The following is a 53,088-nucleotide window of genomic DNA, read 5'->3' as shown; positions in this document are numbered from 1 at the left end:
CGGTGGGGAGCGGTCGTTCGTGGTGCATCGCTGGACCGCGGCCACCCTGGCCGCGTCGCAGGTGAGGGCGGGCGAGGTGGGGGCGGGCGAGGTGGGGCAGGCGCACGCGGCGGCGGCGCGGTTTTGGCGCTGGCGGGTCCAGACCCGGCCGCAGAGCGCGCAGCAGGATCTGGCGGAGCTGCTGGAGGCGCGCTTCCATCACCGCGCCGCAGGTGATCTCGACGCCGCCCTGACCGTGACGAACTCGGTGTGTGAGCAGTTGCATACCTGGGGGGCGTGGGGGTGGGAGGAGCAGTTGTGCCACGAGGCGTTGTCATGGGTCGCCGACGGCAGCCGGGCCCAGGCTGTCTACCTGCACCGGCTCGGCGTCATCGCCCAGGAGCGGGGGGAGTATGAGCGGGCACTGGAGCACTACCACCGCTCCCTGACTATCAACGAAGACCTCGGCAACCGCGCGGGCATGGCCAGCTCCTACCACCACCTCGGCATGATCGCCCAGGAGCGGGGGGAGTATGAGCGGGCACTGGAGTACTACCGCCGCTCCCTGACCATCGACGAAGACACCGGCAACCGCGCGGGCATGGCCAGCTCCTACCACCACCTCGGCATCATCGCCCAGGAGCGGGGGGAGTATGAGCAGGCGCTGGAGCACTACCACCGCTCCCTGACCATCAACGAAGACCTCGGCAACCGTGCGGGCATGGCCATCGGCTACCACCAGCTCGGCATGATCGCCCAGGAGCGGGGGGAGTATGAGCAGGCGCTGGAGCACTACCACCGCTCCCTGACTATCAACGAAGACCTCGGCGACCGTGCGGGCATGGCCAGCTCCTACCACCACCTCGGCATGATCGCCCAGCAGCGGGGGGAGTATGAGCAGGCGCTGGAGCACTACCACCGCTCCCTGACTATCAACGAAGACCTCGGCAACCGCGCGGGCATGGCCAGCGGCTACAGCCAGATCGGTTCGCTGTACACCCAGACGGGCCGGGCCGCCGAGGCGGTGGCCCTCACCGTGCGCAGCCTGCTCATCCGCGCCGAACTCCAGACACCTGAGATCGGCATCGACCTGCACTGGCTCGCGCAGCAGCGCGAGGCCCTCGGCGAGGCCGAGTTCCGGCGCCTCCTCGCCGCACACCTGAGCCCCGAGGACATCGACACCGTCATCGGCCGGCTTGACCAGCCCGACGCCTGACCCCCGTCCCTCAAGGGCCTCGATCTTCTACGCCCCCTCCCCCATAAGGGATGCGTCGAAATGGGCATAGATTGTGTATATTTTCCGTTAAACACTCATACTTGAAGGAGGATTTATCGTGACGGCGTTCCCTCGCGTACTGTTCGACGAGGCACACAGCGAGTCGTGGACCATCCGGCGGGATGTGGCCGAGACGATGAATCCCGGCCACCCCGACGACAGCGGCTACGTCCGTGCGGCCGGGCTGCTGCGCGGGCTGGGCCACTCCGTGGACGCGCACGTCGAGGGGCCGCTCACCCCGGGCCTGCTGAGCGCGCGGGACGTGCTGGTGATCGCGCATCCCTCCGCCGACCGGTGGGAGCGCACCACCGGGCTGGGCAGCCCGGTCTTCCCTGTCGAGGAGCTCGACGCGATCGAGGAGTACGTCCGCGACGGCGGCGGGCTCGTCGTGCTGGCCGAGTACGAGCAGGAGAAGTACGGCAGCAACCTCACCGAGCTGCTCGCGCGCTTCGGCGTGGGCGTCGAGCACACCCTCGTCCGGGACCCCGGGAGCGCACACAACGGCGTGGCCTCCTGGGTCCTGGGCACCCCCCGGAACGCCTCGCACGACTCTCGAAGCGGCCAGGACCTGCTCGCCGGGGCCCGCCGCGCCTGCTTCTACCGGGCGGGGACGCTCACCGTCTCCGACCACGCGACCGTCCTGTTCGCCACCTCGCCCACCGCGACCCCCGCGAACCGCCCGCTGGCGGTGGCCGTACGGCACGGGGAGGGCCGCGTCGTGGTGGTCGCCGACTCCGACCTGTTCGGTGACGACTCGATCGGCGACTACGACCACGCCGCGCTCTGGGGCAATCTCGTCACCTGGGCCGCCCGCGTCCCCGCCGCCAAGAGCTCCGCAGGCAAGAGCCCCGTCGCTGAGGGCTTGGCCGTCGGGAGTGCCGAGGCCACGCAGGACGCTGAGGACGCTGAGGCCCGCGCCGAGTTCCAGGCGCTCAAGGATGCCGTCGAGGCGATCAGGCCGTTGCAGGCCAAGGACGGCTCGATCCAGGAGGAGAGCGACCGGGAGCGGGCCGCCGAGCTGGTCTCGAAGATCGTCGGACATGTCGAGCGGCTCGCGCCGCGCTTCCCGCACGACGCCGCCTACCTGGCCGCCGTCGTCGCCGACTTCGGCAAGTGGGTCGACCAGGGGCTGGGCGTCCCCGACTTCCTCGACGCGCTCGACGCCTTCCACCCCGACACCCAGCGGGTGGACGGGCTGGAGCACCTGGTCGTCTTCCCGATGTACACCCAGAACGGCACCACCTTCCGCCACATCGAGGCCGTGTGGATCCGGACGATCTGGCCCGAATGGCTGGCCGAGCTGGAGCGGACCCGCTACGACAACCCGATGTTCGTGCCGATCGCCTTCGAGGACTTCACCTCCGGCTACGACACCAACTCCGCGGTGCTCTTCCCCGAGACCGTCGCGGTCCGCGAGACCCCGGCCCGCTTCACCTGGGGCGGGATCTTCGCCGACCGGGAGGCCGCGAGGTTCCGCGTGGTGAGCGGTGCCGCCGCGGCCACGCTGAAGCTCGCGCTGCCGCCGGACGCGGCCAGACTGATCGCGTCGCAGGAGCTGGCCCAGGACACCTTCGTGCTCTGGGACCTCATCCACGACCGGACCCACAGCCACGGCGACCTGCCGTTCGACCCCTTCATGATCAAGCAGCGCATGCCGTACTGGCTCTACTCCCTGGAGGAACTGCGCTGCGACCTGACCGCGTTCGGCGAGGCCGTGAAGCTGGAGCGCGAAGGCGTGCCGCACGCCCGCTACGTCCAGCTCGCGATCCTGTTCGACCGGCTGTTCCGCTTCCCGATCACCGGCAACCGGGTCCGCAACTACGACGGCCTGGGCGGGCAGCTGCTCTTCTCGTACCTGCACCGCAACGACGTCGTCCGCTGGACCGACAACCGGCTCAGCGTCGACTGGGACCGTCTCGCCGAGGGGGTCGCGGACCTGCGGGGCGAGGTCGAGAAGCTCTACAGGGACGGCATCGACCGCTCCAAGCTCGCCCACTGGCTCGCCGCCCACCAGCTGGTCGCCACCTACGTCGCGCCGAACCCCGCCTCGGTCTGGGCCGGCGGGGCCGAGGCCCTGCCCGTGGAAGGATTTCCCAAGGCCGTGGTGGACGCGGTGCTGCCCGACGAGTTCCCGCTGAGCATGTTCTACGAGGCCCTGCGCCGTAAGCTCGGCGACGTCGTCGACTCCACGAAGGGGATCCGAGCATGATCATCCTTGTCACCGGTGCGGGCGGCCCCGCGGGCCGGGCCGTCGTCCGCAGGTTCACCGGCGAGGGCCACACGGTGATCGGCGTCGACAAGAGCGGCGCCGACGGGTGCCTCGCGGTCGACCTGCTCGACGCCGCCGCCGTGCAGAGGCTCGCGGCGGACGTGCGGGCGGAACACGGCAGGGTGGACGGGATCGTGCACCTGGTCGGCGGCTGGCGCGGGTCCAAGACCTTCGCCGAGACGTCGCTGGACGACTGGGAGCTCCTGCACGACCTGCTGATCCGTACCCTCCAGCACGTCACGCTCGCCTTCGAGCCGCTGCTCAAGGCGAGTGAGCGCGGCCGGTTCGCCATCGTCTCCGCCAAGGCGGCCGAGCGCCCCACCCAGGGCAACGCGGCGTACGGCACGGCGAAGGCCGCCTCCGAGGCCTGGACCCTCGCCTTCGCCGACGCCCTGGAGGGCACCGCCTCCACCGCGAACATCCTGGTCGTCAAGGCGCTCGTGCACGAGGGCATGCGCGCGGCGAGCCCTGAGCGGACCTTCCCCGGCTTCACCGACGTCGACGACCTCGCCGAGGCGATCGACGACCTGTGGAAGACCGACGCCAACGGCACCAGGATCGACCTCACCGTCGACGCGAGGCGGGACGGGGGGACCGCGTGACGGACGCCATCCGCAGGCACGACCCGCTGGTGAAGGGCTTCGCCAGCGACAACTACGCCGGGGTCCATCCCGAGATCCTCCAGGCGATCGCGCTCGCCAACGGGGGCCACCAGACCGCGTACGGCGACGACGTCTACACCGCCGCGCTCCAGGAGGTCTTCAAGAAGCACTTCGGCCCCGCCGCGCAGGCGTGGCCGATGTTCAACGGCACCGGGGCCAACGTGGTCGCGCTCCGTTCGATGACCGCCCACTGGGAGGCGGTGGTCTGCGCGGAGTCGGCGCACATCCACACTGACGAGGGCGGTGCCCCCGAACGGTCGGCGGGGCTCAAGCTGCTGCCGGTCGCCACCCCGGACGGCAAGCTCACCCCCGAGCTGATCGACAGGCAGGCGTGGGGCTTCGGCGACGAGCACCGGGCACAGCCCAAGGTGGTGTCGATCACGCAGACCACCGAGCTGGGCACGCTCTACACGCCCCAGGAGATCGGCGCGATCTGCGACCACGCCCACGACCTGGGCATGCTCGTCCACCTCGACGGCGCCCGCGCGACCAACGCCGCCGCCGCGCTGGACGTGCCGCTGCGCGCGTTCACCACCGACGTGGGCGTGGACGTGCTGTCCTTCGGGGGCACCAAGGCCGGCCTGATGTTCGGCGAGGCCGTCGTGGTGCTCAATCCCGACGCCGTGCGCGGCCTGCGCTACCTGCGCAAGAGCGCGATGCAGCTCGCCTCCAAGATGCGGTTCGTCGCGGTGCAGTTCGAGGCGCTGCTCGCGGGCGACCTGTGGCTGCGCAACGCCCGCAACGCCAACGCGATGGCCCGGCGGCTCGCCGACGCCGTGCGGGACGTGCCGGGAGTGGAGATCCCGCGCCCGGTGCAGGCCAACGCGGTCTTCGCCATCCTGCCGGCGGACGTGACCGAGCGGCTGCAGAAGCGCTTCCGGTTCTACACCTGGAACGAGGCCACCGGCGAGGTCCGCTGGATGACCGCGTTCGACACCACCGAAGCCGACGTGGACGCGTTCGCCGCCGCCGTGGCGCAGGAGCTACGTCCGCGCCAAGATCTGTCGTAAGGCGCGTCGTGAAGGCCCGGCGCGGGGACCCCTTTCAGGACCCTTTCAGAGGGCCGAAACCCCCCCGCCGGGCCTCAGTTCTTGTGACCCGTCTCGTGCTCGTACGCGGTCAGCTGCTGTTCGAGGGCCTTCATCAGCTCGAAGACCTGACTCGGGGGGATGCGGATCCGGCTCACGATCCGGGTCGGCACGCTCACGAAGTGCTGCCCGGAGGAGGGGTCGTTGGCCAGCTGGGGCGGCCTGGTGATCACCGCGAAGTCCAGGACGAAGCCATCCTGGGTGTGCCACACAGAGGCGAAGTTGGCGTACTGCCCCATTTCCACCTCGGCGGAGATGCTCACCTCCAGGCGGTTCTCCGGCTCGTCGTTCACCATTCTCTTTCCTCCGGCCAGGTTGGCTCCATGCTGCCCTGACCGGAAACCGGCCGCACAGGGACGCGCCGACGCCACTAAAGGATGGAAGGCAGCCGCTGGGCGCCGCGCTGCCGCAACATGTCGGTCATCAACTCGATCTCGCCCGTCTGACCGTCGACGATGTGCTGTGCCATGGTGGCCACCTCTTCACGGTCGGACAGTTTCAGCAGACCCTCGCCCATCTGCACGCCGCCCTCGTGATGACGGATCATGAGTTGGAGGAAGAGGACCTCCTGCTCCTTGCCTGTGGCCTCGCGGAGCTTTTTGAGCTCGTCCTCACTTGCCATACCGGGCATCGCGGCGGGCGCGTCCGGTGTTACAGCGTGACCGCCACCGTGCCCGGCCATCCACGCCATGGAGGGACGATCACCCGACTGGGTGAGGCCCCACTGCTGCAGCCAGCCCGTGAAGATGCCGCGCTGGGCCGTCTGCGTGACGATGATGTCGTAGGCCAGGCGCCGCAACGCGTCGTCCTGGCTGCCGTCCCTGGCGATGAAGGACATCTCGACGGCCTGGGCATGGTGAACGGCCATGTCGCGGGCGAAACCCGCCTCCGCCGAGGCGTCCGTCGGAGTGGCCGTCCTGCCCGTCGCGAGCAGCAACACGACCGCCGTGACCAGGCAGCCGAGCAGCACGCCGACCACCACGCCACCACGCCTGGACGTCGCGCCCTCTTTACCCGGGGTTTCCATTACCTGCCCAGCGTACCCACTGTCGGGAATCGTCGCTGTATCACGCGTTGTCATCCCCTTATTCTCCACATACGCCGGTAGGGCATAGGGTGACCCGAAGTTGTTTGCCGGCTGGAGGGTTGATGACCAAGGAAAAGGCGCAGGCGAGGCGCGAGCACCTCAACCGCATGCGCGATGAGCAGAGGCGCAAGGAGCGCAGGGCCGCGCTTCTCATGTGGGGTGCCGGAGGTGCCGTCGTCGTCCTGCTGGTCGCGGTCGTCGCCTACTACCTGGTCAACGAGCGGGCCGCGACCTCACTGGACAACGTCGTCACCGCGAAGTACGCCGGCAGCCAGCACACCCAGACCAAGGTGACGTACAAGGAGAACCCGCCGATGGGCGGTGAGCACAACCCGGCCTGGCAGAACTGCGGCATCTACGAGCAGCCGATCAACAACGAGAACGCCGTCCACTCCATGGAGCACGGCGCCGTGTGGATCACCTACCAGCCGGATCTCCCCAAGGCCGAGGTGGACAAGCTGCGGGAACTGGCCTCCAAGGACTACATGCTCCTGAGCCCGTATCCCGGCCTGCCCTCCAAGATCGTGGCCAGCTCCTGGAACAACCAGCTCAAGCTGGACAGCGCGAACGACGGGCGCCTGCCCAGGTTCATCACCAAGTACAAGAACGGCCGGGACACCCCCGAGCTCGGAGCGTCCTGCAGCGGAGGCGTGGGCACCACCACCGCCGAGGCGCCCATCCCGGAGACCGCGCCCAGCCAGCCGCCGGGCGCCCCCGACGGGTCCGCGGCTCCCAGCGACGCCCCGGCCACGGACGCTCCCGCGACCGATGCCCCGGCAACCGACGCCCCGGTTCCCAGCCCCACCCCGGCGCCCTGATCCGGCCGGTCGCGACGCCGGTGACGCCGTCCTGACGAGGCGCACCGGCCGCACCGGGCCCGCGACTAGGCCCGCAGCACCTGTTCCAGGGGCACCGCCTCCAGCCCGTGAGCCTCGGCCACGGGCCGGTTGGTCAGGTGCCCCTCGTGCGTGTTCAGGCCGGCGGCCAGCGCCGGATCTCTCCGAAGGGCCTCCCGCCAGCCCAGCTGGGCGATCGCGAGGGCGTAGGGGACGGTCACGTTGGTCAGCGCGTACGTCGAGGTGTGCGGCACCGCGCCCGGCATGTTGGCCACGCAGTAGAACACCGAGTCGTGCACCCGGTAGGTCGGGTCGGCGTGGGTGGTAGGCCGGGAGTCCTCGAAGCAACCGCCCTGGTCGATGGAGATGTCCACCAGGACCGACCCCGGCCTCATCCGCGAGACCAGCGCGTTGTCGACCAGCTTGGGAGCCCTCGCCCCCGGGATCAGCACCGCGCCGATGACCAGATCCGCGTTCAGCACCGCCCGTTCGATCTCGTACGTGGAGGAGGCGATGGTCCTGCAGTGGCCCTTGTAGATCATGTCCGCCTGGCGGAGCCTGTCGATGTCGCGGTCGAGCAGCAGCACCTCCGCCTGCATGCCGAGCGCGATGACCGCGGCGTTCATGCCGGAGACCCCGGCGCCGATCACGACCACGCTGGCCGGGTGCACTCCCGACACCCCGCCCATCAGCACGCCGCGGCCGCCCCCGGGGCGCATCAGGTGGTACGCCCCCACCTGGGGGGCGAGCCGTCCGGCCACCTCCGACATGGGGGCGAGCAGCGGCAGGGAGCCGTTCGCGTTCTGCACGGTCTCGTAGGCGATGCCGGTGACCCCGGTCTCCAGCATGGCCCGGGTGCACGCCTGCGAGGCGGCCAGATGCAGGTAGGTGAAGAGCACCTGGCCCTTGCGCATCCGGTGGTACTCCTCGGAGATCGGCTCCTTGACCTTCAGTACCAGCTCACCCGCGGCCCACACCTCGTCGGCCGAGTCCAGGATGGTCGCGCCGACGCGTCGGAAGTCGGCGTCGGGAATGGAGGACCCCACCCCGGCGTCCTTCTCGACGAAGACCTCGTGGCCGTTCCTGATGAACTCGTGGGCCCCGCCGGGGGTGAGCGCCACGCGATATTCGTGGTTCTTGACCTCGCGGGGAACGGAGATTTTCACGGCTCCTCCAGGGTGGGCGCGTGTCCTCTACATTCACTGTGCGTTCCCCGAAAGAGAGTCATCACGCGCAAGGCGGCAGGAATGGGGTCAGAGTTGATGACATTCCGTCAGCAATCGCCGACGTTCGGTTTCCCGAAGGGTGTCGTGACGTGCGGGGTTACCGGCTCCCCGCACCGGTCGGTAGGCTCGCCGCGAGCAGATGCGAGGAATACGGGGATATGACGATGGGGATGCACGCGGGGCAGGGTGAGCCGCCCGTACCGCAAGGGCCTCTAGGAGGGCCTGACGACCCTCCTGACGCGCCGTGGTCCTCGCCCGGCTCCTATGACGCCTTCACCCCGCCGGGGCGTTCTGGCGCCCCGTCCGGACGTCACGCCCGCGGCCCCGGCGAACCGGACGCCGGCCCCTCCGGCGCCTCGGACGGCTCAGACGGTCACACCGCCTTCGGCGCTCCAGGTCGCGGCGATCGGGGCCTCGGCGGCCCGGGTCCCCTTCCCGGTTCCGATCACAGTTCCGATCACAGTTCCGATCACGGTTCCGGCTTCGACGCCTTCGGCGGTTACGGCCGCGTCGGTCCTGACCGCGACGCCTTCGGCGGTCCTGGCCGGGGCGGCTCCGACGTCGACGCTCTCGGTGATCCCCGCCGAAGTGGTCCCGGCGGCGACGTCTTCGGTGGTTCCGGCAGCCCTGGCTTCGACGCTTTCGGTGGGCCCGGTCGGGTTGGTCCTGACGGCGAGGCTTTCGGTGGTTCCGGTGGTTCCGGCTTCGACGCTCTCGGTGATCCTCGCCGAAGTGGTCCCGGCGGCGACGTCTTCGGTGGTCCTGGCGGCTCTAATTTCGATGCTTTTGGTGCTAAAGGTTCTAGTTTCGACGCTTTTGGTGCCGGCGGGGTGAGGCCCGATGGTCCCGGTTTCGGCGACCCGGGTCCCGGCGGTGCGAGTTTCGGCGATCAAGGACCGGGCGGTCTCGGCTTCGAGAGGACGGTTCCCCTGGGGCAGGGCCCCGGCGATCCGGCGGACCCGATCGTGAAGGAGCCGGGCGGCCCGGTTCCCCAGGGGCCGGGCGGCCCCGGTTCCGACCTCCCGCCTCCCGCCGGAGGAAAGGAACTCCCCGCTCGGGGACCCGTGAGCCCGGGACCCGGCGGGCCGATCCCGGGCGCACCGGGGACCGGTGAGAAGCGGGCCGGAGAACCGCCGGACGGGGCGCCCAGGGCGAGCCGCGCCACGACCGCGATCCTGGTGACCACCCTCGTCGTCGTCGTGCTGATCACCGGCGTGCTCGGCACCATCGCGGTGCTCATGACCCGCAACCCCGACATGCCGCTCGGTGGCACACCACCCAGGCGGCTGGCGAACCCCATTCACTTCGCCCCGGTGACCGAGGTGAGGCCCGGAGCCTGCACGGTTGCCGAGACCTATCCCGACGACCTCGGGCAGAACTGCTACTCGCTCGGCGCGGGGATCACCGTGAACGCGGTGAGGAAGATCGAGACGATCCAGGAGAAGAGCGGCGCCTACTCGGTCAGGATCGCGTTCGCGCCCGCCTTCCGCGAGCAGATCAACGACCTGACCGCGGAGGCGGTGAACGCGGACGACCCGGTCAGGCAGCAGATCGCGATCGTCGTGGGACAGAAGGTGGTGGCGGCCCCCAAGGTCGCCCAGACGATCACCGACGACAGCCTGAGCATCGCGGGCTCCTTCACCAAGGAGCAGGCGGACGCGATGGTCGTCAAGCTGCTCGGCTCGGGCGACGTCGTCCCGCAGCCGTCGGACGTCCCGCGGCCGGACGGATCGGTCTTCACCCCGCCCGCCGACCCGGGCGCGACCCCTCCGGCGAACCAGCCCCTGACCCCTCAGGGAAACCAGAACCAGCCCGTGACCCCCACCGACAACCAGCCGGTGACCCCTCCGGCGAACACCGGCGGGGACCCGGCCGCCACGAACCCCTCGGGAACCTCTGGAACCTCGGGGACCGGCCAGAACCGCCCGGCGAACACCACGGGAGCCACCTCGGGGAACACGTCCGCCGAGGGACTCGACCGCAAGTTCGCCACCTGCAAGGCCGCGAGGGAGAACGGGTACGGCCCCTACACCCGGGGTGTCCACGAGGAGTACCAGTGGTACATCGACGGGGACAACGACGGCGTCGCCTGCGAGCTGGGCGACGCCGGCTGAGGCCGGTCGGCGCGGCCCTCCCCGCGACGGTCATCCCTCCAGGGCGATGTCGTGGGGCCGGATGGGCACCCGGGGCAGCCGCAGGCCGGTGGCGGCCCGTACGGCGGCGGCCACCGCGGGAGTGGACGAGAGCGTGGGCGGCTCGCCCGCGCCGCGCAGCCCGTAAGGGGCGTTCGGGTCGGGATTCTCCATGATCGACAGCCGCATGGGCGGCATGTCGAGGATGGTGGGGATCAGGTAGTCGGTGAACGAGGGATTGAGCACCAGCCCGTCGCGGACCTGGATCTCCTCCATGAGCGCCAGCCCCAGCCCCTGGGCCGAGCCGCCGTGGATCTGTCCCTCCAGCGCGAGCGGGTTCATGATCTTTCCCACGTCCTGCACGGCGGCCAGCTCGACCACCTTGACCAGGCCGAGCTCCACGTCCACGTCCACCACGGCCCGGTGGACGCACAGGGCGAGCTGGGTGTGCGAGTCGCCCTGGCCGGTGAGCGGGTCCAGGGGGAAGGTGGGCCGGTGCCGGTACTGTCTCGTCTCCTCCACCGCGCCGGCCCGCTCCAGCGCCTCCACCAGGGACGTCCCGTCGCTCGTCAGCTTCGCGAGCCGTTCCCTCACCGCCTCGCAGGCCGCCCTGACCGCGCCTCCGGTGACGTAGGACTGGCGCGAGGCGGACGAGGATCCGGCGGAACCGACCGAGGTGTCCGCCCCCGCGACCGTCACCGCGTCGATCCCCAGCTCGGTCCTCGCGATCTGCTCCTGGACCATCAGCAGGCCCTGCCCCACCTCGGCCGCCGCCGTGTGCACCAGGACGTGCGGCTCGCCACCGATCAGCTCCACCCGCACCCTCGCGGTCGAGTAGTCGTCGAAGCCCTCGGAGAAGCAGATGTTCTTGATGCCCACGCCGTACCCGACACCGCGCCGCACCCCCTCGCCGCGCGTGGTCTGCGAGACGCCGCCCGGCAGGCTCCGCAGATCCGGTGAGTCCGTGACCTCCGGCGCGGCGGGCAGCGGCATCGCGTCGAGTTCCCTGAGCATCTCGGCGAGCGGCGCGGGGGAGTCGATCACCTGCCCGGTGGCCAGCACCGACCCCTGGGAGACCGCGTTGCGCACCCTCACCTCGACCGGGGAGATCCCGCACGTCTCGGCGAGCCGGTCCATCTGCGACTCGTACGCGTAGCACGCCTGCACCGCGCCGAAGCCGCGCATCGCGCCGCAGGGCGGGTTGTTGGTGTAGACGCCGTAGGCGTCGATCCAGACGTTGTCCACCTCGTACGGCCCCACCCCCAGGGAGGCCGCGTTGCCCACCACCGCGGGAGAGGTGGAACAGTAGGCGCCGCCGTCCAGCAGGATCTCCGCCCGCACGTACAGCAGCCTGCCGTCGTGGGTGGCGCCGTGCTCGTAGCGCATCCGGGCGGGGTGGCGGTGGACGTGGCCGTAGAAGGACTCCTCGCGGTTGTAGACGATCTTCACGGGGCGGCCGGTGCGCAGGGCCAGCATGCACGCGTGGACCTGCATGGACAGGTCCTCGCGCGCGCCGAACGCCCCGCCCACCCCGGCCAGGGAGAGCCGCACCTTCTCCTCGGGCAGCCCCAGGCACGGCGCGATCTGCTCCCGGTCGGAGTGCAGCCACTGCGTGGCGATGTACAGGTCCACCCCGCCGTCCTCGGCGGGTACGGCCAGGCCGGACTCGGGGCCGAGGAACGCCTGGTCCTGCATGCCGACCTCGTACTCGCCGGTGACGACCACCGGGGCCTCGAAGGTGGAGCCGACCCGGATCGGCTGGTGGCGCAGCACGTTGCCGCTCTCGTGGACCGGGGGGCAGGAGGCGTCGAAGGCGGCCCGGCGCGGGTCGGTGACGGCCTCGCGGACCTCGTACTCCACCACGACGGCCTCGGCCGCCCGCCTGGCGCGCTCGGGATGGTCGGCGGCGACCAGCGCGACCGGCTCACCCTGGTAGCGGACCTGGTCGACGGCGAGCACCGGCTGGTCCCTGTGCTCCAGTCCGTAGAACTTCGCGCCGGGAACGTCCTCGTGGGTGAGCACCGCGTACACACCGGGCATTGCGAGCGCGGGGCCGATGTCGATCGAACGGATCCACGCCGACGGATGCGGGCTGCGCAGGGTGACCCCCCAGATCATGTCCGCCAGGTACAGGTCGGAGGAGTAGGCGAACTCGCCCGTCACCTTCAGCGTCCCGTCGGGGCGCAGGACGCTCTCGCCGACGCCGCGATGCTGCCGCGTTTCGATGCCACTCATGTCAGCAGTACATCAGCCGGGTGCGGGGGAGGACATGGCAGGCACGACGGAACGCGGGGGGCGACCGTTGGCGACTCTTGCGGTTGTGTCCGGCCGTCGTGTGCCGCCGCGCCGGCTTTTCCGCTGTTTTCCGAGCTTCAGAAAACCATGATCCCGTTCGGAGGTGTGACGGGCTTCCCTCCGGAGGCCAGTGAGATCGCCTCTTCGATCGAGACCTGCTCCTCCACCTCCTCGTTTCCCGCCTCCCTGGCCATCGCGAGGGAACGCGCGAGGTAGGTCGAGGCGTGTTCCGCGTCGCCGAGGAGCCGGTAGGAGCGGGCCAGGCCGAGCAGCAGGTACGGTTCGGCGATGCTCAGCTGCTCGGCGCGCGCGCAGTCGAGGGCCTTCTCGAAGGAGGCCTTGGCCGACACGGCGTCTCCTATGGCGAGATGGGTGTCGCCGAGCTTGTTGTGCACGGACGTTTCCTGGTACCGGTTGCCCTCTCTGCGGCACATGGTCAGGGCCTCGTTCAGCGCCTCCAGCGCCTGCTCGAACCGGCGCAGGCCGCTGTAGCCCGCCCCGAGCATGGTGAGCGCGTAGGCCTCGCCCGACCTGTACCCGATCGCGTTCGCGATCTCCCGCTGTTTCCCGGCGCAGTCGACGGCCTCCTCGTAGCGGTCGAGTTCGAGGTAGTTCATGGCGAGACTGCCCAGAGCCTTCTGCTCGCCGTGCGCATCGGAGGACCGGCGGGACAGGTCCAGCTGACGCCGGAAGTGATGCACGGCCTCCGCCGGGCGGTTGTTCATGTTCAGCGCGAAACCGGCGAAGCTGTGCGCGTGCGACTCGATGCTGTGGTCGCCCAGCCGTCGGCCGATCGCGAGAGCCAGCGGGCTGATCGCGAGGAGCCGGTCGCGAAGGCCGGCGTGCTGGAGGTGCCAGAACAGCGCGAAGACCAGGGCGACGCCGAGCCGGGCGATGCGCTCCTGGGGGGCGGACATCGCCTGGAAGGCGGCGGACAGGAGGTTGGCCTGCTCTCGGTCCAGCCAGCCGCGGGCCTCCTCGTACGAGGTCAGTGAGAGGGGAGCGGCACTGAGATCGACGTCCACCGAGACCGGGTGGGGATATCGGCCCAGCTTCATGGCCAGGCGGGCGGTTCCGACGTACGAGCCCAGTGCCCGCTCCAGCATGGCCTCGTGTTCGGCTTCGGTCTCCTCCTGCGTGGCTCGTTCTTTGGCGAACAGTCGAACCAGGTCGTGCAACCGGTATCTTCCTGGCTCGTCCATGTCGGACAGGTGCGCGTCGACGAGCCGTTCCATGGCGTGCTCCGCCGTGTTCACGGAGACATCCAGCAGGGCACCGACGGTGTGCGCGGTGACGTCGACCGTCTGTAGTACGCCGAGTGCGCGTAGTGCGCGGGCGGCCGTCCGGTCGAGGAGGTGGTCGCTGTCGGCGAGCATGTCGAAGCTGACAGCCAGGCTGGTTCTTACCGCGAGATCGCCCGCCGCCAGTTCTCGTAGCCGGCGGTGCTCGTCGTTCAGCCGGTCCACCAGATCGGTCACCTTCCATCGTGGCCGGTTCGCCAGCCGGGCTCCGGCGATGCCGACGGCCAGTGGCATGCCCGCGCAGAGATCGATCAGGCGCTTCGTGGCCTGGGTGTCCTGCGCGACTCGTTCGGCGCCGATCAGTTTCGCGAGCATCGCCGAGGACTCGGTTCGGCGCATCCCGGAGATCGGTACGCGGGCGCAGTCGTCGAGCAGGGTGAAGCTCTCCCGGCTGGTCGTCAGGATCGCGTTGCCCCTCGCCACCGACAGCAACGGGCGGATCTGGGGCAGGTCGGCGGCGTCGTCGAGCACGATGATCATCTGGCGCCCGTCGAGCTCGCCGCGCCAGCGTGCCGCGGCCTCCTCGACATCGGTGGGGATGGTGTGCTGAGGCATGCCGAGGTCGTGCAGGAACCTGGTGATCACCTCGATCGGTTCGAGCCGTTTCATGCCCGGTGTGGCCCCGCGCAGGTTCACATACAGCTGCCCGTCGGGAAAACGGTCGCGGGCCAGGTGCGCGGCCCGGATGGCCAGAGTGGACTTACCGGATCCCGGCGCTCCGGTGATCGCGACGACATGGTGCGGCGGGCCACCGTCCCAGGGGGAAAGCAGCTCTCTCAGCCGCACGAGTTCTTCCGCGCGCCCGACGAAATCGACGGGGTCACGGGGGAGCTGCTGAGCCGTCTTCCTCCCCGTCGCCGCACGGTTCCGGGAAAGCCGAGTGCGCGTCGCCTGTGTGGTGAGAGAGGTCGTCGGCAAGGGGAGGTCGGACAGAGGGGCGGCGCGCAGGATCATTTCATGGCACCTACGGAGGTTCTCGTGCGGCTCGATGCCGAACTCCTCGGCGAGCAGGCGCCTGGTCTCCTGGTAGACCCTCAACGACTCGGTCTGCCGACCGCAGTGGTAGAGGGCGATCATGTGCAGTTCTCGGAGTCGCTCGCGCAACGGGTGCTCCGAGACCAGGGGGGCGAGCCGGGCGACGGCGTCCTGCGGATATCCGAGCAGGAGCAGGAGCTCCGCGTGCAGTTCCAGTGCGACCAGGTGCAGTTCCCCCAGCCTATGCCGCTCGAACTCGGCGAACGGGCCGGGAATGCCGCTCAAACATGGCCCCCGCCACAGTTCCAGCGCGTCCTTCAGGAACTGCAGAGCCGACTTGTAGGAGCCTTCGATGTATGATTTCTGGGCCTGGTCGAGACGTTCTTTGAAAACTGCGGTGTCGACCTGCCCGGGCTTGAGTTGCAGGGCGTATCCACCCGAGACGGAGAGCAGCAGCCTCGAAGGACTTCCTGAGTCGCGATCCGGCTCCAACATTCGCCGCAGCTTGGACACGTAAGTGTAAACGCTCTGCTCCGCGGTCTTCGGTGGATCCGCTCCCCATACGCCGTCGATTAGCTGCTCCTTGGTGACCACCCGTCCGGTGTTGGCGGCCAAGGCGCAGAGAATCGCCTGCTGCCTGGGCTCTCCCAATTCAAGATCATCTGAGAGTCTACGGACGATCACCGAGCCCAGCATGCCGATATGGAAATCCCCCGGTCGGAGGGCGTCGTTCGTCCTCGCGATTTTGTTGGTCTTGTCCATCTGGATCTCCGCATGTGGTCAAGCGTGGCTCAGCAAATTCGCAGAGATCGATCCTAGTCGATGGTTTTGTGTCGAAGTGAAGATCGGGTCGTCTTCGGCCGGATGTCGGGAGGATGTGGACGGAAATGATTTCGATCACTTCTCGGATGTGTCCGATTACTTTTTGTGTTCGAAGCTGGATGTCCGGCGGCCGGTCAATGGATTAAGCCGGATGGTTGTCTCCGGATGCTCTCCGGGGTTGCCCTTGGGAGTGATGTCAGGAATTCGGAAAAGTTTAAAGCCGGACGGTCCTCGCCATGCCGTCAGGTTTTTCGAATTTTCGGACGAGCCTCCTGGGAGGTTGGCTCGACCGGCGTGGAGCGGATGACGCAACACGGAGAAGTCGAACGGAAAAAGGTGAAACACCGGAAGCGGTCGACATGCTCTTGTCGCGTACGCGCTTCCGCTTCCGCTCGCCGACCGGACCGGGCCATCGCTGCCGTGGTCGGCCTCGGCGCGAAGGCCGTGGCGTACGCCAGGCGTCACCGGGCGCACCTCCTTGCCGGGAGACCCGGGAAACGGAACCTAGACGATGCCCGCTTTGGCGATGCGGATCCCCGCCTGGAGTCTGCTGTGCGCCCCGATCCGCTCCATCACGTTGGCCATGTGGCGGCGCACGGTGCGGGAGGTGAGTCCGAGCCGACGGCCGATCACCTCGTCCGTCATGCCCTTCGCGGCCATTCGCAGGACGGTCTTCTCCTGCTCCGTGAGTGAGAACGGTGCCTGCCATTCCCGGGGTTGCCGCTCGGCGCGCGACCAAACGTGCTCGAACAGGTCTCCCAGCAACGAGACCAGTACGGGGGCTCGCACCAAGGCAATCCGGGACGCGTGGCCCGTCAAGGCGATGCGGTCGTCGATCACCATGAATCTCTTGGAGATCAGCGGGTCGACCCTCAGTTCCACGGACGCGGGGAAACCGGCTGTTTCGTACGGCGAATCGACCACGATCCTCGTTCGCACTCCCGGCGGGATGGTGTCGGAATCAAAAATCCGGAGAAACGTAGTATTTTTTTCTGGTTCAGGAAGAAACATGCCTATTGACCGCTTCGCGGATGAGCAGAGGATTTCGGCATCTTGTCGGACCCGGGATCGCTCTCCTCCGGAGGGAGCGGCCGGTAAGGAGTGGGTCATGTGCCCCTCGCGAACCGTGACAGGCCGAACGCGTCCGCGTTTCCCTCCCGAGGGTCCCACCGCAGGGCCGTGCCGCGACGGAATCCCGAGGTGTTCCACATCGGGGAAGGGGCGAAGAGCCTCCCCTGTGGGGGGCGGTCGTCATCGTCGCGGGCACGTGAGGGGGAGTCGCCCATCGATGTTCCTCCGTCTCGTCGTCCGGGCCGGCGGTGGCAGGGGACGCTTGGAAAAGGCCTTCTCTGGCCGGGCGCGGAGAAAGGAATCCCCGTCACCGGCCTTCGCCGGATCCTGCTGGAATTCTCGCCGTTTCAGTGTCGCAGGTGACCCTAGAGATCATCTAGAGACGCTCGAGAGCGCGTGCCGCGTGTGCCGGGATGGGGGCCAGGATCAGGGGAAGCCGAGGTGGGGGCGTAAGCCGATCGTGCTCGTGGCCTTCCCGCGGCAGTCACGTTTCCTGGCTTTCCCAAAGGGCGTGCGCATTCCCGGTTTTCCGTGAGTCGAAACGGTTGAAGGATTTCTTCGCACCCATCGCGAAGTAGCCGTTCGCTTTCTCGGGATCCGGCTGACCGCTTTAGGACATTGAACTCGATGATGTATTAGTTCAATATGTTTTTCAGGGTAAGGGGTGGTTCCAAACGCGGAGGTGCCGAAGGAGGGCGCCTGACAACGCGGGGTTCGTGAGCCGACCGGCCTGCGGACCGGTCGGCGACGAAAGGCGGACGGAACGATATGTGCCGACGGAAGGCCGGGTGGCCGCACCGGCACTCTCGCCCGGGCCGGATGGCTCGCGAGCCGTGACCTGCGATGAAGTCCACGCATGTAACGCGAGCCAAACATGGGTGTTCCTCCGGCCGGGATCCCCCGTGAAGAACAACGATCTTCGCGGAAGGGTTCGGATCCCGGCTCGGTCTTGATCGGTGGCGCCGATTCCGGTGCGCGGACGCCCCGGTGTTCGGTGATCCCGTCTCGCTGGAGCGTGCATGGCGGACGCCTGCACGTTTACACCGGTGCGAGCGCACCGGCCCCGACCAGACGGAGGCTCGCTGGCTGAAAGCTCTCCACGAGGGCGGGTGGGATTCTTTCTGGTTCTTTGTTCTGGCGGCGGGCTGAGTCGCCGCTCAGTCCGCGTGTCCCCAACCAGAGCTGACCTGGGCGACGTTCGTCTGCGAAGAATACTTCGCAGGGGCAGACGAATCGGCACTCACAGTCGTAGCATTGCCAGAGACGGCAAAAGCGGCCGCAAATAGCATGGCGAGGGCAGACAAGGCAAGACGTCGGCGCACGGGGAGACTCCTGTCGTAGGTTCTGCTGCTCAAATGATATCTTTCAAGGGGTAACGTGACTGGTCAAGACTTGGTTGGGCAGCGCATCAAAACCGTCCGTCGGCAACGTGGTCTTTCGCAGGCACAGCTTGCCCATCCAGAGTTGTCGGATAGTTACGTCTCTCTCATCGAGAGTGGCAAGCGTACTCCGACCCCCGCGGTGCTGGAGCTTCTCGCGGAAAAACTCGACTGCTCCCTGACCTATCTGATCAACGGCGTCACCGCCGAGCAGATGCAGGAGATCGAGCTCGCACTGAGCTACGCGCAGATGGCCCTGGACAACGGCGAGGTCGTCGAAGCCCGTAACCGCTATGCCGAGCTTCTCGCCGACAGCGGCCTGGCCGGCCTGCCCCAGCTGCGGCAGGACGCCGAGTACGGCCTCGCCCTCGCGACCGAGGCATGCGGAGATCTGGACCAGGCGATCGTGCTCTTCAGCGGGCTGCACGAGAGCGACACCACGGTCGTGAGCCCCGAGCGTCACATCGCGGTCGCCGTCGCGCTCTCGCGTTGCTACCGCGAGAAGGGGGACCTCACCCGGGCGATGCAGGTCCCCGAGCAGATCCTCACTGGCGCGGTCAGGCCCGCCTGGACCGACGGCCTCATGAGGTTGGGCGGACAGCTTCTCGCCGCGTACGTCGACCGTGGCGACCTGCTCCGGGCGCGTCAGTTCTCCGCTGAGCTGATCGCTGCGGCCGAGCTTCTCGGCACCCCGCAGGCGCTCACCCTGGCGCACTGGGAAGCCGCGATCGCCGCCGTCGAGGCCGGTTACGGCGACCAGGCGGTCACGCACGTCGAGCGCGCCCTGGCCATCCAGTCCGAGCACGGCGACGCGCGCCGGCTGGCCCGGCTGCGCAGTGACTACGCCCAGGTCCTGCTGATCGTCCGGCCCATGGAAGCGGAGACCTGGCGTAACGCGCTGTTGAAGGCGGAGAAGGAACTCGCGGAAAGTTCCGCCAGCTTGATCGACAAGATGCGCTGCGCGATGAACCTCGTCCGGGTGGAGTTGCTGCTCGCCCGCCCCGACCGGGCAGAGAAGCACATGAACTTCGTCTGCGGCCTGCTCGACGGCATGCCCAAGGCACTGCAGGCGGAGGCACGCCTGCTGCACGGCGAGACCCTCGCGGCGCTGGGCATGCAGGCCGAGGCGTCGCGGGAGCTGTCCGCCGGGGCCGAGTGCCTGGAGCAGGCGCCCGAGACCCGCTTCACCGCCCATGCCTGGCTGACCGCGGCCCGCGTCCTGGAGCGGATCGACGAGCCCGACCGGAGCGTCGACGCCTACAAGCGGGCGATGGCCTGCGTCGGCCTGTAGATCGAGACGGTGAGGGCGACCCGCGCGGTCGCGGATCGGACAGGGGGGTCGAGACCGCGCGGTCTCGTCGGTAGCCTTGTGGTTGCCATGAAGACTTCCCCTGTCGCGGTCGCCCTCGCGCTTCTCGCCGCCCTCGTTCTCGGCACGGCCTTCGCCTCGCCCGCCCTCGCCCACGACCGGCTCAAGAGCAGTGATCCGGCCAAGGGCGCGAAGGTCGAGAGCCTGGAGGAGGTGAAGCTGACGTTCAGTGCCTCGGTGCGCTTCCCGAACGTCGTCGTGCGCTCCGGCGACGAGACGTACCAGGACGGCAAGCCCGTCGCCGACGGCCCCGTGGTGACCCAGAAAGTCAAGGGAGATCTACCTCCCGGCGGATACGTCATCGCCTACCGTGTCGTGTCCTCCGACGGCCACCCGATCGAGGGGGAGATCCCCTTCACCCTGCTCGGTTCCGCGGAGCCGCCGTCGCCGTCCCCGTCGCCGTCCTCGGCGAGCCCGGAACCCGCCGAGAGCACTGTCGCCGAGAGCACACCGGTCGCCACGCTCAGCCCGGCCGCCGCAGGGCGGTCGGAGGAATCCGGCTCCTCGGGAGGCGTCCCCGGCTGGATGTGGATCGTCGTCGGAGGCCTGACCGGCATCGGCATCGGCCTGTTCCTCAGCATGCGCGGCAGGAAGAAGACATGAGCAAAACCGCGCGGGCCGCGCAGGCGGCACAGGCCGAGGCGCCGGCGAACGGCCGGGTCGTGAAGCTCGCTCTGGCGGGCGCGGCGGCGGCCGTCGCCGCCCTGGTGATCGCCATGATCGCGGGAGGTGCCGCAAGCCCGCGCATCATTCCCGGCCTGCCCGACCAGGGTTCCTTCACCCGCTGGGGCCTGCCGCTGGCGAAGCTGACGATGGACGCGGCGGGCGTGCTCACCGTCGGCACGCTCCTGGCCGCCGCGTTCCTGCTTCCCAACGACAAGGGCCTGCTGGGCAAACCCGCCCTCGGTTACGTCAAGGCCGCCTCCTGGATCGCCCTCGTCTGGGCCGGGGCCGCCGCGGCCACGATGGTGTTCAGCCTCTCGGAGGCGCTCGGGCTGCCGGTGGCCGACGTGCTCGGCGGCGACGAGCTCACCAGCTTCGCCAGCCAGGTCTCCCAGGGCATCGCGCTCACCCTGGTCGTGCTGTTCTCGGTCGCGATCGCGCTCTTCGCCCGTGGGGCGATCACCGCCGGCGCGGCCGGCGGCCTGCTGGTCCTCGCCCTGGCCACCATGCTCCCGCCCGCCCTGACCGGCCACTCCGCCTCCTCGCCCAACCACGATCTGGCCACCACCGGCGTCGCAGTCCACCTGGTCGTCCTCGCCCTCTGGGTGGGCGGCCTCGGCGTGCTCTGCGCGCACGCGCTGCGCCGTCAGCCGCACCTGGAGATCGCCGCCGCACGCTTCTCGTCCCTCGCGCTGTGGTGCTTCGTCGGGGTGGGACTGTCCGGCCTGTTCAGCGTCCTGGCCAGGCTCAGCGCGATCTCCGAGCTGTTCACCTCCGCCTACGGCCTGCTGCTGCTCGCCAAGACGGCCGCGTTCGCACTGCTCGGCGCCGTCGGCTGGTGGCACCGCACCCGGACCCTGCCGTTGCTCGCGGCGGGCGGATCCGGCGCGTTCCTCCGCTTCGCCGGAGGCGAGATCGTCGTCATGTTCGCGGCCGTCGGCCTCGCCGTCGCGCTGTCCCGCACCGCACCGCCCCCGGCGATCCTGCCCGTCGACAGGGCCTTCGAGGTGCTCGGCTACACCATGCCGCCGGAGATCTCGCTCGCCAACCTGGCCTCGCTGTGGTGGTTCGACCTGTTCTCCGGCACGATCATCGCCCTGCTCGCCGGTCTCTACCTCGCCGGTGTCGTACGGCTCACCCGGCGCGGTGACGCCTGGTCCAAGGGGCGTACGGCCGCCTGGTTCACCGGTGTGCTGATCCTGCTGATCGCCACCCAGAGCGGTGTCGCCCGCTACGCCAAGGTGCTGTTCAGCGCGCACATGGCCGAGCACATGACGCTCTCGATGCTGGTGCCGATCTTCCTCGTGCTCGGTGCGCCCGTCACCCTCGCCCTGCGCGCGCTCAAGCCCGCCGCCCGCAGGGGCGACCGGGGGCCGCGGGAGTGGCTGACGACGATTCTGCACAGCAGGTTCGTCCGCTTCATCGCCCATCCGGCGATCGCCACCGCGATCTTCATCGTCTCCACCTACGCGCTGTACTTCACACCGCTGTTCGCCGCCGCGATGGAGGAGCACCTCGGTCACATCGTGATGACGGTGCACTTCCTGCTCAGCGGGACCCTGTTCTTCTGGGTGATCATCGGTGTCGATCCGGCCCCCTACCGGCTGCCGCACGTGGCCCGGCTCATCCTGCTGTTCGTGACCATGCCGTTCCACGCGTTCTTCGGCATCGCGCTGATGAGCATGAGCACCGTGCTCGCCTCCGACTGGTACGACCAGCTCGGCCGGACCTGGGGCGCGTCCGCGATCGAGGACCAGCAGACCGGCGGCGCCATCGCCTGGGCGTTCGGCGAGATCCCGACCCTCATCGTGCTTATCGCGCTCGCCTACCAGTGGTGGCGCCACGACGATCGCGGGGCCCGCCGCGCCGACCGCCGTGCCGACGCCGTCGCGGCCAGAGACGGTGGCAGTGGCGATGCCCAGCTCGACGCGTACAATGACTACCTGGCCAAACTCAACAGGCGAGACGGCGCGGAGTAGCCGGACAGCTACGGCCTTCTATCTTCGAGCCCCCTTAAGGACACCTCCCGGTAGCCTGTGTTTTCAGGGGGCTCGTGCTCACCGCAGCGGGTGCGGCGCTTCGTCATCGCGCGCCACGCCCATCCACATATCCGGTCGGGGGGCCGGGGGCTGCAATGTGCATCAGGAAGGTTGAGCAGTGTCCGAGGAAGTGCGCGTACGCGAGGGCCGAAGCCGAAGCCTCGCCCAAGCGCTCGAAGAGCAACTCACCGAGTGGGCCGAGCGCACCGGGATCGCCGTCGAGATCTGGGCGCTGCCCGCCCAGGACGTTCCGCCCAGGGTCGCGAGAGCCGTGCTGGCCGTGCTTGAGGAGGCGCTGGCCAATGCCGAGCGGCACAGCCGGGCCCGCGTCGTCTCCGTCGCCGTCACCTTCGGGCGCGGCGGCCTGCGTATGACGGTGAGTGACAACGGTGTCGGCTTCTTCGGAGAGGCCGCGGGCCGGGGCATCACCGCGATGCGCACCCGTTTCGAGCAGTTAGGCGGCACGCTCGGTGTCAACGGCGTTCCCGGCGAGGGGACCACCGTCACCGGAGTGGTGCCCCGCCAGGACTGACCGGGACACCGAGCGGGCGGATCCCCGATGGAGGCGTCGGCCCAGGGGGTCGCGTCGCTCCGGACCTTCGGCCCCTCGGACTTCAGGGACTCTCCGGCCTGAGACGCCGCCATGGAGCGGGCCGGGACTCAGGGGAGTGTCAGGATCTCGTGGCCGGTCTCGGTCACCAGGATGGTGTGCTCGAACTGGGCGGTCCGCATGCGGTCCTTGGTGACGGCGGTCCAGCCGTCGGGCCAGATCTCGTAGTCGATGGTGCCGAGCGTGAGCATGGGCTCGATCGTGAACGTCATGCCCGGCTCCAGCGTGACCGCGAGTGACGGGTCGTCGTAGTGGGGGACGATCAGGCCCGAGTGGAACGTGGTGCCGATGCCGTGCCCGGTGAAGTCGCGGACCACGCCGTAGCCGAACCGCTTGGCGTAGGCCTCGATCACGCGACCGGCCACGTTGAGCTGACGGCCGGGGGCGATGGCCTTGATGGCCCGGTTGGTGGCCTCGCGGGTGCGCTCGACGAGCAGGCGCGACTCCTCGTCCACGTCGCCGACGAGGAAGGTGGCGTCGGTGTCGCCGTGCACGCCGTCGATGAAGGCGGTGATGTCGACGTTGACGATGTCGCCGTCGCGCAGCACGGTGTCGTCGGGGATGCCGTGGCAGATCACCTCGTTGATCGAGGTGCACAGCGATTTGGGATATCCCCGGTAGCCGAGGGTGCTGGGATAGGCGCCGCGGTCGCAGAGGAACTCGTGACCGATCCGGTCGAGCTCGTCGGTGGTGACGCCGGGCGCCACGTGCCTGCCGACCTCTTCGAGTGCCTGGGCCGCCAGCTTGCCCGCGACCCGCATCCGCTCGATGATCTCGGGGGTCTTGACGTCGGGCTCGCCGGTCTTCGGGGTTTTCTTCCCGACGTACTCCGGCCGCCGGATGTGAGAGGGCACCTTGCGGATAGGGGAGATCCGCCCGGGCTGGAGCAGTGTCGTCATGGTCCCTCAGTCTAGTTGTGCTTCTCACTGGGCAGTATTGCCGCATGAGTGATCAATGGTGGTTCTGCCTGAGGCACATGGCCGTCGAACCCGACGAGGGATGCCCGAACAAGGACAGGATGGGGCCGTACCCGACACGCGAGGAAGCCGGCGCCGCGCTGAAGACCGCGGCCGACAGGAACGAGGAGTGGAAGGAGGGCGACCGCGCCTGGGACGGGGACGACTGAGGCCGCCGGCCGGTGCGGACCGTGGTCGTCGCGGGGCCGTCTCGTGGCCGTCGCGGTGCGCCGAGCCGCGGACCTAGTCGGCGACCCGAGGACCGCTGATCCGCTCCAGTAACCTCGCCAGGCGGTCGCGCAGGCCGGGACGGCGCCCGACCTCGCCCGCGGCCATGCTCACCAGGTGCTGGGCCCCGTCGAAGGAGAACGGCGCCCGCTCGGGAACCGTCAGCGCGTCGTGGGCCAGACCCGCCAGATCCGGGTCGCCGCCGTCCAGGGCGAGGATCGTCGTGCCGGTCCTGCGGGCGTCGCTCACCCGTTCCAGTAGCGCCTCGGGGGCGCGTTCCTCGGTCACCACGAACAGCGTCTCGCCCCGCCCCGCCCGCTCGATCCGCTCCAGACCGACCCGCAGGTGCGCGGGCGCTTCGGGGGCGGGCGCCCAGCGGACCAGTGTCGGGGCGAGCTGGGGCAGTCCGGAGAACCTCGCCTCATCACTCAGGTGCGCGGTCAGGTGCCAGGGCTCCTCCTGGGGTGTACCGACCACCAGCAGCCCGCCGGGGGAGCGCGTCGCGCGAAGGGCGAGGCCCAGCTCGCGGGTCCGCTCGACCCAGCCGGTCGAGGCGAGGATTTCGCGCAGCAGTGTCACCGACCCGGCGTCCATCGCACCATCGTGCCCCACAGACCCCGCGCCGATCCTGGAAACGCGCCCCTGAGAAGATCGGGGCAGGCGATATGGTCGCTGGAGTCCGGTCTTAAGTGGCCGGGGGACGATGAGGAGCGCTGAGTGAGCATTGATATTCCGGACGTGAGCGGGATTTCGATCGGGATCCTGGGCGGAACCGGTGACCAGGGCAAGGGTCTGGCCCGGCGGTTCGCCCTCGCTGGGCACACCGTGCTGATCGGCTCGCGGAGCGCGGAACGGGCTCAGGCGGCGGCGGAGAGCATCGGCGGCTCTGTGCGTGGCTCGGTGCGTGGCGCGGACAACCCGGCCGTGGCGGCGGAGGCCGACGTGGTGATCGTGGCCACTCCCTGGGACGGGCACCGTGCCACGCTGGAGTCCCTTCGCTCCGAACTGGCAGGGAAGATCGTCATCGACTGCGTCAACCCGCTCGGCTTCGACAAGCAGGGGGCGTACATGCTCCCGGTCGAGGAGGGCAGCGCCGCCCAGCAGGCCGCGGCCGTCCTGCCCGACAGCCGCGTGGTCGCCGCCTTCCACCACGTCTCGGCGGTCCTGCTGCTGGACCCCGAGGTCGAGGAGATCACCCTGGACGTGCTCGTGGTGGGTGACGACCGCGAGGCCACCGACACCGTCCAGGCGCTGGCGGGCCGGATCCCCGGGGTGCGCGGTGTGTACGCGGGCCGTCTGCGCAACGCCCACCAGGTCGAGGCGCTGACCGCGAACCTCATCTCGATCAACCGCCGCTACAAGGCTCACGCGGGTCTGCGCATCACCGACATCTGACGGTCGCTCATGGTCGCGGGAGCCGGGGACGGGGCGGGGTGCATAGGCTTCGTCCGGTGGCCGTTTGCCGAAATTCGACCCTCAAACCGGGCCAATCTTGCCTGATTGGATCTGACAAGTAGCTCGTTGGCCGGACATTCTTGACACATGACTGATTCTCGTCCGGAGAGGCGCATGACTGGTTTTCGTCCGGAGACCCGTACCGTCCACCTGCCCCAGCCGTCACTGAACGGCAGCCGTCCCATCGCGGTGCCGCTCTACCAGACCTCCGGGTTCGTCTTCGACGATCCGGCCGTTTTCGCCGACGGGATGGGCCGCCCGGACGGAGCCTTCGTCTACGGGCGGCTGTCGAATCCGACGGTCCGCTCCCTTGAGGAGGCCGTCGCCGGACTGGAGGGCGGCGTCGGCGCCGTGGCCACCGGCTCCGGTATGGGCGCCATCAACTCCGTACTGCTCGGGTTGCTGAAGCCCGGCGACCACCTGATCGCGCAGAAGGCCCTCTACGGCGGCACCGCCGGGATGATCAACGATCTGGTGGGGAGGTTCCAGATCGAGGTCTCCTACGTGCCCGAGGACGACCCGGCGGCGTTGCGCGCGGCCGTGAGGCCCGAGACGAGGCTCGTCTATCTGGAGACCATCGCCAACCCGGTGACCCAGGTCGCCGACCTGCCGGGTATGTGCGCCGCGGCCCGCGAGGCCGGACTGATCTCCGTGGTCGACAACACCTTCGCCTCCCCGATCCTGTGCAGGCCGATAGAGCACGGCGCCGACATCGTGGTGCACTCCACGACGAAGTACCTGAGCGGTCACACCGACGTGCTCGGCGGGATCGCCGTCTTCGCCTCCGACGAGCTGTACCGCAAGGTGTGGGCCTTCAACGTCAAGCTGGGTGCCAGCGCGGACCCGTTCGCCGCCTGGCTCACCCTGCGCGGCATCCAGACACTGCCGCTGCGGATGGAGCGCCACTGCTCCAACGCCCGCGAGCTGGCCACCCGCCTGAACGCCCACCCCGCCGTCTCCGTCGTGCACTGGCCGGGACTGCCCTCCCACCCCTCCTACGAGCTGGCGGCCAAGCTCCTGCCCGACTTCGGGGGAGTCTTCTCCTTCGACCTGGTCGGCGGGCGGGAGGCGGGGGAGCGGTTCATGAGCTCGGTGAAGCTGGCCCTGCTCGCCCCGTCCCTCGGTGGCGTCGAGACGCTCATCCTGCATCCCGCGACCACCTCCCACCACACCCTCGCGGCCGAGGAGCTCGCCAGGCACGGGATCGGAGAGGGTACCGTGCGGGTGGCGGTCGGCATCGAGCACGTCGAGGACCTGTGGGCCGACTTCGAGCAGGCTCTTGCCTGAAACCGAGGGAAACCCGGTCATCGATGACTCCCGCACCGCGGCACGGGGCCGCTTTCTGATCGTTTCCGGGAGGGAGCACGTATGAGGGTGTCCATCGGGGATGTGGAACGGGCCGCCGAGCGCATCGCGGGACATGTCCTGCGCACGCCGGTGGTCGAGGTGTCACCGGGGTTGTTCCTGAAGCTGGAGGGGCTGCAGCATTCGGGGTCGTTCAAGGCGCGGGGAGGCTTCAACCGCGCTCTCGCCCGCGGAGGGATTCCCGAGGCCGGGCTGATCGCGGCGAGCGGGGGCAACCACGGCCTGGCGGTGGCGTACGTGGCACGCGGCCTCGGCGTCCGGGCTGAGGTGTTCGTGCCGACGGTCTCCAGCCCGGTGAAGGTCGCCGGGCTGCGCGCGCTCGGCGCGCGGGTGACCCAGATCGGCGATGTCTACGCCGAGGCGTACGAGGCGTCGGTCAAGCGCGCGGCCGAGACAGGTGCCCTGGACATCCACGCCTACGACCAGGCCGAGGTGGTCGCGGGACAGGGCACGGTGGGCCTGGAGATCCTGGAGCAGACCGGGGGAGTCGACACGGTGATCGTCGCGGTCGGCGGCGGCGGGCTCGTCGCCGGTATCACCGTCGCACTCGGTGGCCGCGCCCGCGTGATCACCGTCGAGCCCGAGCTCATCCCGACCCTGCACCGGGCGCTGGAGGCGGGCGGGCCGGTCGGCGTCGAGGTCTCCGGGGTGGGGGCCGACGCCCTGGGCGCGAGCCGGGCGGGCGAGATCGCCTACGAGATCACGAGCGCGGCGGGGGTGCGGAGCCTCCTCGTCTCCGACGAGGCCATCGTCGAGGCGCGGCGCGAGCTGTGGCGGAGCCACAGGATCGCCGCCGAGCACGCGGGGGCCGCGGCGTACGCGGCCCTGCTGTCCGGCGTCTACACCCCGGCCCCCGGCGAGCGGGTGGCCGTCGTCGTGTGCGGTGCCAACACCGATCCCGCCACGCTCGTCTGATCCCTCGCACGCGGCCGAGTGGACCTCGCGGAGAAGCCGCCTCGGGATGGCCGAGGCGGCTCGGTGACCCCGGTGACACGGTCGCCGAGCCGCGGTCGCCCGAGGGCCGTCAGCGGTAGCTGTGCTCGGCGGTGGGGAAGGCGCCGGTCGACACCTCGTCGGCGAAGCTGCGCACGGCCCTGTCCATCTCGTGGGCGAGGTCGAAGTACTTCTTGACGAACTTGGCGGGGCTCGCGGTCAGGCCCATCAGGTCCTGCCAGACGAGGACCTGCGCGTCGGTGCCGGGTCCGGCGCCGATGCCGATCGTGGGGATCGACAGGGACGCGGTGACCCGCTCGGCCAGGTCCGCGGGCACACATTCCAGGACCACGGAGAACGCGCCGGCGTACTCCAGGTCCTTGGCGTCGGCCATCAGTTCGTCGCCCGACTGGCCGCGGCCCTGTACGCGGTAACCGCCGAGGGCGTTCACCGACTGGGGGGTCAGACCCAGGTGGGCCATCACCGGGATGCCGGCCGAGACCAGGGCCTCGACCTGGGGGAGCACCCGCCGCCCGCCCTCAAGCTTGACGGCGTGGGCTCCCGCCTCCTTCATGAAGCGGGCGGCCGTCTCCAGGGCCTGCTGAGGAGAGGACTGGTAGGAGCCGAACGGCAGGTCGGCCACGACCATCGCCCGGGAGGAGCCGCGGACCACGGCCGCCGTCAGGGGCATGAGATCGTCCACCGAGACGGGCAGCGTCGAGTCGTACCCGTACACGACCATGGCGGCCGAGTCACCGACGAGCAGGACGGGGATGCCGGCCTCGTCGAAGACCCTGGCGGTCATGGCGTCGTACGCGGTGACCATCGGCCATCGCTCGCCGCGCTCCTTGGCGGCGGCGACGTCGCGCACGGTGATCCTTCGTCCAGCCTGGCCGCCGTAGAGGGAGGTCGGCCGGTTGGGGACGGAAGAGGACATGGGACCCTCCAATGAAGTCTCGAGGCGCCCCTGTGGCGTCCCCGGACGGTTCCGATGATTGCACGCGTACGACAGGTGCAACAGCCCCGATCGGTCTGGTAATCCGGAGAGGTATGGGGGGAGTACGACACGTTCGTACGCTTGATCCCGTGACGAATTGTTATTTGTCGTGACAGAGGGTGTGTTCATGGGGTTGTCGGGTGGTGCGCGGCGTACGTGAGGAAGGGTGGGGTGATGTGCGGTGCCCTTCGAGGGCGCGGTAATCCAGTGGCGGAAGCGTCGGGGGTGTGCGGCACAATGCTCGCGGAGGTAAGTAATCACAATGGCTTTAGAACCTTACCGCCGCCTGCTGGCGATTCCGGGCGTGCGGTCGTTGCTGCTGGTCGGGATGGTCGCCCGCATCCCCTCGACCGCGATCGCCATCACGCTCACGATGCACGTCGTCGATCCCAGCGGGCTCGGCCTCGGGTTCGCCGCGGCGGGTCTGGTGACGATGGCGAGCACGGTGGGGATGGCGGTCGGCTCTCCGCTGGCCGGAAGGTTCGTCGACAGTCATGGTCTGCGCCCGGTGCTGGTGGTCACCACACTCGCCCAGCTCGCCTTCTGGTCCACCGCGTGGGCGATGCCGTTCCCCCTGCTGCTCGCGGCCGCGGTGCCCGCGGGCCTGCTCAGCCTCCCGGTGTTCAGCGTGATCAGGCAGTGTCTCGCGGCGCTGGTCCCGGTCGACCAGCGCAGGATGGGCTTCTCCCTCGACTCCATGATCGTTGAAATCTCCTACATGACAGGTCCCGCCCTGGCGGTCGCGGGGGTGACCCTCCTCGGCAGCGTGCCCACCATGGGCATCGTCGCGGCCGGCTTGGTCGTCTCGGGGACGACGCTGATCGTGCTGAACCCGCCCGTCCGCTCGGACGAGGAGCTCCGGAGGCCGCAGGGGAGGATCCCCCGGCGCCGATGGCTTACCCCGGGCATGCTCGGTCTGCTCGGCACGGTCGCCGCGGCGACCTTCGTGCTCGCCGCCACCGAACTCTCCCTGGTCGCGACGATGCAGCGGGGCGGTGACACCGCGTGGATCGGGCTGGCGATCGGCCTGTGGTGCGCCTACTCGCTGATCGGCGGTTTCGTGTACGGCATGCTGCCCCGAGGGGTGTCGCCACTGGTCCTGATCGGTGCCATGGGCGCCCTCACCGTCCCCGTCGGGCTGGTCGGCGGCGACTGGCACTGGCTGGTCCTCGCCCTGCTGCCCGCCGGGGTGCTGTGCGCCCCCGCGCTCTCCTCCACGATCGAGACCGTGAGCCGCTGGGTGCCCGTCGGGGCCCGGGGTGAGGCGATGGGCCTGCACGGCACGGCGCTGCTGATCGGCGGGGGTGCCGCGGCGCCCATCGCGGGCGTGATCATCGACGGTTCCGGCCCCGGCTGGGCCTTCGCCGCCGCCGGGCTGGTCGGTGTGGTGATGGTGCTGGTCGCGCTGCCGTTCTGGCGGCGCACCGCGACCGTGGTCGAGGAGCCTGTCCCGATGGCCGCCTGACCCAGGTCACGACATTTCACGATAAATACGAAACGATACGGTTGCGTATCGTAAAATCTGGCGCTACGGTGGTGTTTCGAAACTCAAGCGTATCGAATACGGGGCCTTTCGTGGAACAACAGCTCGGCCACCCGCGACGGTGGCAGATCCTTGGGGTGCTGGTCTTCAGCCTCCTCGCGGTCGTGATCGACAACACCATCCTCAACGTCGCACTGAAGACGATCGCGGACCCCGTGGCAGGTCTGGGCGCCACCCAGAGCCAGCTGGAATGGGCGATCAACTCCTACACGCTCGTGTTCGCGGGCCTGCTGTTCACCTTCGGGGTGATCGGCGATCGCACCGGACGCAAGCGCATGCTCATGGTCGGCATGGTCCTCTTCGGACTCGCCTCGCTGGCCAGCGCCTACGCTCAGGACCCCATGCAGCTGATCGTCGCCCGCGCGTTCATGGGCGTCGGCGGGGCCGCGATCATGCCGGCCACGCTGGCGATCATCTCCAACGTCTTCCCCCCGAGGGAGCGTGGCAAGGCGATCGGGATCTGGGCCGGCGGGGTGGGCCTGGCCGTGGCGATCGGCCCGATCACCGGTGGCCTGCTCATCGAGCACTTCTGGTGGGGCTCGGTCTTCCTGATCAACCTGCCGATCGTGCTGGTCAGCATGGTGCTCATCAGCCTGGTGGTGCCCGAGTCGCGTGACCCCAAGCCCTCCAGGCTCGACCCGGTCGGCGTGGTCCTCTCCATCGTCGGCCTCGTCGCCGTCACCTACGGCATCATCCGGGGCGGGGAACTGGCCACGATCGCCAGCGCCGAGGTGCTCGCCCCGACGATCCTCGGCATCCTCGTGCTCGCCGCCTTCGTCTGGTACGAGCGTCGCATCGACCACCCGGCCTTCGACGTCGGCTACTTCCGCGACCCGCGCTTCGCCACCGCGGTCGGCATGATCGGCATCGTGTTCTTCGCGATGATGGGCGCGATGTTCTTCCTGGTCTTCTACCTGCAGATCGTGCTGGGTTTCAGCGCGCTGCAGGCGGGCGCCCTGATGATCCCCTTCGCCGCCGCGCAGCTGATCTTCGCCCCGCTGAGCCAGCAGATGGCCGCCCGCTTCGGAGGCAAACTGAGCGCCACCGTCAGCATGGTCGTCGTGGCCGGCGCGCTCGCCTCGTACGCGCTGATGGACGAGAACACCCCGATCGTCCTGCTGGAGATCGTGTTCTTCGTCCAAGGGGCGGCGATGGCGAACATCATGCCCCCGGCGACCACCGCGATCATGGAGGCGCTCCCCAGGGAGAAGGCCGGCGTCGGCTCGGCCATGAGCAACACCGTCCGCCAGGTGGCCGGCGCGCTCGGCGTCGCACTCCTCGGCTCGCTGCTCTCGGCCACCTACCGCGACCAGATCGCCCCGGCCCTGACCGGTCTGCCCGACCAGCTCAAGCACGTCGCGGGCGAGTCTCTGACCGGCACGCTCGGCGTGGCCCAGGGCCTCGGCGCCCAGGGCGCGGCGCTCATCGAACCGGCCAAGCTCGCCTTCATCGAGGGCATGCACATCACCGCCCTCGTCTCCGCGGTCATCGCGCTGCTCGGAGCCCTGGTGGTGCTCAGGTGGCTGCCCGGCAAGTCCTCCGGAGCCGCCGTTCCCGACGAGATCAGCCCTGAGAAGGAACCGGCGGTAGTGTAGAGACGTCATGACGACCACCGACGAGTTTCAGGCAGCCGGAGCTCAGACGCCCCGCCCCGCGGGCCGTCCCCGCAGCGCCAAGGCGGAGAAGGCCATCATCGACGCGACCCTCGACCTGGTCGGGGAGAGCATCGGCCTCTCCGAGTTGTCGATCGAGGCGATCGCCGCCCGCGCGGGAGTCGGCAAGACCACGATCTACCGGCGATGGTCGAACAAGGAAGACCTGCTCGTCGACGCGCTGTCGACCCTCAAGACGCCGCTGCCTCCGCTCGCGGGCGTCTCGGTCCGAGACGATCTCATCGTCTACGCGCGGGTGCTGCTGCGCGACGCGTGCGACGCGCGCAACCGCTGCGTGATGAACATCGCGATGAACGAGGCCGAACGGCACCCCCGCCTGGTGGAGCGCATCCACCGGGCGACCATCGAGCCGCGCAGGGCGGCGACCGCCGCCCTGCTGCGGCGCGGCGTCGCCACCGGCGAGTTGCGGGCCGACCTCGACGTCCCCATCGCGATGGCGAACCTGGTCGGCACCGTCATGTGGTACGTCCGCACCGAGGGGGGCGGCGAGGCCGCCGGGTCCTCCGACCTGGCCGAACGGATCGTCGACCACCTCCTGGCGGGCCTCGGCGCCTGAGGGTTCCCGTACGGGCCGCACGGTTTTCCCGCCGGGCCCCTGCCCGGGTGTCAGACGGTGGGCTCGCGCCAGCGGTTGGTGATGGGCAGACGGCGGTCGCGGCCGAAGTTCTTGGGGGTGATCTTCGGACCCGGAGGATACTGGCGGCGCTTGTACTCGGCCAGGTCGACCAGGCGGATCACCCTGGCGACCAGGGCCGGGTCGTGCCCTGCGGCGACGAGTTCGGCGGAGCCCATGTCCTTTTCGACGTAGTCGTCCAGCAGCCGGTCCAGGATCCCGTACTCCGGCAGGGAGTCGGTGTCGCGCTGGTCGGGACGGAGCTCCGCGCTGGGCTCCTTCTCGATCGAGCTCTCCGGAATCGGCGGCACCGTGAAGGGGTGCAGGAACTCGCCCGACCGGCCCGCCTGGGCGTTGCGCCAGCGTGACAGCTCCCAGACGAAGGTCTTGAGCACGTCCTTGATGGGGGCGAAGCCGCCCGCGGAGTCGCCGTAGAGGGTGGAGTAACCGGTGGCCAGCTCGCTCTTGTTGCCGGTGGTGAGGACGAGGTGGCCGTGCTCGTTGGACAGGCCCATCAGGATCATGCCGCGCACCCGGGCCTGGAGGTTCTCCGAGGCCAGGCCGGTGAGCTCGATCTCCTTCTCGAAGCCGCTTACGATCTCGGCGATCGGCACGGTCGTGGCGTTGATCCCCTGCCGGTCGACCAGCTCCTGGGCGTCGCTCACCGAGTGGTCGGAGGAGTAGCGGGAGGGCATCAGCACCACGTGCACCCGGTCGGGGCCGACGGCGTCGGAGGCGATCGTGGCGGTGAGCGCCGAGTCGATGCCGCCGGACAGGCCGAGGATCACCGACTGGAAGCCGTTCTTGGTGACGTAGTCGCGGACCGCGAGCACGAGCGCGGAGTAGACCTCGGCGGTGTCGTCGAGCTGCTCGGCGATCGTGGGGGGCTGCGGCTGGTACGGCTCGACGGGGCGCGCCGACAGCTCAAGCCGATCCACCGTGATCACGGTGCCGTCCTCGGCGTCCATCTGGAAGGTGCCGAGACCTCCGTACCTGGCGTCGGGCAACTCCAGGTCCGTGATCAGCAGTTCCTCGGAGAACCGCGCCGCGCGCGCGACCAGTTCGCCGGAGGCGGAGACGACCAGTGAGTCTCCGTCGAAGACCAGCTCGTCCTGGCCGCCGACCTGGTTGACGTAGGCGAGGGCGCATCCGGCCTCGCGGGCGCGCCTGGCCACCAGCTCCAGGCGTACGTCGTCCTTCTCCTTCTCGTACGGGGAGGCGTTCGGTACCACCAGCAGCCCGGCTCCGGCCTCGGCCACCACCGCGACGGGGCCGCCCTCCTGCCAGAGGTCCTCGCAGACCGCGATCGCCACGTCGACACCGTGCAGCCGGAAGATCGGCAGCCGGTCGCCGCGGACGAAGTAGCGGTACTCGTCGAAGACGCCGTAGTTCGGCAGGTGGTGCTTGGCGGTCTTGACGACCACCCGGCCCCGGTGCAGCAGCGCGGCCGCGTCGAGCGGGGCGCCCTTGGGCTGGCCGACGCGCGGGGCGAGCTTCGCGCGGTCCACGTAGCCGACCACCACGGGGATCTCGCCGAGTCCCGCCTCCGCCAGTCGTCGCGCGGCCCCCTCGATCGCGGCGATCGACGCCTCCACGAACGAGGTGCGCAACACGAGGTCCTCGACGGGATATCCGGTCAGGAACATCTCGGTGAAGACGACCAGGTGCGCGCCTCGGTCTGCGGCGCGGCGGGTCCACTCGACGAGTTTGTCCGTGTTGGCGGCCAGGTCGCCGACAGCGGGATTGGTCTGGGCCAGGGCGATACGGAGTTGAGCCACGTGGCCATCCTATGAGGGCCTGCCCGGAAGGTGCCCTTTGGGTGATCCCTGCTCGGTGACCGGCGGATGAGCGCGGATCTCCGCCGTGGGACCGTCCCGCGTTCCTCCGGCGCCGGCCTCGCCGACGCCCGGCGGGTTTCCGGCGAGGCCGTTCGCGACTCCGCGGCGTCCACCGACATTCAATGAACATTCGGACCCGCCGGGCGAGGCCTGCCACCGGGTTTCGCGACCGGCCGTTCCTGTCTTTCCCGGGATCGCCCGGATCGTCCGGATTGCGTCGGAATCAATGGGATACCTGGGCGCACCGGGACGAGGAAGGCCAGCGAGGCCGCGGGATCGCCCGGACCGTCACGCCCGTGCTCGTCTCGCTTCACCTTGAGCGCGGCGGTGCCCACCGATCACGGTCGAGAACCGTGCGTCGGTGACGGCGTTCTCAGTTCGTCGACCAGCAGAAGCGGGCGTATCCGGCGTCGTAGCCGTCCAGCCAGCCCCTGTCGTAGTCGCTGGGCGGCCCCATGTAGCTCCGCGACCTGGTCCTGCGACAGTCCTGTGCGGCGGCCCGGTAACCGTTCCTGTATCCCCGCCAGTAGTCGCTCGGGTCTTCCGCGGACTCCCCGGAATCCACGGAATCCATCGAGTCCGCAGAATCCGATGTTTCCGCCGACGTGATCGGGTCCGTCATGCTCTCGTTCTGCGCGGTGTTCACCGTCACGGCCTGCTCGGGATCCGGTGCGGGCGAGGCGTAGGAGAACGAGACGGGTCCGAGGGCGAGTGCCGCGAGAAGCGTTGGGCCGATCACCGTCAGCTGCCGCTTGCCGTACATGGTTTTCCCCTTTGTTCGGGCCGTGGGCGGAGTCCGCCCACGGCCATGATCTAGGGGGAAACATATAGGCCGGCGGTATCGGGCCAAAGGACCCGAGCTCTCTTTTCCTTATTTTCGGAGTAAGTTAAGAGGAGGCTGATTTTGCCTGGCTTTTATTTACTGTGACAACTTTCCGAGAAATGTGATTTCTTAATGCATGTAGGCATTAATCGACTTGTGAGGTGCGAAGACGCGATGAGATCCGGTGTCATTCGTGACGTCGCGGGGCAGACGCCGCGGGGGACCTGTCAGCCGAGGAGCCAGAGCAGTCCGAGGTTCTTCGCCCCGGCGGGCTCGGCCATCCGCTGGATCTCCTTGCCCGAGCGGGAGAGGACCACGATCGTGTTGGCGGACGTGCCCTTGACGCGGACCGCCAGACGCCCGTCGCGCAGGTAGCGCGCGCCAAGCAGCCGTCCCTTGACCGGGATGGCGACCTTCGCGCCGGTCCTGGTGTCGTAGATCGACGGGGTGAACGACAGGGGCCAGGAGCCGTCGCCACCCGGGGCGTTCGCGCCGATGGCGTTGACCACCACCCTGCGGCCGTCGGGTGACAGGCTCTCCACGTGGTTGGCGAGCCTGACCCCCGGGGCGCGACTGGAGGTCCGCCGCCTGGTGTCCAGGAGGTGGACGCCGTCCGTGTCGCCCGCGTACCCGGCGAGGGTCCTGCCGTCGGCCGACCAGGTCAGGTGGCAGGGGCCGGAGGTCTTCCCGGCGTTGAACCGGCCCCTGCCGTCGGGGCCGATCACGGCCACCGTCATCGCCTCGCCGGTGCCCTTCACCGGATAGGCGATTCGCTTGCCGTCGGCGGACCAGGCGGGAGTGAGACACGGGCCGCCGTAGGCGGCGTTCTTGGCGATCACCGTGCCCATGCGGGGTCCGTCGGCCGATGTGACGCGCAGCCTGTTCTTGTCGTCGATCCAGGCGATCCTCCGGCCGTCGGGCGCGACCGCGAACTGGCCGGCGAAGGCGCCGGCGCCGGCGGTCGGGCCGCCGCTGCTCCGGTCTCCCCGGTACGTCAGCACCTCGACCCCGCTTCCCTTGTGGCGGAAGTAGACACCGCCGGAGACGGGGGCCGCGGTCGCGTTCGAGACCGCCTTGGGCGCGGTGCCCCCGGTGGATCGGGCGGCGTCGGTGTTCCCGGTGCTCGCGGTGGAGCCGGTCACCGCCCCGATGCCTCCGGCCGTCCCTCTGTTCTCACCAAGGGATCCGGCCGCCGCCCCGAAGCCCTCGATGCCCTCGGCGAGGGCGGGAGTGGTGACGACGGCCGTCAGGGCGAGTGCGACGCCGGTGGCCAGGGCCCAGTGCTTCAAGGGGATCTCCTCGGGTGAATTACTCAACGGCTGGTTAGAGCCCCGAGAAGGCGAAAAGGTTTACACGCGGCCCGCCGCGATCGGAGTCGAGGGGATCGGCAGCACGGCCTCCACGACCGTTCCGCCCTCGGGCGCCGACTCGATCACGCAGGTGCCGCCCAGTTCGGCGGCCCGCTCGCGCATGGAGAGCAGTCCCACCCCCGTACGAGGTCCCGAGGGCAGCCCGCTTCCGTCGTCCTGGACACGGACCACGAGTGACTCACCGCGCCGCAGCGAGATCACCGCCGAACTGGCGCCCGCGTGCTTGCGGATGTTGGTGAGCCCTTCCTGCGCGATGCGGTACGCGGCCACCTCGGCCGCCGCGGGCAGATCCGACAGGTCGCCCTCGATCTCCACCGCCACCCGGGGGCCACCCTCCTGAGCGAGGGCACGCACGGCCCCCGCCAGGCCGAGTTCGTCGAGGGTGGGCGGGCGCAGGCCGTACACCAGTTCCCTGATCTCCCGGCTGACCGCGTCCATGCCGCTTCGCAGTTCGAGCAGGAGCCTGTCCGCCGAGGCGGGAGCGGTGCGCAGGCTGATCCTGGCCATGTTGATCGACATGGCCATCTCGGTCAGCGCGTGGCCGAGCCCGTCGTGCAGGTCCCTGCGCAGGCGGCGGCGCTCCTCCTCCCTGGCGGTGAGGATGCGTTCCCGGGAACGCTGCAGGTCGGCGGTCATCCGTACGGCGTGCGCCACGTCGGCGACGTACGGGACCGCCACCGCGATCAGGCGGTCGTTGTGCGCGGCGGCGAACCTGCGGGGGCCGGGGGAGCCGAGCAGCAGTCGCCCGACCGGCTCGCCGTGCCAGACCAGCGGCACCTCGCGCGGCGCCTCGCCGAGCGGGCCGACCTGGACCTGCCTGGAGCCGGGCCCGTAGACCTCGACGGTGACGCCGGTGACGCTCAGCCCGTCCTTGATCACGGCTGCGACGGCGGCGAGCGCGTTGGCGGGCTCGGTCTCGCGGACCTCTCTGGACAGGAGCGCGGCGAACGCCCGAGGGTCACCGCGAGTGCCGTACATGAGCCGGTCGACGAGGCGCCTGAGCCTGTGCCGGAGCGGATGGAAGACGATCCCGGCGAGCAGAGCCGCGATCAGGCCGCCGATCCGGTCGTATCCCGACAGCGCCAGCCCGGCGACCGCGCCGACCGCGTACATGGCGCTGACCGCGGCGATCAGCCCGGCGGCGACGAAGGCGCGGCTGACCACCGTGTCGATGCCGTAGAGCCGGTAGCGCAGCACCGAGAAGACGATGGCCCCCGGGATGAGCCCGGTCCAGATCGTCGCGGCCAGCCACCAGTCGGGTCCGGCGAGCAGGAAGGCGACGTAGACGGCGAACGCGAAGACCGGCCAGGCGATCTGGCGGCGCACCTCCGGGCCCGCCCGCCGGAAGCGCAGCACCATGGAGACGAGTGCGAGGACCGCGAGAGCCGAGATCAGTATGGAGGCCACCTCGCGCGCCACCGTGTTGTACGGGGCGAGGAGGTCCAGCGAGAGCGGGCTGGGAATGACCCGCGGCCAGGGGTAGAGCGCGGGGTCGGGGTCGGGGCGGGTGAGGTGCAGCAGCAACTGCGTCGCGAACACGACCACGCCGGCCGCCACCAGCGGCCGCCACCGCCGCGAGGGCAGCCGCCCGTCGGGGGAGTACAGCGGTAACAGGATCGCCAGCAGGAGCCCGCCGAGGGACTTCCCCGTGACCATGCTCATGCGGAGGTAGCCCGCGGACTCCATCTCGCCCGCCGCGGCGAAGGTGAACATCGCCGCCTCGGAGAACGTGTTGACGGCGCACATCAGGCCGCCCACGCACATCAGCCACGCCGTGACCGGGCGCGAGCGGTGTGCCAGCAGGAACGCGCCCACCACGGGGAACGTCAGCCCTGCCGCGAGGTCGGGAGTGGCGGGCACCGGTGGTCGCCACTCGTGCGGCAGGTCGAGGCCGAGCACGAAGCCGACGACGGAGAGCCCCACCGAGAGGAGCGCCGCCGAGACGGCGGCGAGCCGCGCCGGGGAGCGCAGCAGAGCGCGCACCGGCGAGACGGCGGGCCAGGCGGGGGCGTCCTCGGTCACGGTGACCGCGTCCACGACAGGTCTGGGCACACCGTCGGCGCCGTCGAGCGTCCGGCCCCGGTCGTGGTCGCGTGGCCGTGGGCGCATCCCTATCTGCCCACGTCGCCGGGGTTGACCAGCCCGGACTCGTACGCCGTGACGACGAGTTGGGCACGGTCGAACAGTCCGAGGTGGTCGAGCAGCTTGACCACCGACCGCGAGACCGACCCCTCCGGGACCGCGAGGGTCGCCGCGATCTGCCGGTTGGTCAGTCCTCGGGCGACCAGTTTCATCAGGTCGAGTTCCGCGTCGCCGAGACCGGCGAGGCCGGGCGGCGCCGACGGATCGGTGCGGCCGGCGAAGGCCGCGATCAGGCGGGTGGTGACGGCGGGGTCGATCAGCGCGTCACCGGCCTGTGCGGCCCGCATCGCGGTGATGAGCTGCTCGGGCGCCGACGTCTTGAGGACGAATCCGCTCACCCCGGCCCGCAGTGCCGCGTAGAGGTTGTCGTCCGTGCCGAAGGTGGTCATCATGATGACCTTCGGCGGTGCCTCGTCGGTCAGGATCCTCCGCGCGGCGGTCAGCCCGTCCAGCCTGGGCATCTGGATGTCCATCAGCACCAGGTCGGGGGAGGTCTCCTTGACGACCGCGATCGCCTGCTCGCCGTTCTCGGCCTCCCCGACCAGCTCGAAGCCGGGCTCGCTGTCGAGCACCACGCGCAGGCCGGTGCGGACCAGCGCCTGGTCGTCCACCACGACGATCCGCAGGCCCGGCGGTGCCGGTTTCCGTTCCACGGTGTGCGTCGCGGGCTTCGCGGCCCGCACGGCCTCGGCGGGCGGGTCGAGGTGGACGGCCTGGGCCAGCATGTCGGACTCCAGGCGCTGCAGAGGGGCGCCCAGGTCGAGGCCGAGCTCGTCACGGAGCAGCACCCTGGCACGCCGCAGCGCTCCCAGTGCGTCCCCCTGCCTGCCGCTGCGGTACAGGGCCAGTGCGAGCAGCCGCCAGGCCTCCTCACGCAGCGGGTGCGCCGAGGCGTGTGCCTCCAGGTCCGCGACCAGGGCGCCGGAGTGCCCCAGCAGGAGTCCCGCGTCGGCGCGGCGCTCGACCGCGATCAGCCGCAGTTCCTCCAGCCTGCCGGCCTCGCTCACGGCCCAGGACAGGTCGGAGAACTCGGCCAGGGCCGGGCCGCGCCAGAGCGCGAGGGCGGCCTCCAGGCGCTCCCACACCTGGGCGGGCGCGCCGCCCGCCTTGACCGCGTTCTCGAAACTCCAGGCGTCCACCTGGCCCGGCGAGGCGCGCAGCGCGTACCCCGGTGGGGCGGAGACCAGGACCTCGGCCTCCTCGCGGGGCGCGCGGCCGGGCTCCAGGGCGCGCCGCAACCGCGACACGTATCCCTGGATGGTCGACAGGGCCTGGGCGGGAGGCTCGCCGGGCCACAGCTCGTCGATGAGCATGGTCACGGGGACGGCGCGGCCTCCGGCCACGAGGAGCCGGGCCAGCACCGCCATCTGGCGCTGGCCTCCGAGGTCGAGTGACGTCTCGCCGTGACGCGCCTGGAACGGTCCGAGAGCACGAAATGTCAGCATTGCAGGCGTAAGGGTAGGGCTACCTGGACCAACCTCATAGAGCAATACTCACCATCGTTCGCAAGCCGTAAGAAATCATCCGTGGTCAGATCTCCACATTCAAGTTCACCGGAAGTATCGCTTCGACCACGGTTCCCCCCTCGGGGGGCGTGGTGATCACGCATGTCCCGCCCAGTTCGGCGGCGCGCTCGCGCATCGACGCCAGCCCGACCCCCGAACGACGTCCGGAGGGCAGGCCGATCCCGTCGTCGCGCACCCGGACGCTCAGGTCGTCCTCGCCCCGTTCCAGCGATACTCGCACGGTCGCGGCCCCCGCGTGCCTGCGCGCGTTGGTCAGCGCCTCCTGCGCGATGCGGTACGCGGCGACCTCGGTCGCGGCGGGCAGTCCCGGCAGCTCGCCCCTCACCTCGACGGTGACGCCGGGGCCCGCCATCTCCGCCACGGCTCCGGCCAGGCCGAGATCGTCCAGCGCGGGCGGGCGCAGGCCGTACACCAGGTGCCTGATGTCTCCGGTGACGCTGTCCATGCCGGAGCGCAGCTCGCCGAGCATGCGTTCGGCCGTCTCGGGGGAGGTGCGCAGGGAGATCCTGGCCGCGTTGATGGCCATCGCCATCCCGCTGAGCGACTGGCCGAGACCGTCGTGCAGGTCGCGGCGGAGACGGCGGCGCTCCTCCTCGCGGGTGGTGACGATGCGCTCCCGGGAGCGCCGCAGCGCGCCGACCAGCCGGACCGCGTGGGCCGCGTCGGCCACGTACGGTGTGAGCGCGGCGATGACCCGTTCGTTGTGCGCGGCGGGCAGGCGCCGGGCCCCCGGCGGGCCGATGAGCAGACGTCCGACGGGCTCGCCGTGCCAGACCAGCCTGATGTCGCGCGTCACCTCCTCCAGCGTCCCCACCGTCACCTCCTCCGGCCAGCCGCCCTGGAAGCGCACGCCGGCGCCGGTGACCGCCAGGCCGTCGCGCAGCACGTCCAGGGCCGCGGACAGGCCGGCCTCGGGGGCGATGCGCTGGAGCCTGCGGCCGAGTCCGGCGGCCAGCGCCACCGGGTCGCCCCTGCCGCCGTACAGGAGGCGGTCGGCGCCACGCTGAAGCAGCCGTCGCATCGGATGGAAGAACACCCCCGCGCAGAGCGCGGCGACCAGGCCGCCGATCCGGTCCACATCCGACAGGAACAGGCTGGAGGCGGTGCCCACCGCCACGTAGACCCCGCCGATCACGCCGACGAGGCCTGCCCCGACCAGCGTCCTGGTGATGAGCGTGTCGATCCCGTAGAGGCGGTGCCGCAGCACCGAGAAGGTGATCGCGACCGGGACGAGCGGGATCGTGAACGACGTGAGCCACCACACCGGATTGCCGATCACCCAGGGGACGATGACGGTGGCGAGCGCGATCAGCGTCCAGAGGATCTGCCGGCGCTCCTCGCGGCCGGCCCGCCGGAACCTCACGGCGAGCGAGGCGAAGGCGAGGATCATGATCGCGTTGGTGAGCATGTTCAGCGAGAACCGCAGCGGGTGGGGGCCGGAACTCGTGTACCGCTGCCCGGCGAGAGGCATGAGGTCCATGAGGAGCACGTCGGCGCACAAGACGGCGACAGAGACCCACACCAGCGCCCGCCAGCGCGGCGACGGCGGCCTCCCGTCCGGATAGAGCAGCGGCAGCAGCACGACCAGGAAGAGGATGGCCAGCTTCCAGCTCACCCCGGCGACCGTCCAGACCGCCTCCTGGGGGAGCAGCCGGTGCCCCGCGTCAAGGAGGGCGAGGTTGATCGTGAGACTGTTCAGCGCGGAGCACAGTCCGCCCAGGCAGAGCAGCCAGCCGATGACGAGCCGGGGCCGCTGGAACACCAGCAGCGCACCGAGGATGGGGAACGCGACGCCTGCCACGTCCTCGGGTGAGAACGGCAGCGGTGTGTAGGAGGGCTGCGGGAGCCGTGCCGTGACCCAGACGTTGACGCACACCATCGCTATGGACGTGGTGGCGGTGAGCACCGCCGCCACCCTGCTCTGGACGGGCGTCACCGTCGGGACCACACGGTACAGCCCGCGCATGATGGTTTCGGCCCTTCATTTCGTGCTTAAAAGGACCTTAACCGGCGAAGACCGCAATTCAATCAACGAATACTCAACGCCGGTGGGCACCGTACGACGCCTGCGGGCCGCCGGCACCGAGGCCGGGACCGGGCGTGCGGGCTCGGCGGGCCCCCGGGCGGATCCGCCCGGGGGCGGCCGGTCAGGGTACGTCGTACCGGCTGGACTCCAGCAGCCATTCCAGCTGTGCCCTCGGCGCCGTGAGGAACGCGCACGCGACCTTGCTGACGTCCCTGGCCTGGCCGGTCGAGAACCCGAACCGGTCGAACAGCGTCGGCAGCCGGCGCGCGGAGGTCCGCAGGTCCTCGGCGCGCGCGGCGATCCGGCCGTTCACCCAGGCGACGGCGTCGGCGTCGGAGAGCCCGAACGCGGTCGCGGCGACCGTCACGTAGTTGTGCACGTCGCCGTTGGCCCGCTCCTTGTGGTGCGAGGCGACGTCGTTGCACCAGGCGGTGACGTCGTTGCAGGCGTCCACCAGCGTCCGCCAGGTCGTGCTCTCGCGCAGCCCCGCGGGCACCTCCACCCCCAGGCAGGGCTCCACCAGGTCGAACAGGTAGGGACCCGCGGTGCCCCGCCGCAGCCGCGGGTACTCCGCGGGGGAGGGTACGCGGCCCGCGCACCGGTTCTCGGCCTCGGTACGGCAGGCCTCGCCCTGGGCCGCCAGCCCGGCCAGGAACCGGTGCCGCCAGCGGGTGCTCATCCGCTCGGTGGTGGCCTTCCACAGGTCGCCGAAGGCCAGCTCGACGGGCGAGGAGGCGTGGGCGGGGGAACGCGCGACGAGGTCGAGCCGCGCGAAGGTGTCCTTGACGATCTCGGTCGCGCGCCCGGCGGGTTTCTCGTCCCACTCGTCGTCGAAGTGGAACAGCCAGGTCAGCCATTTGGCGAACAGCAGCGCCGACTCCACGCCGAATCCGCAGAAGGCGCGGCCGGCCATCCGCTCGAATCCGGCGCCGGGGGGAGGTTCGAGCTCCACCGCGCGGGCCCAGGCGGCGAGCTCGGCGCCGATCAGGTCGATCGATGGGTGCATCGGGCACGGCGCCGACATCACCGGCACGAGTTCGGTGAGGGGCAGCAGCAGGGCCGCGGCCACCCCGGAGGACCTCGGCGGCCCGGCGGGTCTCCGCGGTCCGGCCGGTGGGACGGGGGAGGGAGGCGGGGAAAGGTGCGTCGAGGATGGCAAGGGCTGTGGGTGGGGACGGGGACGGGTCAGAGGATCGCCGAACGTCGGGATGAGGGCCACTAGAGCGGACCGAACAGCCAGTTGCCGACCACGTCGGGATCGGCGCTCGTGTAGAACTGCCGGGTCGCCTCGACCAGTTCGCCCACGGACACGACGCCGTCACCGTCGCCGTCGAGCCGCTCGAAGGTGGCCCGCACGTCCTCGCGCGGGGTGCCGAACGCGGCCATCATGATCCAGAACTCGTCCGGCCCCACGGCCCCGTCCCCGTCGGTGTCGCACAGCCCCGCCAACGCCTCGGCCGCGGGCGCGAACACCGTGTCGAACCGGTCCCCCTCGACGAACGCCGAGGTCATGCCGGCGCGGAACTCCTCGGACGAGATCACGCCGTCGCCGTCGGTGTCGATCTCCGCGGCGAGGGTCCGCCAGATCTCCTCGAAGCCCTGGGCGAGCCTGCTGCCGGCGTGGGAGGTCGGCGCCTCGCCGAAGCCGACGAGGATCCGGGCGCCGAGTCCGAGAAGGTCCTCGCGCTCGATCGATCCGTCGCCGTCGACGTCCATATGCCCGAAGGCACGGTCGAGCTTGTGGTTGAGGAGCGTGGTGCTCATCGCTTACTCCAGCATTACTCATCGAAGAAGAACGGTTACGCCAAGTGACGATAGCGAGGTGTTTCCAGCAGCCACTCCAGGTAGGCCCTCGGGATGGTCAAGAAAGCGCATGCCACCCGCGTCGCCTCGCGGGCGGCGGTGAAGCCCAGGTCGTGCCGCTCCACGAGCGCCGGGATCGCGCGGGCGGCCGTCCACAGCTCCTCCATGCGGGTGGCGACCCCGTCGATCTTCCACTCTTCCGCCCCGAAATTGGAGCGTTCCAGAAAAATGGCGCCCGTGTGGCCGGGTCCGGCCACCGCCTCCTCGCACCGGGCGGCCACCTCGCCGCTCACCTCGACGAGCGCCCGCCAGTGCGTGCTCCGCCACACCGGGGCGGGCACCTCCACCCCCAGGCAGGGCTCCACCAGGTCGAACAGGTAGCGGCCGAAGGCGTCCACGGGCGACCGCGTACGATCCCCGGCCGAGGTCGTCCCCGGGGAGAGGAGCGCCTCGCGCTGGGCGGCGAGCCCGGCCGTGAACCGCTCGCGCCAGGCGTCGCCCATCTCCGGCGCGCACGCCGTCCACAGACCGGAGAAGGCCCGCTCCAGCGGGGCCCGGCCCGGCTCGCCGCCCGCGGCCACGGCGAGGACCGGGGTGAGGGCCTCGGGAGCCCGCCGCAGGCACGACATCCAGGTCAGCCAGCGGGCGAACCGCGTCACCGCGCCGGTTTCGCAACGGGCGAACGCCCGTCCGGCCAGCCGGGCGGCGGCGGGATCGGGGTCCAGGCCCGACGTGCGCGCCCAGTCGGAGGTCGCGGCCTCGACCAGGTGTATCGACGGGTGGACGGGGCAGGGCATCGCCAGCGCCGCGAGGCGTTCGGCGAGCCTGGCCGGTGGCGGGACCGCGTGCGGTGGTCGGTGGACCTCGGTACGCGTCATCGTCGTCTCCCCCCGGATCGGGTTCCCAGCGGCTCCGGTCGCACACTGTAAGAGGAGAGAGGGACGGGCGTGTGGAGGCGCGACGGTCCCTGTGCCACATCTCACCGTTCTTCCTCGTAACGTGTGCGAAACACTGAGAGGGCAAACTGGGAGACCACTAGGCGTGTTGCGGCACGTCGGCAATGAAGGAGAAGCCTTGGACCGCCAGCAGGAGTTCGTTCTCCGCACCCTTGAGGAGCGCGACATCCGGTTCATCCGGCTGTGGTTCACCGATGTGCTCGGGTTCCTGAAGTCGGTGGCCATCGCCCCGGCCGAGCTCGAAGGGGCCTTCGCCGAGGGCATCGGCTTCGACGGCTCGGCCATCGAGGGCTTCGCCCGGGTCTACGAGTCGGACATGCTCGCCAAGCCCGACCCGTCGACCTTCCAGATCCTTCCGTGGCGCAGCGAGACGCCAGGTGCGGCCCGGATGTTCTGCGACATCCTCATGCCGGACGGCTCGCCCTCGCACGCCGACCCGCGCTGGGTGCTCAAGCGCACCCTGGCGAAGGCCTCCGACATGGGCTTCAGCTTCTACACCCACCCGGAGATCGAGTTCTTCCTGCTGAAGAGCCGGCCGGAGGGCGCCGAGCGCCCCGAGCCGATCGACGGCGGCGGCTACTTCGACCACACCCCGCACAGCTCCGGCCATGACTTCCGGCGCAACGCGATCATGATGCTGGAGTCGATGGGCATCTCCGTCGAGTACAGCCACCACGAGGGCGGCCCCGGCCAGCAGGAGATCGACCTGCGCTACGCCGACGCGCTCACCACCGCCGACAACATCATGACCTTCCGCCTGGTGATGAAGGAGGTCGCGCTGGAGCAGGGCATCTGGGCGAGCTTCATGCCCAAGCCCTTCACCGAGTACCCCGGCTCGGGCATGCACACCCACATGTCGCTCTTCGAGGGCGACCGCAACGCCTTCTACGAGCCCGGTGCCGACTACCAGCTCTCCAAGATCGGCCGCTCCTTCATCGGTGGCCTGCTCACGCACGCCGCCGAGATCACCGCGGTCTGCAACCAGTGGGTCAACTCCTACAAGCGGCTGTGGGGCGGCGCCGAGGCGATCGCCGGAGCGGGCGGTGAGGCCCCGAGCTACGTCTCCTGGGGTCACAACAACCGCTCCGCTCTCGTCCGGGTGCCGATGTACAAGCCGCACAAGGGTGGCTCGACCCGCATCGAGTTCCGCTCGCTCGACTCCGCCTGCAACCCCTATCTCGCCTTCGCCGTGATCCTCGCGGCCGGGCTGAAGGGCATCGAGGAGGGTTACGAGATGCCCCCGGGTGCCGAGGACGACGTGTGGGCGCTCACCTCGGCCGAGCGCAGGGCGCTGGGCATCCAGCCGCTGCCCCAGTCGCTCGACGAGGCGATCGCGGTCATGGAGCGCAGCGAGCTCGTCGCCGAGACCCTCGGCGAGCACGTCTTCGACTACTTCCTGCGCAACAAGCGCGCGGAGTGGAACGAATACCGCAGGCAGGTCACCGAGTTCGAGCTCGGCCGCTACCTGCCGGTCCTCTGACCGCGGTCACGATCTCACGGGCCCGGTGGGCCTCCGGGGCGTCCGCCGTGCCCGTGAGGCATGCGCCCGGGATGCCCGCCGTGGTCGTCACGGCGGGCGATCCGGGAGCGCCCGCCGAACGTCATACCGGTGTTACTCGCGGCTAACGAGCGCGTCATCGAACCCGAGTTGGCTGTATGTACAAGCAGTCCGATAAAATCGGTCGGTCCAATTAACGTGATTTATGAGGATCGATCGCCATAAAGGCGACAGGAGGTGCGGCATGACAATGACGTCCGAGCTGCAGACCGTGCTCACCGTTCCGGCGCGTTTCCGTGGTCCCGAGGGGTCCGCGAACGGCGGCTGGATCGCGGGCACGGTCTCGGAGGCGCTGCACGGCGCCCGGCACGACTCGGCCATCGAGGTCACGCTGCACGCACCCACGCCACTGGACACCGAGCTCTCCCTACGTCACCTCGCCAACACCGCGACCCTCACCCACGGCGACAGGCTCCTCGTCGAGGCCGTCACGGTCGCCGAGGAGTTCGACGTCCCGGACTTCGTGCCCTTCACCGAGGCCGCGCGGGCCGAGGTCGGCTTCGCCGGTCTCGTCGAGCACGCCTTCCCCGGCTGCTTCGCGTGCGGCCTGCGCGCCCCCGGCGACGGCCTGCGGATCTTCCCGGGTCCCGTGCCCGGCACCGACCTGATCGCCGCCGGCTGGCGGGTCCCGATGACCATCACCGAGGCGGACGGCACCGTCCCCCACACGGTCGTCTGGGCCGCCCTCGACTGCCCCACCGGCTGGGCGCACTTCGGACCCGGCGAGTTCGCCCTGCTCGGTCGTCTGACCGTACGGATCCACCGCCGGGTCTACCCCGGAGGCATCTACTCCGTCGTGGCCCGCGCCACCGGCCGCGAGGGCCGCAAGCTCTTCGGCGAGAGCGCCGTCTACGAGGCCGACGGCACCCTGGTCGCCGCGGCCAAGGCCACCTGGATCACTCCCGCCAAGACCGGCTGACCCGGCCCCGGGCGGCGCGGGTCGGCGCCGAGGGCTCAGCGGGAGAGATGCTTGGCGACCAGCGAGGCGCAGCGGTCGTCGAAGAGGATCGTGTAGTGGTTGCAGTCGTCGATCACCTCGTCCTCCAGCGCGGGCAGCCACCCGGTCCACGCGGCCGCCAGCTCGTCGGGCATGAAGCCGACAGGCTGGTTCAGCAGTCCGCGCGGGGCGCGCAGCAGGGACAGGGGCGAGGTGATCGCGCGCAGCGCGGCGTCGACCGTCTCGCCCTCGGTGAGCATCCACCGGCCGTCCTCGCGGACCGGTTCCCGCCGCACCCGCGAGCGCACCGTGCCCTCTGTGCCCTCTGTGCCCTCCGGCCCCGACGCGTCGTAGCGGACGTACTCCTCCGCCTCCTCGGTCCACGCGCCGGCGAAGGCGGGGTGGGCCCTGAAGAAGTCCACGTACGCGTCGGCGTCGGGGAAGGTCTGGTCCAGCCGGGCGATGGCCGGGCCGAGCGTGGCCTCCAGCACCGCGTCGGGGTCGGCGCCGGGGGGCAGCGGTCTCGGGAGTCCGCCGTCGACCAGCACCACCCTGGCGTAGTCGTGCCCCGCGGCGGCGAGGGCCGCGACGTAGGCGCCCATCGAGTGACCGGTGAGCACGATGTCGGACTCGGCGCCCACGGACCGGGCGACGAGGTTCACATCCTCGGCGTGCCTGGCCAGGCCGTACGGGCCCGGGAGCCCGGCACTGTGGCCGCGGCCCCGCAGGTCCATCGCGACCAGCGACCACTCGGCGGGGAGCCTGCGGGCGACGCCGGCCCAGGCCATGAGCGAGGCGGTGATGCCGTGCACCGCCACGATCACGCGGGACCCGGTGCCGAACCGGGCGACGCGCAACGCGCCGCCGGGGACCTCGACATCACTCAGGACGGGATTCATCGGTTCTCCTTGCGCGTGGAGCCTCGCCTTCGGTTCCGGCGGGGCTGATGCCAAGGTGGCGGGTACTCGCGTCCGAGGTCAATGTCCCCGCCGAACATAGGGCCGACAATACGGGCGGTGGTACGGGCTCGGCATACGGCCGGCGCACGGTCCACGTACGGGCGGCATGGGGGCGGCATGCGGTCCACGTACGGGCGGCAGGGAGCGCGGTGATCTCGCATCTCCCTGCCGCTGTGACCGTCTCGTGCCCATGTCAACCCATAATTACGGTATGAGGATCACCGTCATCGAGCACGAGGCCGACGCGGGGCTCGGGTTCCTCGCCGGATGGCTGGCCGAGGCCGGGGCCGTCTGCGAGGTCGTCCGGCCCTACCTGGGCGAGGCGGTGCCCGAGCGGATCACCGGGGGACTGATCGTCCTCGGTGGCGAGGCGGCGGCCTGGGAGGACGAGAGGTGTCCCTGGCTGCCCGCCACCCGCGACCTGATCCGCGTCTGCGTCGAGCGGGGCGTGCCGACCCTGGGGATCTGCCTGGGGGCACAGCTCATGGCGCTCGCCTGCGGCGGTGCCGTCGGGCGCGGGGAGCACGGACTCGAGGTCGGCGTGACCGAGGTCGTCCCTCTTCCCGCGGCCGGAACGGATCGGCTGTTCGCCGGTCTCGGCCCCTCGCTCGCCGTGCAGTACCACCGCGACGCGATCACGGAGCTTCCCCCGGGCGCGGTTCCGCTCGCCACCGGCGACCCGTACCCCAACCAGGCGTACCGGCTGGGGGAGAACGCCTGGGCGGTGCAGTTCCACCCCGAGGCCACCCCGGAGATCTTCGTCGACTGGACGGCCGGATCGGCCGACACCCTGACCGGCCTGGGCCACTCGGTCGAGGAGCTGAACACGCGGGTGAAGGAGGCGAGGAACGACCTGGTCGGCGCGTGGAGACCTCTCGCCGAACGTTTCGCCGCCGTCGTCATCGCCGTCCAAACCGCGTGACTGCGCGATTACGTTCCGAATCCGCTAACGACGCCGCACAGTTTCAGGATTAACCTGTGCGGCGACGCTCCGAACGCTGGGATGCGGACCAGGGTGGGGACCCGGAAGCAGATGCACCGCCCCTCCCGGTTCGCCGGGGAAGCGAGGCCCATGCGAGTGTGGGAGCGTGCACCTTTGATCGCTCGGGGTAGGGATTGAGGAAGGGCACCCGTGCTTGTGATCGAGGACCATGGAGGGTCGGTGGAAACCGTGCCCCGGATGCAGACGACCGCCGGACGCCTGGCGAGACTCGGCTTCGCCGACGGTGCCAGGGCCGAGCGACTGCTCGACGAACTGGGACCGGAGGCCGTCGGCGACATCGACCTGCTGACCTCGCTGGTCGCCGCGGCCGATCCCGACCTGGCGCTCACCTCGCTGAACCGGCTGGCCGAACAGGATCCCAGCGTTCTTGGAGCGCTCCGGGCCGACCCCGGGATGCGCGAGCGGCTGATCGGCGTCTTCGGCGTCAGCGCCGCGCTCGGCGACCACGTCGTGAGGCACCCCGACCACTGGCGCACGCTCGGCGGGGCGTCGGCCGTGGAGCGTCCGACCGAGGATGAGCTCCGCTCCGAGCTGCTGCTCGCGGTCGGCGCCGAGCCGGACGAGCCCGAGCCGGTCGCCGTCGACGCCTCCACCGCCACCCTGTCGGCGCTGCGCGCCGCCTACCGGGGCCGTCTGCTCCATCTCGCCGCCCGCGACGTCACCGGGGTCGTCTCGCTCTCGGAGGTGACCGCCGAGCTGTCCGACCTGGCGGGGGCCGCGCTGGAGGCGGGGCTCGCCGTCGCCAGGTCCGAGCACCCTGAGGCGGGGGCGGTGAGACTGGCGGTCATCGGCATGGGCAAGTGCGGGGCGCGCGAGCTCAACTACATCAGTGACGTCGACGTCATCTTCGTGGCCGAGCCGCGCGAGGGATCCGACAGTTCCCTCGACGAGCACGAGGCGATCAAACTCGCCACCCGGCTCGCCCAGGGCATGATGCGCGCCTGCTCGACCAGCACGCCGGAGGGCGCGCTGTGGGAGGTCGACGCGGCGCTGCGCCCGGAGGGCAAGGCCGGGCCGCTGGTCCGCACCCTCGCCAGCCACCTCGCCTACTACCGGCGCTGGGCGAAGACCTGGGAGTTCCAGGCGCTGCTGAAGGCGCGGCCGGTCGCGGGCGACACCGCACTCGGCGAGCAGTACGTCGCCGCGATGAACGAGATGGTCTGGCAGGCCGCCACCCGTGACAAGTTCGTCGAGGACGTCCAGGCCATGCGCCGCCGGGTGGAGGCCCACGTCCGCAGCGGCGAGGCCGACCGCCAGCTGAAGCTCGGGCCTGGCGGGTTGCGCGACATCGAGTTCGCGGTGCAGCTGCTCCAGCTCGTCCACGGCCGCCTCGACCCGCTGCTGCGCCGCAGGGCCACGCTGCCCGCGCTCGGTGCCCTCTCCCGCGGCGGCTACGTGGGCAGGGACGACGCCAAGGCTCTCGCCGAGGCGTACACCTTCCTGCGCCAGGTCGAGCACCTGATCCAGCTGCACCGGCTCCGCCGCACGCACGTGGTGCCCGAGGGCAACGCCGACCTGCGCCGCCTCGGCCGGAGCCTGGGCATGACCGCCGACCCGGTGGGGGAGTTCACCACCAGGTGGCGGCGGCACGCCATGGAGGCGAGGCGCCTGCACGAGAAGCTGTTCTACCGGCCGCTGCTGCAGGCCGTGGCCCGGCTGCCCGAGTCGGAGGACCGGCTCTCCACGGCCGCGGCCAAGGCCCGCCTCGAAGCCCTCGGCTACGCCGACCCCGGCGGGGCGCTGCGCCACATCAGCGCGCTGACCACGGGCGTCTCCCGCCGCGCCGCGATCCAGCGGACCCTGCTGCCGGTCATGCTCGGCTGGTTCGCCGACGCCCCCGACCCCGACGCCGGCCTGCTCGGCTTCCGCCAGGTCTCGGACAAGCTCGGCTCCACCCCCTGGTACCTGCGGCTGCTCCGCGACGAGACCGCCGTGGCGTCGCGCCTGGCCAAGATGCTCGGTACCAGCCGCTACGTGACGGGCCTGCTGATGAACGCCCCCGAGTCGGTCGCGATGCTCGGCTCGGACACGGAACTCGCCCCCAGACCCGTCGAGGCGGTGCTGTCCGAGGCGCGGACCGTGGTCGCCCGCCATCCGGGGGACGCCGAGGGCGCGGTGGCGGCGGTCAGGGCGCTGCGCCGCAGGGAACTGCTCCGCACGGCCGTCGCCGACCTCTCCGGGATCATCGGCATCGAGGAGGTCGGCCAGACGCTGTCCGGGCTCAACGACGTGACGATCCAGGCCGCGCTGGACGCCGCCATCGACAAGGTCGAGATGGAGCGCCGCACCCCGCTGGGCACGAGGTTCGCGGTGATCGCGATGGGTCGCCTGGGCGGGATCGAGTCCTCCTACGGCAGCGACGCCGACGTGATGTTCGTCCACTCGCCGCGCGAGGGCGTGTCCGAGCGCGAGGCCACCGAGACGGCGTTCGAGGTGGCCAACGAGCTGCGCCGTCTGCTCGCCCTGCCCGCCCCCGACCCGCCGCTGCTCATCGACCCCGGCCTGCGTCCCGAAGGCAAGGCGGGGCCGCTGGTCCGTACCCTCGCCTCCTACGCCGCCTACTACGAGCGGTGGTCGTCGCCGTGGGAGTCGCAGGCGCTGCTGCGGGCCCGCTTCTCCGCGGGGGACGCCGAACTCGGTATCGGGCTGCTGCACCTGGCCGACCCGCTGCGCTACCCGGAGGGGGGCATCTCCGACGCGGCCGTGCTGGAGATCCGCAGGCTCAAGGCGAGGATGGAGGCCGAACGCCTCCCGCGCGGCGCCGACCCCGCCCTGCACACCAAGCTCGGTCCCGGCGGGCTGTCCGACGTGGAGTGGGTGGCCCAGCTCATCCAGCTCCGCCATGCGGGACAGCGGCCGTCGCTGCGCACCACCCGCACCCTTGAGGCGCTGAGCGCGGCGGTCACGGAGGGCCTGCTGGCCGAGGCCGACGAGGCCGTGCTCGCCGAGGCATGGAGGTTCGCCTCGCGCATCCGCGACGCCATCGTCGCGGTGCGGGGACGCGCCTCCGACGCGATCCCGGTGGACGCCCGTGAGCGCACGCTCCTCGCCCGCGCGCTCGGCTACCCGCCCGACGGTACGGAGGACTTCGTGGACGACTACCGCCGCGCCACCCGCCGTGCCCGCCGGGTCGTGGAGCGCGTCTTCTACGAGGACTGATCCACCCGGTTCTCCGGGTCCTTCCGGTCCGGCTCCGGTCGGATCGGAAGGACCGGTCCCTCCGGGTGCCCTTTCCGAAGGCCGCTCTTCCCCGGTCCTCCCTGGCCTTTTCCGGAGGGCCGGTCTGTCCGGAGTTCCCGGGGGCC

The 53,088-nt window shown here is 70.2% G+C and carries 41 protein-coding genes; 21 read left to right on the top strand and 20 right to left on the bottom strand.

Annotated elements, in window-relative coordinates; all coding sequences use genetic code 11:
- From AB0B96_RS02385 to AB0B96_RS02370, 4 genes are all read left to right on the top strand, one after another.
- Nucleotides 1-1,195 (top strand): tetratricopeptide repeat protein (locus tag AB0B96_RS02385; protein WP_362895812.1); only part of this gene is annotated, 1,195 nt, incomplete at its 5' end.
- A 118-nt stretch (nt 1,196-1,313) separates the two neighbouring features.
- Entirely contained in the window at nt 1,314-3,464 is a 2,151-nt protein-coding gene (locus AB0B96_RS02380; protein WP_362895810.1) for a DUF6421 family protein, read from the top strand.
- Nucleotides 3,461-4,126 carry an SDR family NAD(P)-dependent oxidoreductase gene (locus AB0B96_RS02375; protein ID WP_362895808.1) on the top strand — a complete coding sequence of 222 codons (666 nt, stop codon included), beginning with the start codon at nt 3,461-3,463 and terminating at the stop codon, nt 4,124-4,126. The genes AB0B96_RS02380 and AB0B96_RS02375 overlap by 4 nt, the downstream gene beginning before the upstream one ends.
- Nucleotides 4,123-5,196, top strand: coding sequence for a low specificity L-threonine aldolase (locus tag AB0B96_RS02370; protein WP_362895806.1), 1,074 nt, complete (start codon nt 4,123-4,125; stop codon nt 5,194-5,196). The genes AB0B96_RS02375 and AB0B96_RS02370 overlap by 4 nt, the downstream gene beginning before the upstream one ends.
- 74 nt (nt 5,197-5,270) lie before the next feature.
- On the opposite strand, the gene AB0B96_RS02365 is transcribed toward AB0B96_RS02370, so the two are convergent.
- Together AB0B96_RS02365 and AB0B96_RS02360 are read right to left on the bottom strand one after the other, a co-directional pair.
- Nucleotides 5,271-5,570, bottom strand: a complete 300-nt coding sequence (locus tag AB0B96_RS02365) for a DUF3467 domain-containing protein (protein ID WP_329092600.1) — start codon at nt 5,568-5,570, stop codon at nt 5,271-5,273.
- 74 nt (nt 5,571-5,644) lie between these two features.
- The gene (locus tag AB0B96_RS02360; protein ID WP_362895804.1) at nt 5,645-6,301 is read right to left on the bottom strand and encodes a DUF305 domain-containing protein; all 657 of its coding nucleotides are present in this window, start codon (nt 6,299-6,301) and stop codon (nt 5,645-5,647) included.
- A gap of 122 nt (nt 6,302-6,423) precedes the next feature.
- Here AB0B96_RS02360 and AB0B96_RS02355 point away from each other — a divergent pair, with 122 nt between their 5' ends.
- A complete protein-coding gene (locus tag AB0B96_RS02355) occupies nt 6,424-7,179 on the top strand; it encodes a DUF3105 domain-containing protein (protein WP_362895802.1) in 756 nt (251 codons plus the stop codon).
- A 65-nt stretch (nt 7,180-7,244) separates the two neighbouring features.
- Here AB0B96_RS02355 and ald read toward each other — a convergent pair whose 3' ends face one another.
- Together ald and AB0B96_RS02345 are read right to left on the bottom strand one after the other, a co-directional pair.
- Complete coding sequence (gene ald, locus AB0B96_RS02350; RefSeq protein ID WP_362895800.1) at nt 7,245-8,363, bottom strand: alanine dehydrogenase; 1,119 nt, start codon at nt 8,361-8,363, stop codon at nt 7,245-7,247.
- A gap of 425 nt (nt 8,364-8,788) precedes the next feature.
- Nucleotides 8,789-9,316 (bottom strand): hypothetical protein, encoded by a 528-nt coding sequence (locus AB0B96_RS02345; RefSeq protein WP_362895798.1) that lies wholly within the window; start codon nt 9,314-9,316, stop codon nt 8,789-8,791.
- 171 nt (nt 9,317-9,487) lie between these two features.
- Between AB0B96_RS02345 and AB0B96_RS02340 the strand changes: the two genes are divergently transcribed.
- On the top strand, nt 9,488-10,537 hold the full coding sequence (locus tag AB0B96_RS02340) for an excalibur calcium-binding domain-containing protein (RefSeq protein ID WP_362895796.1): 1,050 nt from the start codon (nt 9,488-9,490) through the stop codon (nt 10,535-10,537).
- A 30-nt stretch (nt 10,538-10,567) separates the two neighbouring features.
- Here the strand turns inward: AB0B96_RS02340 and AB0B96_RS02335 are convergent, their stop codons facing one another.
- The 3 genes from AB0B96_RS02335 to AB0B96_RS02325 form a co-directional block, all read right to left on the bottom strand.
- Nucleotides 10,568-12,790, bottom strand: coding sequence for a molybdopterin cofactor-binding domain-containing protein (locus tag AB0B96_RS02335; RefSeq protein ID WP_362895794.1), 2,223 nt, complete (start codon nt 12,788-12,790; stop codon nt 10,568-10,570).
- A 137-nt stretch (nt 12,791-12,927) separates the two neighbouring features.
- Entirely contained in the window at nt 12,928-15,888 is a 2,961-nt protein-coding gene (locus AB0B96_RS02330; RefSeq protein ID WP_362895792.1) for a BTAD domain-containing putative transcriptional regulator, read from the bottom strand.
- Nucleotides 15,889-16,452: 564 nt separating this feature from the next.
- The gene (locus AB0B96_RS02325) at nt 16,453-16,887 is read right to left on the bottom strand and encodes a helix-turn-helix transcriptional regulator (protein ID WP_362895790.1); all 435 of its coding nucleotides are present in this window, start codon (nt 16,885-16,887) and stop codon (nt 16,453-16,455) included.
- Between the two features lie 1,509 nt (nt 16,888-18,396).
- Between AB0B96_RS02325 and AB0B96_RS02320 the strand changes: the two genes are divergently transcribed.
- The 4 genes from AB0B96_RS02320 (at nt 18,397) to AB0B96_RS02305 (ending at nt 23,001) form a co-directional block, all read left to right on the top strand.
- Nucleotides 18,397-19,689, top strand: a complete 1,293-nt coding sequence (locus AB0B96_RS02320) for a helix-turn-helix transcriptional regulator (protein WP_362895788.1) — start codon at nt 18,397-18,399, stop codon at nt 19,687-19,689.
- Between the two features lie 87 nt (nt 19,690-19,776).
- Entirely contained in the window at nt 19,777-20,370 is a 594-nt protein-coding gene (locus AB0B96_RS02315; protein ID WP_362895786.1) for a copper resistance CopC family protein, read from the top strand.
- Nucleotides 20,367-22,409: a cytochrome c oxidase assembly protein gene (locus AB0B96_RS02310; protein ID WP_362895784.1), complete on the top strand. Its 2,043-nt coding sequence runs from the start codon at nt 20,367-20,369 to the stop codon at nt 22,407-22,409. Before AB0B96_RS02315 ends, AB0B96_RS02310 begins: the two co-directional genes overlap by 4 nt.
- 178 nt (nt 22,410-22,587) lie before the next feature.
- The gene (locus AB0B96_RS02305) at nt 22,588-23,001 is read left to right on the top strand and encodes an ATP-binding protein (protein WP_362895782.1); all 414 of its coding nucleotides are present in this window, start codon (nt 22,588-22,590) and stop codon (nt 22,999-23,001) included.
- A 128-nt stretch (nt 23,002-23,129) separates the two neighbouring features.
- Here the strand turns inward: AB0B96_RS02305 and map are convergent, their stop codons facing one another.
- Nucleotides 23,130-23,978 carry a type I methionyl aminopeptidase gene (gene map, locus AB0B96_RS02300; RefSeq protein ID WP_350947405.1) on the bottom strand — a complete coding sequence of 283 codons (849 nt, stop codon included), beginning with the start codon at nt 23,976-23,978 and terminating at the stop codon, nt 23,130-23,132.
- A gap of 44 nt (nt 23,979-24,022) precedes the next feature.
- Here map and AB0B96_RS02295 point away from each other — a divergent pair, with 44 nt between their 5' ends.
- Complete coding sequence (locus AB0B96_RS02295) at nt 24,023-24,205, top strand: hypothetical protein (RefSeq protein WP_362895780.1); 183 nt, start codon at nt 24,023-24,025, stop codon at nt 24,203-24,205.
- 73 nt (nt 24,206-24,278) lie between these two features.
- Here the strand turns inward: AB0B96_RS02295 and AB0B96_RS02290 are convergent, their stop codons facing one another.
- Nucleotides 24,279-24,857, bottom strand: coding sequence for a hypothetical protein (locus AB0B96_RS02290; protein ID WP_362895778.1), 579 nt, complete (start codon nt 24,855-24,857; stop codon nt 24,279-24,281).
- 123 nt (nt 24,858-24,980) lie between these two features.
- Between AB0B96_RS02290 and npdG the strand changes: the two genes are divergently transcribed.
- From npdG to AB0B96_RS02275, 3 genes are all read left to right on the top strand, one after another.
- The gene (gene npdG / locus AB0B96_RS02285) at nt 24,981-25,658 is read left to right on the top strand and encodes an NADPH-dependent F420 reductase (protein WP_362895776.1); all 678 of its coding nucleotides are present in this window, start codon (nt 24,981-24,983) and stop codon (nt 25,656-25,658) included.
- Between the two features lie 174 nt (nt 25,659-25,832).
- Nucleotides 25,833-27,005, top strand: coding sequence for an aminotransferase class I/II-fold pyridoxal phosphate-dependent enzyme (locus AB0B96_RS02280; protein WP_362895774.1), 1,173 nt, complete (start codon nt 25,833-25,835; stop codon nt 27,003-27,005).
- 81 nt (nt 27,006-27,086) lie between these two features.
- On the top strand, nt 27,087-27,998 hold the full coding sequence (locus AB0B96_RS02275; protein WP_350947410.1) for a threonine/serine dehydratase: 912 nt from the start codon (nt 27,087-27,089) through the stop codon (nt 27,996-27,998).
- A gap of 109 nt (nt 27,999-28,107) precedes the next feature.
- On the opposite strand, the gene panB is transcribed toward AB0B96_RS02275, so the two are convergent.
- On the bottom strand, nt 28,108-28,953 hold the full coding sequence (panB, locus tag AB0B96_RS02270) for a 3-methyl-2-oxobutanoate hydroxymethyltransferase (RefSeq protein WP_350947411.1): 846 nt from the start codon (nt 28,951-28,953) through the stop codon (nt 28,108-28,110).
- A gap of 322 nt (nt 28,954-29,275) precedes the next feature.
- Here panB and AB0B96_RS02265 point away from each other — a divergent pair, with 322 nt between their 5' ends.
- The 3 genes from AB0B96_RS02265 to AB0B96_RS02255 all read left to right on the top strand — a co-directional run bounded on the left by AB0B96_RS02265 (nt 29,276) and on the right by AB0B96_RS02255 (nt 32,785).
- The gene (locus tag AB0B96_RS02265) at nt 29,276-30,478 is read left to right on the top strand and encodes an MFS transporter (RefSeq protein ID WP_362895771.1); all 1,203 of its coding nucleotides are present in this window, start codon (nt 29,276-29,278) and stop codon (nt 30,476-30,478) included.
- 110 nt (nt 30,479-30,588) lie between these two features.
- Entirely contained in the window at nt 30,589-32,151 is a 1,563-nt protein-coding gene (locus tag AB0B96_RS02260) for an MFS transporter (RefSeq protein ID WP_350947413.1), read from the top strand.
- Nucleotides 32,152-32,158: 7 nt separating this feature from the next.
- Nucleotides 32,159-32,785: a TetR/AcrR family transcriptional regulator gene (locus AB0B96_RS02255; protein ID WP_362895768.1), complete on the top strand. Its 627-nt coding sequence runs from the start codon at nt 32,159-32,161 to the stop codon at nt 32,783-32,785.
- Nucleotides 32,786-32,835: 50 nt separating this feature from the next.
- Here AB0B96_RS02255 and AB0B96_RS02250 read toward each other — a convergent pair whose 3' ends face one another.
- The 9 genes from AB0B96_RS02250 to AB0B96_RS02210 form a co-directional block, all read right to left on the bottom strand.
- On the bottom strand, nt 32,836-34,620 hold the full coding sequence (locus tag AB0B96_RS02250; RefSeq protein WP_350947415.1) for an NAD+ synthase: 1,785 nt from the start codon (nt 34,618-34,620) through the stop codon (nt 32,836-32,838).
- Nucleotides 34,621-35,053: 433 nt separating this feature from the next.
- Nucleotides 35,054-35,443 carry a hypothetical protein gene (locus tag AB0B96_RS02245; protein WP_362895766.1) on the bottom strand — a complete coding sequence of 130 codons (390 nt, stop codon included), beginning with the start codon at nt 35,441-35,443 and terminating at the stop codon, nt 35,054-35,056.
- Between the two features lie 287 nt (nt 35,444-35,730).
- Nucleotides 35,731-36,792, bottom strand: coding sequence for a hypothetical protein (locus AB0B96_RS02240; protein ID WP_362895764.1), 1,062 nt, complete (start codon nt 36,790-36,792; stop codon nt 35,731-35,733).
- A 60-nt stretch (nt 36,793-36,852) separates the two neighbouring features.
- On the bottom strand, nt 36,853-38,982 hold the full coding sequence (locus tag AB0B96_RS02235; protein WP_362895762.1) for a sensor histidine kinase: 2,130 nt from the start codon (nt 38,980-38,982) through the stop codon (nt 36,853-36,855).
- A 2-nt stretch (nt 38,983-38,984) separates the two neighbouring features.
- A complete protein-coding gene (locus AB0B96_RS02230; RefSeq protein ID WP_362895760.1) occupies nt 38,985-40,460 on the bottom strand; it encodes a BTAD domain-containing putative transcriptional regulator in 1,476 nt (491 codons plus the stop codon).
- A gap of 85 nt (nt 40,461-40,545) precedes the next feature.
- Complete coding sequence (locus AB0B96_RS02225) at nt 40,546-42,477, bottom strand: sensor histidine kinase (RefSeq protein ID WP_362895758.1); 1,932 nt, start codon at nt 42,475-42,477, stop codon at nt 40,546-40,548.
- Between the two features lie 211 nt (nt 42,478-42,688).
- Nucleotides 42,689-43,636: a terpene synthase family protein gene (locus tag AB0B96_RS02220; protein WP_350947421.1), complete on the bottom strand. Its 948-nt coding sequence runs from the start codon at nt 43,634-43,636 to the stop codon at nt 42,689-42,691.
- 149 nt (nt 43,637-43,785) lie between these two features.
- Nucleotides 43,786-44,331 (bottom strand): EF-hand domain-containing protein, encoded by a 546-nt coding sequence (locus AB0B96_RS02215; RefSeq protein ID WP_350947422.1) that lies wholly within the window; start codon nt 44,329-44,331, stop codon nt 43,786-43,788.
- Between the two features lie 35 nt (nt 44,332-44,366).
- Nucleotides 44,367-45,248, bottom strand: a complete 882-nt coding sequence (locus AB0B96_RS02210) for a terpene synthase family protein (protein WP_362895756.1) — start codon at nt 45,246-45,248, stop codon at nt 44,367-44,369.
- A 196-nt stretch (nt 45,249-45,444) separates the two neighbouring features.
- On the opposite strand from AB0B96_RS02210, the gene glnA reads away from it, so the two are divergent.
- Nucleotides 45,445-46,806: a type I glutamate--ammonia ligase gene (gene glnA / locus AB0B96_RS02205; RefSeq protein ID WP_350947424.1), complete on the top strand. Its 1,362-nt coding sequence runs from the start codon at nt 45,445-45,447 to the stop codon at nt 46,804-46,806.
- A 262-nt stretch (nt 46,807-47,068) separates the two neighbouring features.
- Nucleotides 47,069-47,803 (top strand): hotdog fold domain-containing protein, encoded by a 735-nt coding sequence (locus AB0B96_RS02200; RefSeq protein ID WP_350947425.1) that lies wholly within the window; start codon nt 47,069-47,071, stop codon nt 47,801-47,803.
- Between the two features lie 35 nt (nt 47,804-47,838).
- On the opposite strand, the gene AB0B96_RS02195 is transcribed toward AB0B96_RS02200, so the two are convergent.
- On the bottom strand, nt 47,839-48,720 hold the full coding sequence (locus AB0B96_RS02195) for an alpha/beta hydrolase (RefSeq protein ID WP_362895753.1): 882 nt from the start codon (nt 48,718-48,720) through the stop codon (nt 47,839-47,841).
- Nucleotides 48,721-48,991: 271 nt separating this feature from the next.
- Between AB0B96_RS02195 and AB0B96_RS02190 the strand changes: the two genes are divergently transcribed.
- Together AB0B96_RS02190 and AB0B96_RS02185 are read left to right on the top strand one after the other, a co-directional pair.
- The gene (locus tag AB0B96_RS02190) at nt 48,992-49,702 is read left to right on the top strand and encodes a type 1 glutamine amidotransferase (protein ID WP_362895751.1); all 711 of its coding nucleotides are present in this window, start codon (nt 48,992-48,994) and stop codon (nt 49,700-49,702) included.
- A 258-nt stretch (nt 49,703-49,960) separates the two neighbouring features.
- Nucleotides 49,961-52,942 (top strand): bifunctional [glutamine synthetase] adenylyltransferase/[glutamine synthetase]-adenylyl-L-tyrosine phosphorylase, encoded by a 2,982-nt coding sequence (locus AB0B96_RS02185; protein WP_350947505.1) that lies wholly within the window; start codon nt 49,961-49,963, stop codon nt 52,940-52,942.
- Nucleotides 52,943-53,088: the final 146 nt, after the last annotated feature.

This window comes from Streptosporangium sp. NPDC049046, assembly GCF_040649155.1.
In the GTDB taxonomy this organism is placed as follows: Bacteria; Actinomycetota; Actinomycetes; order Streptosporangiales; family Streptosporangiaceae; genus Streptosporangium.
Note: the sequence above shows the minus strand (reverse complement) of the source record. Positions and strands in the feature narration are given on the sequence as shown.

Excerpts from the sequence above, each read along its gene's own strand:
- AB0B96_RS02375 (WP_362895808.1), top strand. The coding sequence starts at position 3,461 with ATGATCATCCTTGTCACCGGTGCGGGCGGCCCCGCGGGCCGGGCCGTC.
- AB0B96_RS02365 (WP_329092600.1), bottom strand. The coding sequence starts at position 5,570 with ATGGTGAACGACGAGCCGGAGAACCGCCTGGAGGTGAGCATCTCCGCC.
- AB0B96_RS02360 (WP_362895804.1), bottom strand. The coding sequence starts at position 6,301 with ATGGAAACCCCGGGTAAAGAGGGCGCGACGTCCAGGCGTGGTGGCGTG.
- AB0B96_RS02355 (WP_362895802.1), top strand. The coding sequence starts at position 6,424 with ATGACCAAGGAAAAGGCGCAGGCGAGGCGCGAGCACCTCAACCGCATG.
- AB0B96_RS02335 (WP_362895794.1), bottom strand. The coding sequence starts at position 12,790 with ATGAGTGGCATCGAAACGCGGCAGCATCGCGGCGTCGGCGAGAGCGTC.
- AB0B96_RS02330 (WP_362895792.1), bottom strand. The coding sequence starts at position 15,888 with ATGGACAAGACCAACAAAATCGCGAGGACGAACGACGCCCTCCGACCG.
- AB0B96_RS02315 (WP_362895786.1), top strand. The coding sequence starts at position 19,777 with ATGAAGACTTCCCCTGTCGCGGTCGCCCTCGCGCTTCTCGCCGCCCTC.
- AB0B96_RS02310 (WP_362895784.1), top strand. The coding sequence starts at position 20,367 with ATGAGCAAAACCGCGCGGGCCGCGCAGGCGGCACAGGCCGAGGCGCCG.
- map (WP_350947405.1), bottom strand. The coding sequence starts at position 23,978 with ATGACGACACTGCTCCAGCCCGGGCGGATCTCCCCTATCCGCAAGGTG.
- AB0B96_RS02295 (WP_362895780.1), top strand. The coding sequence starts at position 24,023 with ATGAGTGATCAATGGTGGTTCTGCCTGAGGCACATGGCCGTCGAACCC.
- AB0B96_RS02290 (WP_362895778.1), bottom strand. The coding sequence starts at position 24,857 with ATGGACGCCGGGTCGGTGACACTGCTGCGCGAAATCCTCGCCTCGACC.
- AB0B96_RS02280 (WP_362895774.1), top strand. The coding sequence starts at position 25,833 with ATGACTGGTTTTCGTCCGGAGACCCGTACCGTCCACCTGCCCCAGCCG.
- AB0B96_RS02275 (WP_350947410.1), top strand. The coding sequence starts at position 27,087 with ATGAGGGTGTCCATCGGGGATGTGGAACGGGCCGCCGAGCGCATCGCG.
- panB (WP_350947411.1), bottom strand. The coding sequence starts at position 28,953 with ATGTCCTCTTCCGTCCCCAACCGGCCGACCTCCCTCTACGGCGGCCAG.
- AB0B96_RS02265 (WP_362895771.1), top strand. The coding sequence starts at position 29,276 with ATGGCTTTAGAACCTTACCGCCGCCTGCTGGCGATTCCGGGCGTGCGG.
- AB0B96_RS02255 (WP_362895768.1), top strand. The coding sequence starts at position 32,159 with ATGACGACCACCGACGAGTTTCAGGCAGCCGGAGCTCAGACGCCCCGC.
- AB0B96_RS02245 (WP_362895766.1), bottom strand. The coding sequence starts at position 35,443 with ATGTACGGCAAGCGGCAGCTGACGGTGATCGGCCCAACGCTTCTCGCG.
- AB0B96_RS02235 (WP_362895762.1), bottom strand. The coding sequence starts at position 38,982 with ATGCGCCCACGGCCACGCGACCACGACCGGGGCCGGACGCTCGACGGC.
- AB0B96_RS02230 (WP_362895760.1), bottom strand. The coding sequence starts at position 40,460 with ATGCTGACATTTCGTGCTCTCGGACCGTTCCAGGCGCGTCACGGCGAG.
- AB0B96_RS02215 (WP_350947422.1), bottom strand. The coding sequence starts at position 44,331 with ATGAGCACCACGCTCCTCAACCACAAGCTCGACCGTGCCTTCGGGCAT.
- AB0B96_RS02210 (WP_362895756.1), bottom strand. The coding sequence starts at position 45,248 with ATGACGCGTACCGAGGTCCACCGACCACCGCACGCGGTCCCGCCACCG.
- AB0B96_RS02200 (WP_350947425.1), top strand. The coding sequence starts at position 47,069 with ATGACAATGACGTCCGAGCTGCAGACCGTGCTCACCGTTCCGGCGCGT.
- AB0B96_RS02195 (WP_362895753.1), bottom strand. The coding sequence starts at position 48,720 with ATGAATCCCGTCCTGAGTGATGTCGAGGTCCCCGGCGGCGCGTTGCGC.
- AB0B96_RS02190 (WP_362895751.1), top strand. The coding sequence starts at position 48,992 with ATGAGGATCACCGTCATCGAGCACGAGGCCGACGCGGGGCTCGGGTTC.
- AB0B96_RS02185 (WP_350947505.1), top strand. The coding sequence starts at position 49,961 with ATGCAGACGACCGCCGGACGCCTGGCGAGACTCGGCTTCGCCGACGGT.